Source organism: Bacillus sp. JJ1566, from assembly GCF_036962685.1.
Classification (GTDB): domain Bacteria; phylum Bacillota; class Bacilli; order Bacillales; family Bacillaceae_L; genus Ferdinandcohnia.
In genome coordinates, this window is sequence record NZ_JBALOP010000025.1 from 71947 (window position 1) to 129617 (window position 57671).

The following is a 57671-nucleotide window of genomic DNA, read 5'->3' on the forward strand; positions in this document are numbered from 1 at the left end:
GTCTTTGTGACCCACCTCGTGTGGGCCTAAAAAAATCGGGCGCAAATACGCCGAGGCGCATTTGATTGATTTTTGGAGGGACAATAGTGAAAACAACTATTTCAGAGGTTAATAAATATGTAGGTGAAGAGGTTATAATCGGTGCTTGGTTAGCGAATAAACGCTCAAGCGGAAAGATTGCCTTTTTACAGCTTCGTGATGGGACAGGCTTTATCCAGGGTGTCGTTGTAAAGGCGGAAGTGGATGAAGATGTATTCCTGAAAGCAAAATCAATTACACAAGAAACATCTTTATATGTTACGGGTGTTGTAAGGGAAGATGAAAGATCACCGTTTGGATATGAGCTTACGGTCACGAATATAGAAGTTATTCATGAGTCTGTCGATTATCCAATAACTCCAAAAGAGCATGGTACTGAGTTCTTAATGGACCATCGCCATTTATGGCTTCGTTCAAAAAGACAGCATGCCGTTATGAAAGTCCGTAATGAAATCATTCGTGCAACATACGAATTTTTCAATGATCATGGATTTGTAAAGGTTGATCCACCAATTTTAACAGGAAGTGCTCCTGAAGGAACAACCGAGCTTTTCCATACAAAATACTTTGACGAAGATGCATTTTTATCTCAAAGTGGACAGTTACACTTGGAAGCTGCAGCAATGGCTTTAGGAAAAGTGTTCTCTTTTGGTCCAACATTCCGTGCAGAAAAATCGAAAACAAGACGTCATTTAATTGAATTTTGGATGATTGAACCAGAAATGGCTTTTACTGAACATGAAGAAAGCTTAAAAGTACAAGAGGAATATGTTTCTCACCTTGTACAATCTGTTTTGAAGAATTGTGAATTAGAATTAAAAACCTTAGGTCGAGATGTTTCTAAGCTTGAAAATATAAAAGCACCGTTTCCACGCATTTCTTACGATGATGCCATCACATTCTTAAATGAAAAAGGCTTTGATGACATTAAGTGGGGCGATGATTTTGGTGCTCCGCATGAAACGGCGATTGCAGAAAGCTATGACAAACCAGTATTTATTACAAATTATCCGAAAGATATTAAATCATTCTATATGCAACCAGCACCAGACCGCGATGATGTAGTTTTATGTGCTGACTTAATTGCTCCTGAAGGCTATGGTGAGATCATTGGTGGGTCTGAAAGAATTCATGACTACGACCTATTAAAACAGCAGCTTGAAGCGCATGGCCTAACGAGTGGCGCATATGAATGGTATTTGGAATTACGTAAATACGGTTCCGTTCCACATTCAGGCTTTGGATTAGGGCTAGAAAGAACAGTTGCATGGATTAGTGGCGTTGAACATGTACGTGAAACAATTCCATTCCCACGTCTACTTAACCGTCTATATCCATAGAAAAGCGCAAGGCACCCGCCTATCGACGACAAGCATAAGACGAGCGCTGACAGAAGGTGCATTTTACCTTCCGAAGCGATTGGCTTATGACCTCTAGCCGATGGTGCCTGGAGCTAGACATAAAACAACGATAGGGACTTTCCTAATAGGAAAGTCTCTTTCATTTATGGGCAAACATCAAGCCAAATATTTCTTTATACCCCTATTTTTTGGTCTCATGGTATACTAGGTGAAGAAGAGGTGTTTATACATGAAAATGGATAAATTAGTTGATTTATTCGAACAAGGCAGTATTTCAATTCCGAAAATGTTAATGTCCTCGTATCGACAGCTACAGTTAAATGAAGAGGAAATGATGGTCCTATTCCATATCTTAACCTTTATGGACAGTGGAAATTTCTTTCCCACACCAATTGAAATCTCAAATCGCATGACAATTACAGAAGAAAAATGTATGGAAATTCTACGTCAGCTCATTCAACGTGGATATTTAGAAATAAATGAAGGAAACGACGAAAATCGAATTATCTACGAAAAATACTCAATACGGCCATTATGGGAGAAAATGCTTCAGCATTTCGTTCAACAAAACTTAAACGAAGAAAAAGAACACGAGAAGCAGCAAGAAAAAGACTTATATAGCATTTTTGAACAAGAATTTGGACGCCCACTCTCACCCTTTGAATGTGAATCATTAGCGATGTGGTTCGACCAAGATCACCACGATCCAACAATCATAAAAGCAGCTTTACGTGAGGCTGTCATGTCTGGAAAACTTAATTTCCGTTATATCGACCGAATCCTATTTGAATGGAAAAAGAACGGCATCCGCACGATTGAACAAGCCCAAAACCATTCCCAAAAGTTTCGCCAATATCAACATAAGCAAAAACAAACGGAGCAAGCGCAACAAGGAAATTATAAACGGACCATTCCATTTTATAATTGGTTAGAAAATTAAAATAGGTGATAAATAATGCTAAACAAACAACAAATACGTTTTTGTCTTGACACAATGGGGGAAATGTTCCCTGATGCCCATTGTGAGCTAAATCATAAAAATCCGTTTGAATTAGTGATTGCTGTTGCATTATCCGCTCAATGTACAGACGCATTGGTAAATAAAGTAACGGCCTCTCTTTTTGAAAAATACAAAACCCCTGAAGATTATTTGGCGGTTTCACTTGAAGAACTTCAAAATGATATTCGTTCCATCGGTCTTTATCGAAATAAGGCCAAAAATATACGTAACTTATGTCAAATGTTAATTGAAGACTATGGAGGAATCCTGCCACAAGACCGTGATGAATTAACAAAATTCCCGGGAGTTGGTAGAAAAACGGCAAATGTGGTTGTCTCAGTTGCATTTGGAATTCCTGCTATTGCAGTGGATACACATGTAGAAAGAGTCAGCAAGAGACTAGGGTTTTGTAGATGGAAGGACTCTGTTTTAGAGGTCGAGAAGACTTTGATGAAAAAAGTCCCTGAGGAAGAATGGTCTCCAACGCATCATCGGATGATCTTTTTTGGAAGATACCATTGTAAAGCTCAAAATCCCCAATGTGAAATTTGTCCGCTCCTTGATGTTTGTAGGGAAGGGAAAAAGCGTATGAAGGGGAAAGAGAAGGTTGGATAATGAAAAAATCATATCTGCAATCAAGGAGAAATGGGATGCTCGTAACGAACATTTAACGCTCCTTTTCAGAAACAGAGATAAAGCAGCCATAGTGGACCCAATGGAAGAAGCTATTGATGACTTTTTAACCCTATTATTTTTAACGAATGGAAAAATAACACCGGATAAAAACTTGCTCCAAGAGAGCATCAAAGGCTTAAATTATAAACCGATAAATCTAGAAGAACGTTTTTCGTTTATTTTAAAGAAGCCAAATCAGTATCACTCATTCATTCAATTAAATGAACTTTATCAAGAAGTATTAAAGCTTTATGCAAAACTGAAAATCCTTTCGTATAAAAAATAACGCACAGTCAACTGTGCGTTATTTTTGTTCTTATTGTCGATCACCGTTGCTAGGTGGGAGAGGAGGGAAGATTGGTACACCACCATCACCTTCTCCAGTTCCTTCACCATTTCCTTCACCATTTCCTTCACCATTTCCTTCACCGTCAGTACCTCCACCGTTTTCGCCGCCATTGCCGTTTCCATTCCCATTCCCGTTACCTGGATTTACAGGAGGTAGTGGAATTTCAATTTCTTCTTCTGGCGGTTCAGGTATTTCAGTCGTATTTGTAGCAGGGTCACTGCGTTTTTCAGGATTTTCATCATTTACTGCTGTTACAGTGAATTTGTATATAGCACCTGGTATTGCTTCGGTTACCGTATAGGTTAGTTCTTTCGTTGTTGTCAGAACTTTTGCAGGGCCTTCGTCAATTGATACACTAACCTCAAAGCTATTTCCTTCAATTTCACCTTCGGCGTATGCCCAAGTTAAATTGATTTGATTCGTTACTTGGTCATACATCACATCAAGGTTCGATGGAGCATTTAACTTATCGTATTTATCAGACACCTCAGTTGGCTCTGTACCTTTTATGAAATATTCATAGACAATTTCTTCTTTTGGTGTAAATTCGCTTGGAAGCTTCGCAGGATCAGAACCTTTTTCGACACCGACCTTAACAACTGTTTTAGGCATTACGAAATCCTCTGCTTCCTTTCCTTCAGAAAGTTTCGTAATGATGTTGCTGAATAATTTTAGTGCTAAGCTTTGTTCAGCAGGCATAACTGGATCTTTGTTACTGCTATATCCCGTCCAAATGGAAACTGTGTAGCTTGGTGTGTAGCCACTATACCAAATGTCTGGAACGCCGCCAGCAGGAATATTATAGTCTTTAATCTCTTTTGCAGTGTAATTTGTTGTGCCTGTTTTACCGGCAATTTGTAACCCCGAAACATCGTATCTTCGTCCAGAACCAAAATCCATTACCGATTTCAACATGTCGGTAAGCATGAAAGCTGTTGCTTCAGACATTGCTTTCTCAGGCTCAGGTGCAAGAACAACTTCTCGATTATCCGGAAAGACAATTTTATTCACTGCATGCGGTTTTATAAAGTTTCCTTGGTTACCGAATGCTGCATAAGCACCAGCCATTTCAATAGGAGAAATACCACTTGACGTTCCACCAATTGAATATGCTTCATTAATTCTTCCTTCAAATGAAATTCCAAGCCCATTAGCAAATTCCGTTGCTTTTTCCACTCCAACCTCTTGGAATGTTTTAAGTGCAGGAATGTTCCTTGAATGAGCTAAAGCAACTCTTGCTGTAATTTGTCCCATATATTTTCTATCATGATTGTTGATAGGGGTTTTGTTTTTATCCGAATAAGTGTATGGCTCATCCTTAATTTGATGGTAGGTTGACCACTTTAAATATTCAATCGCAGGACCATAATCTAAAATCGGCTTAATTGTTGAACCAGGTTGGTTATCGGATTCAAGCGCAAAGTTTCTGCGTGTATTTTGTGCTTGATTTCTTCCACCACCAATTGCTCTAATTTCACCTGTTTTCGTATCTACAATGGCGATACCTGCCTGAAATTGATCATCCGGAAATTGAATATCTGGATTTTCATTAGCTAATAATGAATCTACATGTGCTTGTGCCTCAGGATCAAAAGTTGTATAAATCTTCACCCCAGCATTATACACATCGATATCACTATATTCTTTAAGCTCAAGTTTTATTTGGTCCATGAAAGAATCGATTGGATGTGATTGTTCTGTTGATTCCACGAGTGTAGATTGAATTGGAACCTTTTTAGCTGTATCAGCTTGTTCTTTCGTTATGAATTCATGTCTAACCATTAGGTTTAAGACGACATTTCGACGGTTTTCTGCTTTCTCAGGGTTGACAAAAGGGTTATAGATTCCTGGGTTTTGTCCAAGCCCTGCTATAAAAGCAGCTTCGTGAAGCTCGAGTTCATCCAGTGGTTTACCAAAATATAATTCGGCTGCTTTGGCAACACCATATGTGTTACCGACACCGTAATATATTTTATTTAAATACATCTCAAGAATTTCATCTTTTGAGTATTTACGTTCTAATTGAAAAGCAAGCCATAGCTCCTGCGCTTTTCTTGTGAGCTTTTTTTGCCCCTCCTCAAAAAAGGAATTCTTAATAACTTGCTGTGAAATGGTACTTGCACCTTCTGCACCAAATCCATTGGTGATATTTGCGACAACAGCCCCACCAAGGCGGATAACATCTAGGCCGTGGTGTTCATAAAAACGTGCATCTTCAACAGCTATTACGGCATTTTTTAAATTCTCAGGTATTTGATTAAGAGGGACATGAGTCCGTTTTTCCGCTCCGAATTCATATATTTTATTTCCATTCATATCGTAAACCTTAGAAGAAAGTGGGTCCTTCAGTAGGGATTCATCCAATTTTGGAGCGCCACTTGCCATAACGAAGAATGTAGTAGCACCGGCTACCATACCAATAATTCCAATTAATAGGATCACTAATAAGATTCGTTTAAATATTGAACCCTTTGATTTTTTTCTCTTTTTATTCTTTTGATTTGCATGTCGACGTGCTTCACGTGATTGATATTTTTCAGACATACTTAGTTCCTGCCTTTCAATACTTTCCTACTATATGACGTATTTTAGTTAGGATAGGTTTCATTCTTAGCATAATTTGCTATTCTGGTTAAAAGTAAAGCTTGTCAATAACCTTAATATAATCAATTCTCGGACGATAGCCAATAGCTAATTGATGGCCAACCGTTTCGACCTCTTGTTTCGTAATTGATTTTCTACCATTTTTATTTTTTCGTTCCCAAAAGGTCAAAAGATGTTTTGCATCAAGTAAATAAATTTCATCAAATGTTGTAAAGCGTAAGATCACAAAGCAAATCCCATCCTGTTTTAAACAATCGGACATATGCTTGATTTGGTGGTCGTGAAAATTTTGGAGTGGGAAGGAGGTTTTGTTTTTTGTTTCCTTCGCCTCAAAATCAATATAACGGCCTTTGTATATGCCATTATAGTCCGTAGTCGATGCTTGTTTAAAATAGGCTTCCTTTATTACTGCAGCACTTCGTTTTGGGTAATCTACATTTACGATTTGTACAGGTGTTGGTTTTTTATGAATAACGGCGATTTCCTGTTCTAAATAATATTGATTCGTTTCATTGAGATCTTCCTCTAATGTCATTCCACGATTCCCATATATTCTTTGCTTGAGATGTGGTTTGTTTTTTACCTGCTGGGGCTTATATAATTTCCCATTCGGATAACGAAACTCCATTCTCCCATCCCCCTTAAGACAACTATTATACCAAAAATGTAGGTTAAATAGTTTAACGAATTTTAAACAGTTGGTAATAGGCTACAGAGTAACATTCACTATACCATACTATTCGGCGTAAAATATACTTTTGAGGGCGTGCAGACCGATTGGTTGGATACACTAAGAAAGAAGAGGTGTACATGTATGAGCGACGTTACTAAAATAGAAAAAATGGTAAATGAACGGCGAAACCGGGAAATTCAATTCACAATAGAGGAAAAAGAACTTTATAATGAGATTGAGTCAAAAACGGTAAAGAGAAACCTTGATAATATTTCACGTACCAAAGCCTATACAAGCTTCTATCGACGGCATAATGAGATTAGGTGGTCATTTTTAGCAAGTCAGGTATCAAGGAATGCTGGCTGGAATATGACGGATCTTGAAGGAGAGTGGTTTTCGAAGGTACTCAGCAAAAAAGAGAGAAACGTTCTGTTCCATACTTATGAACGGGCAAACTGGCTTATTTTTTCCGATGCCTATCCACAACTCCTAGTATACGAATATTCAAAGAGGCAGGGGAAGCCACTCTTTCACTTACTAAAAATGTTTTCGGTATCCCGATTTATTGAAGTAGAATGGGAGTATTACTGGAGGCATCGAGAAGGAAATCGGTTAGTAACCGCTCAAATCATCAATGAACAAAATATCATCCAAAAACCAGTGATTGAGCACCCATTTTATCGAAAAAAGGTATTTCAACGATTTTTTTACAATATCCAGGATTTTTTTCACTTTAGTTCTGTCATTTTTCCAACACTCGAGGGAAGATTATTCGGTTTTTCTGTTCAGCAATTTACGAAGCTTGATGAAAGAATAAAACTCGGTAAAAAGCTAGCATCCCTGTTATTTCATGTCGATTATTATGATCGTTTTATCAGATTTTCAAACGAAGTTGAGCATACTGGCTCAAGATTTGATTATGAACGATATGTTGCGGAAAGAAGATTTCGCAATACCCCATTTTTACGCACTACATATCCAATAATTAAGCATAACAGAGATCAAACCCCTGATTGGTATAATGGAAAAGTAAAAGAAAAGTGGTTTAACGAAATCAAGCTTTGTGACCAATTTGAGCTTACAAATTGGTTCTTAAAAAAGCAAAAGCAAATGCAAGCGGGTATTTTAATAGAGGAATTATTACGAAAAAACAAAGGCTGAACAATCAGCCTTTGTATGTATATTTTAGATGTCTAGCTCAGGCGCCATCGGCTCTCAGGTCTAAGCCAATCGCTTCGGAAGGTAAAAAACACCTTCTGTCAGCGTTTGTCTTATGCTTGACTTGGACAGGAAGTGCTGACATCGACGTTCGCCACAGGACGTGGCGGTACTTAGTCGATGTTCCTCTATCCGTGCGCCTAGCGCTTTTCTTAGGTTGATGGTCGATTAGGTCCTTCAAGTTTTTTGTTTCCATAACCAGGAGCTGTCTCTTCATTACGTTCTTGTTTATTTTTCTTTTTATCCTTCTTTGCCATGGAACCTTCACCTCCTGCTAGTAGTGTGAGCATTTTTCTTTATTACCATTCTAAAAAGTATGAAAGTGTTGTCGAAAAAGGAGAGAAGTGATAGGGGAAATCCACTTTCTTTGACGAATGAAAACTAGTTTTGTCAAGCGTGCAGGAGGAAAATTTTCCACGTCGAAACTACTTAAAAAGACCGTTTAGGAGGATGGATATGTTGAAGGATGAACTGAAGACGAAAGTACATGTTCTTGATGATATTGACCAATTGCTTTTTACGCTAAACAAGATTGATATGCAAATCAAGACAGAGGTGGATAAGTATATTCATGAGGAAGGACATCAACATATTAATCAATTAAAGCAACTTGAAAATGAGCTTATCTCTTTACGTAAGGCGTATCGTAATCAAAATGCTGAACAAGCCGTGCAATCTGAAAAGGAGCATTCCTATCACTTAACATTAAGCTATTAAAGCGGTATGATAGATGTTGAGGTGAGAGAATGTATACGGAACTATTAGCGAAGACAAATAGGCTAAAGGATCTCTGTGATCAGTCCATTAACCGATTAGAGGATGTCAAGGATAATGAATCATATGTTGCGGACTTTTATCAAGAAGTCAAGCCATTTGTGGACGATACAATGGAAATTGCGGACAGCTGGAGAGAATTAGCGATTGAATGGATCAAAAAAGAATTCCCCAAAAATCTTCATCCAAATCAGATTGATGCTACCCATGAAAACATACAGCATATCTCGATTCAAAGCTTTTACCGGGATACAAAAGTCAAACGCTTTAAAAATATGTACGAATCAATCCAGTACGTACTTGATAACATCCTTGAGAAGGTAACAATCCTTAAATAAGCCTTTCGTTGAAAGATACCCTTATATAATTGGTATCTTTTTTGTTTGAACATATAACCCAGTTTTTACATATTCTAAAGAAAAAGAACATTACAGGAGGTTTGTTCCACATGTATCAGTATAATCGCAGGAACAAAGCTGTCAGACCTTATGGAAATTCGTGGCCATTTTATGGGCAGCCTACCTATCAACAATTTTATGGTGGAGGGTATCAATCCGGGTGGAATCAATACTCTCCTCCTTCCTACATGCATTATAATTTGAACAGTTATCCTGGTTATTCATCATACGGGTATCAAGCACCATTCCAAACCCCATATCCGACAGGAATGGGTCAGACGCAGCAAAAAGGGGGAGGGACCATCCTCAATCAATTTAAGAAAAAGGATGGAACCTATGATATCAATAAAATGATGGACACAGCGGGTCAAATGGTAGGGGCTGTAAACCAGGTTAACTCAATCGTAAAAGGCCTAACGAAAACATTCAAGGTATAGAGGCTAAAACGAAAAGAAAGCTGAAGATAATATGACAGCTTTCTTTTTACATAGGGTTATTTATTTTTCTTTTGTTCATCATATTGTTTTGCTAATAGCTGTAATGCTTCATTATAGGATAATCCCGAATTCGCATTGAGACGTTTAACTTCCTCGACGTCTGTATCTGAGTATTGCTTCGTATTAAATCCTTTTGCCATCTAATCCACCTTTTCTATAGCAATTCATAAACTTCATTCAATTGATTCACACGTTTAAAATCTTTTTCATCCATTGCATAATTAATTTCATCAGGAAGAATCTTATTTAAAAACTCGATTTCTTCCTCATCTAAATCTCTAACCAATGCTTCCTCAGTGCGGTATTGGTTATTAATCATTTTTGTAAGGATGGCACGACTTATTTTATTTTCATCGCCATAATTTGAAATCGACTCAATTAAATACCCTAGCGTTTTGTCCATGATTGATCACCATTTCATTATTAGGATTCTTCGAAAAAAGATGTAAATTCCTCTTCATTTGTTTCAGATTCTTTATAATACGGGTTGTCCTCAGTTGCATTTTTAGGATCGAGATTCGTTTTAATAACGAGAATAGGCTCATCACTAGCTTCCGCAATAATCCTGTCATTCAGTTCTTTAAAATCAGGTAAATTTTGATTGCCAGGCTTCTTGTCCACAATTACACCTCCTAGCCATATCATGCTAATCTTCTATGCAAAGTATGTAAATTTGGATATAAAAAGAGAGACTAAAGTCAATGTACTCTAGTCTCGCATATATATTATATGAACAGTTCATCCTCTAAGCTTTCAGGATTGACAATGATATTACTTTTTTCATCTACTACTACGATATCTTTTTTCTTTAATTTGGTTAATGTTCTACTAACCGTTTCGCGGGTTGTACCGATCATATTTGCTAAATCCTTGTTTGTGAATTGTGTAGTAATCATAATTTTACCGTCTTGCATCTTTTGGCCGTCCGTATTACATAGGCGCAATATCAGCTTAATGATTTGCTCGTATGTATTATTTAATATTTGTGCCTCCAATCGATTTTGAAGGTCTACTATTTTTTCACCCATCACTTTAAAAAGCTTAATGCAAACCTGTGGATGCTGTAAAAGTACATTTTCAAAATGAGAAATTGAAATAACAACAGCCTTCGTGTCCTCCATTACTAAAGCATAAGCGGGGTAGTTTCCTTTACGGAAAAAACCGACATGGGGGAACATATCCCCATCCTTTTGGACGGTTACAATTTGTTCTTTTCCATTTATATCATTTTTATATATTTTTACTTTTCCTTTAAAGATAAAATAAACATTCTCCAACGGATCATCCTGCATAAAAACATGTGTGGCCCTTTTATATTGACGGTATTGAGCAATGTTTACTATCTCATTTAACTCATTGCTCGTTAATTCTTTAAAAAGTGGTACCGTTCGTAAAACCTCAGCTATTTCAATCCGATTCATATGTATTCACTCCATATCTCACTATTATCTTAAGTGTACCAAACTACTAGATTATAGGTAAAGCATTACCAGATTTCAGCCGCTAGAATTTATCAGGTTAAAAGGTCGTTGTATTAAAGTATGAAAGGAAAACTAGTCCTAATCACTTAATTAAAAAAGAAATTTACGTCTAATGTAATATTTTCTCGGTTTTATTTATAGATTTAATGTAGAAATCAAAATGGTTTCAATAAAATACTATAGGGGGTCAATCGTTTGAAAAGGAAGCTTTCAGTTGGATTGGTATTATTGCTTTCTATCTTTTTAGGTTTATCTGGTTGTTTTAGTGGAGAAACAACAACGAATGAACCAGAAAAACCAACAACTCCTAGTGAGGAAGGTAAAGAGAACGGTCAGGAAGCATCTGGACCAAAGATTCTTCGTTTAAATAATAACGAAGAGCCTGGTTCATTACACCCAGGGACAGCACAAGGAACACATGATTCATGGATTCTTGAGCATGCATTTGAAGGATTAACAAAGAAGACTCCTGAAGGAGAAATCGTAGCAGGAATGGCTGAATCTTGGGAGCCGAGTGAGGATGGCTTAACATGGAAATTCAAGCTTCGTAGTGATGCAAAATGGTCGAATGGTGACCCGGTTACCGCTCATGACTTTGAATATGCATGGAAGTATGCCCTAAATCCAGAAACTGCGTCTACATATGCATATCAACTCTATTATTTAGAGGGTGGAGAAGCGTATAACTCTGCAGAAGAGGGTGCGGATTTAGCTGCACTAGAAGCTGCAGTCGGTGTAAAAGCTGTGGATGATACAACATTAGAGGTTAAGCTTGCACAGCCAACACCTTATTTCTTAGATTTAACATCCTTCTACACGTATTATCCAATTAATAAGGCTGTTCAGGAGTCAAATCCAGAATGGTACCAGGAAGCAGATTCCTATGTATCAAATGGTGCATTTAAATTGACAGAGTGGAAGCATAAAGAAAGCATGAAGCTTGCAAAGAACGAAAACTATTATGACAAAGACAAAATTAATTTAGATGAAGTTCATTTCGCCATTATCGATGATGAGAATACATCATGGCAAATGTATCAATCAGATGAATTGGATTTAGTGTATCCATTACCACAGGATGTCATTGGTCAATTAAAGGATCAAAATAATCCTGAGTTCCAGATTGGAACAGACCTTGCTGTTTATTACTATAATTTAAACACAGAGAAGAAGCCATTTAATAATGTAAAGATTCGTAAAGCGTTATCCATGGCAATTGATCGTGAAACGATTGTAGAGCATGTGGCACAAGGTGGTCAACAAGCTGCATATTCGGTAGTGCCGCCAGGAATCCCTGATGTTTCAGGTGATTATCAAGAAAATTCTGGTAAATTATTTGAAGCAAATATTGAAGAAGCGAAAAAGTTAATGGAAGAGGGCTTGGCTGAGGAAGGTCTTGATAAGTTTCCAGCCGTAACATTAACTTACAATACGTCAGATGGCCATAAGATGATTGCGGAAGCTGTTCAGGAGATGTGGCGTAAAAATCTTGGTGTCGAAATTACGTTAGAAAACGTTGAGTTCCAAGTAAAGCTTGACCGTGAAAAAGCAGGTGATTATGAAATTTCCAGAGCGGGTTGGGTTGGTGACTATGTAGATCCAATGACATTTATGGACCTTTGGGTAACAGATGGACCATATAATGATGCGAACTGGGGCAATGCTGAGTACGACAAGCTTGTTAACCTAGCGAAAACAACAATGAATCAAGAAGATCGCATGAAGGCCATGCATGATGCTGAAAAAATCCTAATGGATGAGATGCCAGTAATCCCTGTTTATTTCTATACAAAACCATTTACTGTGAAGCCACATGTAACAGGTATTTACACACCAATCAATAGTTATCCTCAGTTCATTTATGCAGATATCAAAAACTAGGTAATAACAAAAGCGCAAGCGCCTTGGTCAGCCTCGACAAGCATAAGAAAAGCTGGCGAGAAGGATGTACTTTATCCTTCTTGACAGATTGGCTAGACCAGAGAGGCTAGGCGCTGGAGCTGGACTTGGATACACCCATTAAAAGGTATCCACCACGATAATTTTTATAATTTCTTAGACCACTAGGAAATCGAGGTATGCTGGGAACCAGCATACCCGATTTTTACTTGTCCATGATGTGCTCAAGGCCTAAGTTCGCCACAAAACGTGGCAGTTAGAAGTAGACAAACCTTTAAATAAGGGGGATTACATGCTTAAGTATATTGGAAAACGAATAGTCCTTGCAGTTGTAACCCTTTGGGTAATTATCACACTAACTTTCATCTTAATGCATAGTATTCCTGGAAACCCATTTGCCCAAGAAGGAACAATGCCAGAGGCAGTTTATAATAATCTTCAAAGCTATTATAATTTGGACAAACCTTTACTCGTACAATATGGTCTTTATTTACTTTCTATTCTACAGTTTGATTTCGGACCTTCTTATAAATCTTCAACTTTAACAGTGAATGACTTAATCGTAAATGGCTTTCCTGTTTCCTTGCATTTAGGAACACAGGCCTTACTGTTTGCGATTCCGCTTGGATTGTTATTTGGAATTATTGCAGCCCTTTATCGGAATCGATGGCCAGATTACTCATCTATGATTCTTGCAATCATCGGGATTTCGGTTCCTAACTTTATTCTTGCAACCTTTCTTATCAATTACTTAGCAGTTGAGTTGCGATGGTTCCCAGTTGCAACCTGGAAATCCTGGTCCCATACGGTGCTCCCGTCTCTGTCACTAGCGATGATGCCAATGGCTTTTATTGCAAGATTAATGAGGTCAAGCATGCTAGAGGTGATGAGTCAGGATTATATTTTAACGGCAAAAGCAAAAGGTATCAAAAAAGGTGCAATCATATTGAAGCATGCCATTCGAAACGCTATTCTGCCGGTCGTTACAATTGTCGGGATTTTGATTGCGAATATTGTAACAGGGAGCTTTATTATTGAAAAAATATTTGGTATCCCGGGTATGGGAGAAATGTTTGTAACAAGTATTTTTAATCGGGATTACCCTGTTATTCTCGGTTCGACGATTTTTTATTCAGCCATCCTCATTCTGTTTATTCTCATTGTTGATATCGCCTATACGTGGATTGATCCAAGAATTAAAGTAACGGGGGAGAGCAAATGAAAAATCAACCAAATCTTACAGAAGACATGTTTGCACCTGTTGAACAGAAATTTGAGGAAGCTGAAAAAATTGCGAGACCAAGCATTTCATATTGGAAGGATGTATGGAATCGGTTAATAGAAAACAAATTAGCGATGCTTGGGCTCATTATCATCATTGTGATTGGAGTCCTGGCGATTATCGGACCTTATTTAAACGGATACACGTATTATGAGCAAGATTTTACAAAGAAGAACCTCCGTCCGAATGCGGAGCATTGGTTTGGGACAGATGCATCTGGAAGAGATTTGTTTACACGTGCATGGTATGGTGCAAGGATTTCGTTGTTTATTGGACTAATGGCAGCTTTAATTGATTTTGTAGCCGGGATTATTTATGGAGGCATTTCCGGTATACGTGGCGGTAGAACGGATAACATCATGATGAGAATCGCGGAAGTACTCTATGCCATTCCATACTTATTAATGGTTATTTTGGTCATGATTGTCCTAGAAAGAGGAATATGGGCTATTATTATTGCGATGTCGATAACAGGATGGATACCAATGGCGAGACTTGTTCGAGGGCAAGTACTCCAACTGAAGGAATATGAATATGTTCAAGCAGCAAATGCAATGGGAGCAAAAACCTCATGGATTTTGAGTAGACATATGATTCCTAATACGATGGGACCGATTTTAGTAAACGTAACATTAACCGTTCCAACTGCTATTTTTGCAGAAGCGACACTTAGCTTTTTAGGCCTTGGGATACCCGCTCCACAGGCAAGCTGGGGAACTATGGCAAATGATGCATTAGGTAGTATATTAATTGGGAATTTCTATCAATTATTTTTCCCAGCGTTTCTCATCTCGCTGACAATGTTTGCTTTTAATGTGTTCGGAGATGGACTAAGAGATGCACTCGATCCGAAATTACGGAAATAGATTGACGAAAGGGATGAGTAGTAGTTGGAAAATATATTAGAAGTCAATGATCTGCATGTTTCGTTTGATACAAGTGCTGGGAAAGTAAAGGCAGTTCGAGGTGTTTCCTTCTCTGTTGAAAAAGGGGAAGCCATTGCAATCGTTGGTGAATCGGGCTGTGGTAAAAGTGTGACCGCCAAATCTATTATGCGACTTCTTCCGTCCCCACAAGCAAAAATTGAAAAGGGCTCTATCATGTTGAATGGAGAAAACATTGTTCGAAAATCAGAAAAAGCGATGGAGAAAATAAGAGGGAATGAGATTGGGATGATTTTTCAGGATCCAATGACATCGTTAAACCCAACGACAAAAATTGGGATCCAAATAGCAGAAGGGATTATTCGACATACAAAGATTCCAAAAAAGAAGGCGCTTGAACATGCTGTAAAAATGCTTGAAATCGTAGGTATTCCACAGCCTGAAAAGCGAATTCATCAATATCCCCATGAATTTTCTGGTGGAATGAGGCAGCGGGTGATGATTGCAATCGCCCTTGCTTGCAAGCCGAAGCTTTTAATTGCGGATGAGCCGACAACAGCGCTAGATGTGACCATTCAAGCTCAAATTTTGCAGCTAATGAAGGAATTGCAGACTAAAACGAATACTTCAATTATTTTAATTACGCATGACCTTGGTGTTGTAGCTGAAATGTGTAGCAAGGTTGTTGTGATGTATGCAGGCGAAATCGTGGAAACGGGCAGTGTCGGAGAAATCTTTTCTAATCCGACTCATCCGTATACAAAGGGATTGTTAAAATCAGTACCTCGACTGGATATGGATAAGCATGAAAAATTATCCACCATTACGGGTACCCCTCCGGATTTACTTGACCCACCAAAGGGCTGTTCATTTTATCCGAGATGTGAAAGGGCAATGAAAATTTGTGCAGAACATAAACCGGAATTTGAAGGTGTTAGCCCGACGCAGTACAGCTCATGTTGGCTAAATCATCCGATGGCTAAAAAACGAACGAATTTCGTCTAAGGAGGAAGTCGAAAAGTGGCTGCAAAAACAGAAAAATTGCTAGAAGTGAAAAATATGAAAAAATACTTTCCGATTCAAAAGAAGCCGCTAAAAGCGGTTGATGATTTAAATTTAATCATCAATAAAGGCGAAACAGTTGGTCTGGTAGGTGAAAGCGGCTGCGGTAAATCGACAGCAGGAAAAACGATTATTCGGTTAATCGAACCAACAGCCGGCGAGGTTTTCTTTGAAGGGAAAAATATTTATGAGTTTAATCAGAGGCAAATGAAAAATCTGCGCAAGGATATGCAAATTATTTTCCAAGACCCATATGCTTCATTAAATCCACGAATGAAGATTGAGGATATTATTGGAGAGCCATTAGATATTCACCATCTTGCAAAAGGCAAAAAAAGAAAAGAGCGGGTGAAGGAGCTCTTAGAACTTGTCGGGCTTCGTTCAGAGCATGCTAATCGATTTCCGCACGAATTTAGTGGGGGACAAAGACAGAGGATAGGAATTGCAAGGGCACTGGCGCTTAATCCGAAATTTATTGTTTGTGATGAACCAATTTCAGCTTTGGATGTATCAATTCAGGCACAAATAGTTAATCTGTTAAAGAGCCTGCAGGAAAAAATGGACTTGACCTATTTATTTATTGCTCATGATTTATCTATGGTCAAATATATTTCAGACCGAATCCTCGTGATGTATTTAGGGAATATGGTTGAACTCTCGGATAGCGGGTCCCTATATGATGACCCACTTCATCCATACACAAAAGCTTTGTTGTCCGCAGTTCCAATCCCTGATCCAGCTGTGAAACGGGAGCGAATAGTTTTAGAAGGAGAGGTACCCAGTCCATTATCTCCACCATCGGGTTGTGTGTTCCGAACTAGATGTAAATATGTAATGGAACGATGTGCAGTTGAGATTCCAAAATGGAAAGAAGTAAAGCCATCCCACTTCACGGCTTGTCATTTATATGATGATTAACCCGTTGGTTTTACAAATATAGGTAGAAAGTGGTATAATATTTTCTAATAAAGATAAATTAATAATAATGCTTATTATAAGGAGTTTCTCATGGAAGCTTTCGCGTTAACGAAAATCCCAAAGGGCAAAGTTAACCGTAGTGGCGCTTAATAAGCGCTCTTAGAACGACCTTTTATAATAAGTTTTTTTATTGCAATGTTTCGTGCCAACCAAAACGAAGGAGATGATTTGAATGGCTTTTGGAAGAAGACCAGTCGAAGAAATTGTTACTGAGGAAACGAAGGTGTGGGAATGCACATCTGAGGAATGTAATGGATGGGTGCGAGATAATTTTAAGAGTACTACAGAGCCAACCTGTCCATTGTGTGGTTCTGAAATGGAGACAAACACAAGATTATTACAGGTTGTTAATAACCATAATAAGAGCTTTTTAGCATAGGATTAATACATGTTTCCTCCACTTTAGAAATTTTTTTATAAAACAGATTAAATTTTCGGTTATAAAATGATTTCCCTATGGACATAATAATTCATGCATTACCTTGCAACAATTTTTGTTGCATTACATAGGAGGAAACAAAATGGCACAAGGAAAAGTAAAATGGTTTAACAGTGAAAAAGGCTTTGGATTTATCGAAGTTGAAGGTGGAGACGATGTATTCGTACACTTCTCAGCAATCCAAGGCGATGGGTTCAAAACGTTAGAAGAAGGTCAGGAAGTATCTTTCGATATCGAAGAAGGAAGCCGAGGACCACAAGCCGCTAATGTTCAAAAAGTGTAACGAACCAAATATAAACCGTTCAAAACAGATTCTATTTTAGGATCTGTTTTTTGTTTGCACATAAAGATCAAAGACTAAGAACGCCACGTCCTGATGTCTTCGTCGTTGTGACCCACTTCGTGTGGGCCAAAAAACCCCCTGAGCTAAAAAAGTCAGGGGGTATTGCATTAATTTGTAGTAGCCTTAAGTGAAGCTGCTTTTTCAAGCGTTGGAACTCCTTTTCCTCGTACATCTACTCGTTTAATAAACAATGCTAAAACTAATGCTACAATATTAATGCCAAGGGCAACCAAGAAGGAATAATTGATTCCCGCAAGTAATGCTTGTTGACCAATAAGAGCCTGTGTGCTTTCAGTTATTATGGTTGGATCCATATTTGCTGCTAAACTTTCTCCTTCAGCTTTAGCCACATTATTCATGATTGTTACTAAAACTGCAGTCCCAATAGAACCAGAAACCTGTTGAGCGGTATTATTGATTGCTGTTCCATGTGGATATAGATGTGCGGGCAGCTGATTTAATCCGTTTGTCATAATCGGCATCATGACCATTGACATTCCAAACATACGAAGAGTGTACGCTGTAATGATATAGGAGTATGAAGAATCAATCTGTAATTGTGTTAATAAATAGGTTGACACTGCTGTAATGAGAAGACCACCAATTGATAGAAGGCGGGGACCAAATTTATCAAATAACTTACCGGTGATCGGTGACATAATTCCCATAACTATGGCACCAGGAAGCATCATTAACCCGGATTCGAAAGGCGATATTCCACGAACACTTTGTACATATGCGGGAGTTAGAATCATTCCTGAGAACATCGCTACCGCGTTAACAATTGCAATCACAGATGCTAGTGCAAACATTGGGTGTTTGTATGCCCGTAAATCAAGAATTGGTTTATCTATTTTTAATTGACGTAAGATAAATAAGATTAACGAAATCGCACCAATAATTAATGATGTTATTACAAGGGTATCTGTCCATCCATCATTGCTTACAGAACTGAATCCGTATAATAAACCACCAAACCCAAATGTTGATAAAATAACGGAAAGATGGTCAATTTTTGCACTTTTATTTACTTCCATCACGTTTTTAGATTTCCAAATTGCAAGTACTAAGCTTATCACTGCAAGAGGTATGATCATTTCAAATAATACGCGCCAATCATAATGTTCGACGATATACCCTGACAAAGTTGGACCGATTGCAGGAGCAGTAATCATAACCAATCCGAAAACACCCATTGCTGTACCGCGTTTTTCAAGCGGGAAACTAACTAGCATGATATTCATCAATAATGGTCCCATCACGGAAGAGCCTGCTGCTTGAACCATTCGTCCAGCAATTAACACACCAAAGTTTGGAGCGAATGCAGCCATAGCGGTACCAATTGTAAAAATAAGCATAGATGTAATAAATAGGCTTCTGTTAGAAAACCTTGTGATTAGGAACGCTGAAGCCGGAATTAAGACACCGCTAACTAGCATATACCCAGTTGCCAGCCATTGAACGGTTGAGTAATTTTCAATATTTAAATCAATCATAATAGATGGTAAGGCAACATTGAGTAATGAGTTATTTAAAAACGAAACAAATGCCCCAACAAAAAGTATTGCTAACATCACATATGGCGGCTTTTTTTCTTGGAATGTTGAATTCATTAATTTATCCCCTCAATTCATTCTTAAATTGTTACTCGAATGATTTTATACCACAAGTTCAATTTGTGCAATATATTTATACTTGAGGTATAATATTCTTGGGGAAGAAAATAAAATGGTTTCATGGAATAAAAAGGAAGTTTTGGAGGGCATATGAATAAGCGTAGGAGACGAGTGGCAGATGCTGCGTTAACATTATTTGTTGAAAAAGGATTTCAACAAACTTCGATACAAGATATTATTGATCATGCGAATATCTCAAAGGGTACTTTTTATAATTATTTCTCAAATAAAAATGACTGCATCGCTGAAATCTTAGAAGGACTACGATCTGATGCAAGCAAAATTCGAATGGAGATGCAGGTTGGAAAAGATGAGACAGACCGTACTGTTTTAATAGATCAAATTTCGATTTTGACCAAATTAAATCGGGAACGGAATCTTAATACTATTTTTGAAGCCATTTTGAATTCAAATGAGGTTGAGCTTAAAAAAATGGTGATGCATCATCGTATTCATGAATTGGAATGGCTGGCGAGACGATTTGTTGATGTCTATGGTGACAAAGTAAGAGATTTTGCGTTTGAACTTTCCATTCTCTTTTACGGAATGATGCATTATATCTTATTTACAATGAAAATAACGAATAGTTCACAATCGATACATAGGATAGTCGAGGTTTTGCTAACATATTTAGAGGCGATTATTCCAATTATGATTGATAAGGGGAGTACCTTGCTTGATCCTTCATCACTCCATTTTCTACAAGCAAGAATTGATCGAAAGGTTCTAACTCTTGATGAACTTTTAGATTTAGCAAAAAAATTAGAGCAAGAAGCAACATTCACAATCGATCAGCAAGATCTTTATGAAACGATTGTTACAGAATTGCAGCGGGAACGGATTCGAAAAAGTGTGCTACAGCCTTTGATAAAACCATTTCAGCAGTCTTTTGTACAGACAGAATTGGAAGTGCAGGTTAACACCTTTACAAATTTCCTTTGGTATTTTATAAGAATGCAATGATCCTAATAAGTAAAAGGGGTGTTTATGATTACGAATAGTAAAATGAGATGGAACTTTGACAACAGCTATACAGAGCTGCCTAGAGAATTATATACTAAAACAAATCCGACACATGTTCGCGAACCAGAATTAGTTGTCTTAAATAAAGAGCTAGCCGAATCACTTGGTTTAAGCGTAAAGGGCTTATTGGAGAACGGTATAGAGGTCTTTGCTGGAAATCGTATACCTAACGGTGCTGAACCTATTGCTCAAGCCTATGCTGGTCACCAGTTTGGACATTTTACAATGCTTGGAGACGGCCGTGCTGTGTTGCTCGGTGAACAGATAACACCTGTTGGAGAACGCTTTGATATTCAGTTAAAGGGTGCAGGTCGCACACCTTATTCACGCGGTGGCGATGGCCGTGCAGCAATTGGACCAATGCTGCGTGAATATATCATTAGTGAGGCTATGCATGGATTACGTATTCCGACGACCAGAAGCTTAGCTGTTGTGACCACAGGTGAGTCAATTTATCGAGAAACAGGTCTGCCTGGTGCAATTCTTACACGTGTTGCCTCAAGTCATATTCGAGTGGGTACATTTCAATTTATTACAGGTCTTGGAAAAGTAGATGAACTGCGAAGCTTAGCAAATTATACGATTGAACGTCATTATCCCGAAATTAAGGATGAGGAACACCCTCATCTAGCTCTCTTACGCGCGGTGATCAAACGTCAAGCAGCCTTAATTGCAAAATGGCAGCTGGTAGGTTTTATTCATGGTGTTATGAACACAGATAATATGGCGATAAGTGGAGAAACCATTGATTATGGTCCATGTGCATTTATGGATACATATGACCCGAAAACTGTGTTTAGTTCAATTGACACAGGAGGTCGCTATGCCTATGGTAACCAACCGTATATTGGGGGTTGGAATCTTGCTCGTTTCGCAGAAAGCTTATTGCCTTTACTTCATGAAAATGAGGAACAGGCACTTCAATTCGCACAAGATGAAATAACGAATTACAATGGGATTTATCAAGAATATTGGCTAAACGGAATGAGGGCAAAGCTTGGGTTATTCGATCAAGAGGATGAGGATAAGGAACTTATTGATGAACTCCTAGATTTGATGGAACAAAACGAACTAGATTTTACGAATACGTTCATTGATTTAACCTTCAATAACCTTGATAGTTTTTCTATTTGTAGGAACGATACTTTTAAAAATTGGCTGCAAAAATGGAAGGATAGACAAAAGAAACAGAAGAAAACAGACGAAGAGATAACGGAATTGATGCGGACATCGAATCCAGCAGTCATCCCGCGAAATCATCGTGTTGAAGAAGCACTGGAGGCGGCCACTGAAAGTGATTATAGTGTCATGGACAAACTTATAGACGTATTAAAAGATCCCTTTGCACATACACCATCGCAGGCTGAATATGCAAAGCTACCAGAAACTTCAAATAAACCATATCGAACATTTTGTGGAACTTAAATTAAAGGCACGCCTTTTGGGTGTGCTTTTTTGTGTCTAGCTTCAGCACCTAGCCCCTCGAGGTCATAAGCCAATCCGTCAAGAAGGATAAATGGCATCCTTCTCGCCGTCTTTTCTTATGCTTGTCGGGGCTGAGCGAGGTGCTTCCGCATTTCTTTTTTGTATGCTAAAAATACCAAATGCTTATTTTATGATATCACTTCAAAAACGAACGTTTATTCTGTACAATAAAGGTAGAAATTCTGAGGTGATTCAAAATGAAGTTTCGGAAAAATATCCATGAATTAATGGATTTCATAAAAGAAAACCCGCAATATGCAAAGAACATTGTTCACTGGCATACAATTGAGGCGACTTCTGCCAATTTAATGGACATGCCTGCATCCATTGATGATAGATTACGAGAAGCACTGGATAAAAGAGGTATTCAAAGAGTTTACACTCATCAGCATTCAGCCTATGAAATAACTCGAAGTGGATGCAATTTCGTTGCCGTAACCCCAACAGCATCAGGTAAAACACTTTGCTATAATCTTCCCGTTTTACAAACGATTGTTGAAAATGATCAGGCCCGTGCACTCTATTTGTTTCCAACAAAGGCTCTAGCTCAGGACCAAAAAAGTGAATTAAATGAAATCATTGAGGAAATGGGAGTAGCTATTAACAGCTATACATATGATGGTGATACCCCGGCAAACATTCGCCAAAAGGTACGAAAAGCAGGGCATATTGTCATAACAAATCCAGATATGCTACATTCTGCTATTCTTCCTCATCATACAAAATGGGTTTCTTTGTTCGAAAATCTGAAATATGTAGTGATCGATGAGCTGCATACATATCGTGGTGTATTTGGAAGCCATGTGGCAAATGTGATTAGGCGTTTGAAACGAATTTGTGAATTTTATGGAAGTAATCCGATTTTTATGTGTACATCTGCTACAATCGCTAACCCAAAAGAACTCGCTGAAAACTTGACCGGAACAAAAATGGAACTAATTGAGAACAATGGTGCACCAACAGGTAGAAAGCATTTTGTTTTTTACAATCCACCAATTGTCAATAAACCGCTCAACATTCGAAGAAGTGCGACACTCGAGGTTCGGAAACTAGCAAGTGAATTTTTACAAAATAAAATACAAACGATCGTTTTTGCAAGAAGCAGGGTGAGAGTGGAAATTATCCTAACGTACTTGCAGGAGCTTGTGAAACATAAGCTGGGACCAAAAGCAATCCAAGGTTACCGAGGAGGGTATTTGCCGAAGCAACGTCGTGAAATAGAACATGGCCTTCGGAATGGCGATATTTACGGAGTTGTCAGCACAAATGCTCTTGAATTAGGTGTAGACATTGGACAACTTCAGGTTTGTATTATGACCGGTTACCCTGGAACGATTGCAAGTGCTTGGCAGCAGGCAGGTCGTGCTGGCCGACGCCAAGGAGAAGCTGTGATTTTCATGGTTGCCAGCTCTAATCCTCTTGACCAATATATGATTCAAAATCCTGAATACTTTTTTAGTAGAAATCCTGAGACAGCCCGGATTAACCCTAATAATCTAGTGATTTTAATTGATCATATTAAGTGTGCTGCCTATGAATTACCGTTTAAAGTAGGAGATACATTTGGTGAGCTTGATCTTGAAGATATTCTAGAGTTTTTAACTGAGGAAAGAGTCCTCCATCAAAATGGGGATAAATGGTATTGGATGAATGATTCCTTCCCTGCCCACAATATTAGTCTGCGTTCAGCTTCACAGGAGAACGTTGTAATCATTGACCAAACTGATATTGCGGCCGTGAAGGTGATTGGAGAAATGGATCGTTTTAGTGCGATGACATTACTTCATGATGAAGCTATTTATTTACACCAAGGTGTTCAATACCAGGTTGAAAAGCTAGATTGGGAAGAAAAGAAAGCTTTTGTGAGAGAAGTAGATGTTGATTACTTCACAGATGCAAACCTAGCAGTTAGTCTTAGGGTTTTAGAGGTTGATAAGGAACGTGCAAGGCAATCAATCGAAATAGGTTATGGAGATGTTTCCGTTCAAGCGATGGCAACAATTTTTAAGAAAATAAAATTTGAAACCCATGAGAATATTGGATCAGGACCGATTCATCTACCAGAAGAGGAGCTCCATACATCCTCTGCATGGATTAGTCTGAAAAAATCAGAGCTTGAAGGATTCAGCGACGAGCGGATTGAGGAAGGTTTAGTAGGTGTTGCAAATGTGTTAAGGCATGTTGCTCCACTGATGACAATGTGCGACCCATCAGACTTGCATGTTGTTCCACAGGTGAAAGCCATACACAATGAACAGCCCACAATCTTTTTATACGATCGATATCCAGGTGGAATTGGCTTAAGTGAAAAAGTCTATGAGGCTATGGAAAATCTCTTGGGTGAATCTGAGGAATTAATTAGAAAATGCTCATGTGAATCGGGCTGCCCATCCTGTATCGGGACTGAAGTGATTCATGAACGGGCAAAAAATGATGCACTAACATTAATTGCCAAGCTAAAACAAGGAAAACGTTAAAGGAGTTTCAACATGTCGATTAAAGGGAAATTAAATCGTTTAAAAAATCATATTGTGAAAGAAGATGTAGAAAAAGCGAAATCTGTCAATCTTCCTGTTATTTTGGACGAAATTCCCTTTCTCGATAAGTGGAAAGCATTTGGCGCGCAACCATTTTATTTTGATGGAACATACTGCATGGTTCGTAAAGTAGAATATCCATTGGATTATCAGCATGGTTTATATACTTTTTCCAAATTAAACGATTGTATCGAAATGTGGAATTCATCTACAATCAAGCATCCATTGTCAGCAAAAGGTCATCAGCTTTCCGATTTATTTTTCTTTGACACGGAAACAACAGGTTTAGGTGGAGGGACGGGAAATACAATCTTTCTATTGGGACACGCAAGAGTACACGAAAATAAAGTTGTTCTCACTCAACATTTTTTACCCAATCCTGGAGCTGAAATTGCCCTTTACCAAAGCTTCCTCTCAAGTGTTGATTACACAACTCTAGTCACATATAACGGCAAATCCTTTGATTGGCCACAGGTAAAAACAAGGCATACATTAATTCGAGATGCACTTCCTAAATTGCCGGATTTTGGCCATTTTGATTTGTATCATGCGGCCAGAAGACTTTGGAAAAACAAACTGGATTCTGTAAGACTTTCAAATGTTGAGAAGGAAATTTTAAATATTAAGCGTGATGGTGATGTCCCGGGTTATTTAGCACCGATTCTTTATTTTGATTTCGTGGAAAATCAAGTGCCCGATGGTATCTTTGGAGTCATGCGTCATAATGAAATTGATATTTTATCCTTATTAACTCTCTACGTTCATTTATCTGGTGTAGTAATTTTGAACGAAAAGAATAAATATACTTCCGATAAATACGAAGTGGCGAGATGGCTTGAGGCTTTAGGTGAGACTAAAAAGGCACAGGAATTATTTGAGCAAGTAGTGGATGTGGACTCAGAAAAGGAAACAAAGGCAAAGCTTGCCCTCGCTTTTCTTTCAAAAAAGGAGAAAAAGCTGGAGGAAGCAATGAAGCTGTTTATTGAAGTACATGAAAATGGTGATGATCAGGATGCTGTCATCGCTGGAATTGAGCTTGCAAAATACTATGAGCATCATATGAAGGATTATGAAACCGCCTGGGATTTTGCAAATAGTGGTTACATGCGATGGAAAGAAGCGATAAATTCAGGTAATAAGACAAAAAATGCGAAACTTGAAAACGAGTTTGAAAAGAGAATCTCGAGAATAGGCAGGAAACTTCAAAATAATTAGAAAATATTGCCCGGGCAAGCGCAAATTTAGTGGTTTTTCGCGCTTTATTTGTCGATTCGATGAAGATTTGAAGACTTCCTTCATTTGTCATTGTAGAACAATGTAATACCATGTAAAATAGTGTTTTGTGTAAAGGAAATATTATTTTAGATGGAGAGAAAAATGTTATGTATAAGAAAATATTATTTCTATACTTCTTTGTACTAGTATTAATTGTGATCGTGTTAACTGGGCTAAAAGACGGCTCCTATGCCTTTTTTTTATAAAAAATAGCATTAAAAATAGGTGTTTTGATTAGTACATGACTCCACATTCCTTCATAGGCTATTAATGTAAGACAGATGAAGGAAAGGAGATAAATAAAATGTTTTGTCCAACAAATGTAATGCAACCTATTGTTCACCCAACTAAATGCTGTGTTCAACACCACTGCTGTAAAACAATTGTTCCACATATTCATCCTTCACATACGCAACATGTAAATCATCATATGTATCAACATATGCATTATTTCCCACACACAGAATCTGTTGCGAATGAAGTAACAAATCAACACTTCAATTGTGGAGCTAGACCACCAGGACCATTTTTTGGTCGATAAACAAATAACTTAATCTAAAAACGTAACAATAAAACTTACAAAACACAACAGGGACTGTCATGGTTCCTGTTTTACATATGATTTTGAGTAGTAACAGTTAAAATCACAAGTAAAGGAGCCTAGACATGATAAAGGTAGTTGCAATTACAGGCTATAAACCATTTGAGCTTGGAATTTTTGGACAAGACCATCCTGGTATCCGATATATCAAACTAGCCCTTAAAAATGCGCTAATCCCCTTAATTGAAGATGGACTAGAATGGGTCATTATTAGCGGGCAGCTAGGGGTTGAGCTTTGGGCAGCTGAAATTACCTATGAGCTTCAAGAGGAATATCCAGACCTTAAGCTTGCTGTTATTACTCCATTCCTTGAGCAAGATGAAAAATGGAATGAAACAAATAGAGAATACTACCAATTCATTTTGTCACAAGCAGACTATGTAAACAGCATTACAAATCGGAAATATGATAATCCATCACAATTTCGATTAAAAAATGCTTTTTTTCTGGACAAAAGTGATGCATTATTAATACTATATGATGAGGAAAAGGATGGGAGTCCCCGTTATATTTATTCGGATGCGAAAATAAAGAGTGAAAATGAAGGATATCAACTTATTACGATTAACGCTTATGACCTTCAAGTAATTGCTGAAGAGGAACAATACGCCAATAACGAATTCTAAAAAGGGCAGCTTTTCAATATAAATTGACAATACATGAAATTTTTGAAAAAATAGATATAGGAATAATGGGGAAAGTGTATTGAGGTGAAATCTATGTTATCTGATAAAATAAAATTAACTGCATCACAGATACTTGAAAAAGAATTTAAATCAGGCATGAAAGGCTATAAACAAGAAGAAGTTGATAAATTTTTAGATGTGATCATTAAAGATTACGAAACGTTTTATCAAGAAATTGAAGAGTTACAACAAGAAAATCTACGATTAAAGCGTCAGTTGGAGGATTCATTTAAGAAACAACCACAGGCGCAAACAGGTACAACGAATTTTGATATTTTAAAACGATTGTCAAACCTTGAAAAACACGTTTTTGGTAGTAAATTGTACGAGTAAAGCCTCGCGTGTAGTGGGACACAAAGACGCTGCCACAGGAAGTAACGTTCATAGACTTAGAGTCTTTATTGGTAATATTTACCAGAGTCTAAACTCTTGCAATTGTAATGATTTTTTACTATACTATTTTTTGCACACATTAATAACGTTCGGGTAATCGCTGCAGGGTGACCTGCAGAGGAAAGTCCATGCTCGCACGGGCTGAGATGTCCGTAGTGTTCGTGCCTAGCGAAACGATAAGCTAGGGTAGCGAGGAATTGTTCTTTGCTAACGGCAGGGAAAAAACCTAAGTCCATTTGGATATGGTTTGACTACCTTTAAAGTGCCACAGTGACGAAGTCTTGTAAGAAATTACAAGAGTGGAACGAGGTAAACCCCACGAGCGAGAAACCCAAATAATGGTAGGGGCACTTTCTCTCTTGGAAATGAACAAGGAGAAGGACAGGCGGTTAACCGTCTGTAGATAGATGATTACCACCGGAGTACGAGGTATTCGTTTTACCGACTGAAGTACGATGGAACAAAACATGGCTTACAGAACGTTATTGATTAAACGAGAATTACATGATGAATAAAGAAGCAAAGCTCTTCATGATGAAGAGCTTTTTGTATGCTTACATCATTTACTTAGAAGCAAATCTTGCTTTACAACATTAGATTCTTTATTCTTTTACTATAAATGAATGTACATAGTTAGGGTGAACGTGAATGGGAAAAGTAACACTTATTGCTACAGCGGCAATGGGGATTGAATCCATTGTTGCAAAAGAAGTACGGGATTTAGGCTATGAATGCACTGTCGAAAATGGAAAGGTTATATTTGACGCTGATGAACAAGCCATCTGCCGCAGTAATTTATGGCTAAGAACTGCAGATCGTATCAAGTTAAAAGTTGGAGAATTTAAGGCAACAACCTTTGATGAGTTATTCGAAAAAACGAAAGCTCTAAATTGGGGCGACCTTATTCCAGAAAATGCAGAGTTTCCTGTCATCGGAAAATCAGTAAAATCAAAGCTCTTTAGTGTCTCAGATTGCCAAAGCATCGTAAAAAAGGCAGTTGTTGACAGTCTAAAAAAACATTACCGCAAAACATCCGGCTGGTTCGAGGAAACAGGTCCATTTTACCGCATTGAAGTAGCCTTGCTTAAGGACGTCGCAACATTAACAATCGACTGCAGTGGAGTCGGGTTGCATAAACGGGGATATCGTCTCGATCAAGGGGAGGCTCCATTAAAAGAAACACTTGCTGCGACCTTAGTCATGTTAACGAACTGGTCACCAGAGAAATCGTTTGTAGATCCATTTTGTGGCTCAGGTACGATTCCAATAGAAGCTGCGTTAATCGGGCAAAACATTGCTCCTGGTTTTAATCGTGATTTCGTATCTGAGGATTGGGAGTGGATTGGTAAAAAACGATGGAATGAAGCACGCCAAGAGGTAGAGGATTTAGCCAAATATAATCAGCCTCTTGATATTAGCGGCTTTGATATTGACCATCGAATGATCCAAATAGCCAAAAATAATGCTGAGGAAGCAGGTTTTTCAGACCTGATTCAGTTTAAACAAATGCAGGTTCGGGATTTTACAACAACAAAGGAATACGGTGTAATCGTCGGAAATCCTCCATATGGGGAAAGACTTGGTGAAAAAAAGGCTGTTGAAGAAATGTATCGTGGGATGGGGGAAGCCCTTCGTCCGTATGATACATGGTCAGTCTATATGCTAACCTCACATCCGGAATTTGAACAATTATACGGCAAGCCTGCAACGAAAAAACGTAAGTTGTTTAACGGATTTATTCGAACCGACTATTATCAGTATTGGGGAAAAAGACCACCACGCAATCGTTAAAGTTGCAGCAATTCATGTATAGTTTAATTCAAAAGTTCATATACTCTATTGGTGTCTACAAAATTTCCAGGAGTGAATGGACGATGAATTACCTAGATTTTAAAAAAATACAAGATGCTTTGAATGATACATATAGGGTTCTCCAAAATGAGATAGGGGAAGAACTGGATCCACTAAAATCCATAGCTCAAGCAAAAAACGACCTACTTCATGCGATGTCTCATTCAACTGCAATTGATGTTGATTTTTTACGATATAAAAATGAATGAACGAATCATATAAGGAAACTCGCTTAGGCGGGTTTTTCTTTTGTTTCGTTATTGACTTCACCTATTGACTAGGAGATAATTAAAAATTGGTTTAACATTATTCAGCGGCTGAATAATGTTAAGCCTCCGGCGGATGCCACAGATTTTCAAAGGAAAGTTTCGAGCATGCTCGATAAAATCTGAGCACAAATACGCCAAAGCGCATTTGATCTTGTTGGTTTTGGGGGTTTTACATATGATTGGAGAAAGGTTACCCTTTCAAATATCCAGAAATGAAAATTTCTTTGATAAATTAAATGAGTGGATTGGCGATGTCTTTTACGACACCCTTCCGGAAAAAGGCTTTGAACTTCGCGATGAGCAAATTTATATGGCATTTCAGCTTGAAAAGGCCTTTAAGGAAAAATCAATTGTGTTTGCAGAAGCCGGTGTAGGTACCGGGAAAACAATTGTATATCTGTTGTATGCGATTTGTTACGCGAGATATATGAGAAAGCCTGCCATTATCTCATGTGCAGACGAGTCCTTAATTGAACAGCTTGTGAAGCCTGAAGGAGATATTGCAAAAATAGCGAACGCACTAGACCTAAATATTGATGTTCGTCTAGCAAAGGCTCAGGACCAGTATCTTTGTTTGAGAAAATTAGACCATGCCACACGACGAACAACAAATGAAAATATAGCAAAAGTTTACAATGAATTACCTGATTTTGTACATAATCATTCTACCATGCAAACATTCCATCATTACGGGGACCGAAAAACGTATCCTAATTTGACGGATGAGGAATGGAAAAATGTTTCCTGGGATAGCTTTCAGGATTGTTTTTCATGTGATTTGAGACATCGTTGTGGTCTCACCTTATCTAGAGACCATTATCGAAAGGCTGTTGATTTAATTATATGTTCTCATGATTTTTATATGGAGCATGTGTGGACAATGGAAGCCAGAAAAAGAGAAGGACAGCTTCCTTTTTTACCAGAGAGTAGCTGTGTCGTCTTTGATGAAGGCCATTTACTAGAATTCTCTGCTCAAAAAGCATTAACCTATCGGGTTCAGGAAACTACTTTAGAAAGTCTGTTAACAAGGCTATTAGAAAATGATATTCGAGAAGAATTTGCTCAATTAATCGAGGATACAATTGAACAAAATAATCAGTTTTATAGACGACTCGGGGAAAATAGTCAAACAGTTGAAGGTTCTGAACGAATGGATATCCAGCGGACCACAAAATTAATTGCCGATGCAAAAAAGCTTCATCATATGATTGTTGAGATTGGCAATAATCTTGTGTTTGAGGCAGAGACGTATACGCTTGACCAATATGAATTACATATTGTCGATGAATATTTAGACCAAATGGAATATTCATTAAAACTTTTTGGTGAAGAAAATGATGTGATTACATGGGTTGAGGCAGATGGTGAAAGCTACACGCTAGTCATTATGCCACAAGCAGTGGAAACCATTTTAGATGAAAAAGTATTTTCGAAAGAGATTCCATTTGTGTTTTCTTCTGCCACTTTATCTGAAAATAAATCATTTGATTATATTGCAAAGAGTTTAGGAATAAAAAACTATCAATCGTTTTCAGTTGAATCACCTTTTGATTATGAAAATCAGATGAAGATTAAGATGCCTGTCTTTACTGCTAGCGATGATCTATTTCAAGCGAAATTTGATTTTGCATGGAAAGAAATAGAAAAATCAGAGGGCAGGGCGCTACTGTTATTTAATTCAAAGGAAGAGCTACAAACATTTAAAGAGAACTATAACACAGACAAATATCCTTGTTTTTTTGAAGGCGATCAAGAAATCAGTGGCCTTGTTTCCCGGTTCCAAAATGATGAACATAGCATCCTTTGTTCGGTTTCATTGTGGGAAGGACTTGATATTCCAGGACCTTCATTATCGAACGTCATTATATGGTCATTACCGTTCCCTCCGAATGACCCTGTTTTTCAAGCAAAAAGAAATAGATCTCAGAACACATTTGAGCAGGTTGACCTTCCATATATGCTTTTAAGATTGAGACAAGGCATTGGTCGTTTAATTCGCTCGAGTGAGGATGCAGGAACTGTGAGTATTTTTGTAGAAGATAAAATGAGTAATCAAATCATTGATAACATTAAAAATGTTCTACCGACGAAGGTTGATACAAAATAAAGGGGGATTACGAAAAATGTCAGAACAACTTTTTCAACAAACTGAGCAAGCGTTTCTGGAGTTAGTTAAAAAGATGACAAGCTATAATGAGGCAATTGGGCTTATGTATTGGGATTTACGTACAGGGGCTCCGAAAAAGGGAGTGGAGCAACGCTCTGAAGTAATCGGAATGCTGTCATCAGAAGTTTTTACGATGTCTACATCTGCTGAAATGGAAACCTATTTAAAAGAACTAACAGCTCCCGAGACACACAAACATCTTAGTGAAATTACGAAGAAAGTCATAGAAGAATGTAAAAAGGATTTTGAACGAAACAAAAAGATACCAGCTGATGAATTCCGTGAATATGTCATCTTGCAATCAAAAGCGGAATCCGTTTGGGAGGATGCGAAAGAAAAATCTGATTTTGAAATGTTCCGTCCCTATTTAGAAAAACTCGTTGATTTCACGAAGAAATTTGTAGGCTATTGGGGCTATGAAGGAAATAAATACAATACATTACTTGATATGTATGAACCAGGAGTAACAGTGGAAGTAATCGATCAAGTATTTGCTCAATTGAGAGAGAAAATCGTCCCACTTGTTAAAGCAATTTCTGAATCACCAAATAAGCCGGAAACGTCATTTTTATTTAAAGAATTTCCAAAGGAAAAGCAACGAGCTTTTAGCTTAGAAATTCTTAAGAAGATGGGATATGACTTTGATGCAGGCCGACTTGATGAAACCGTTCATCCGTTCGCAACTGGATTAAATCCTGGGGATGTTCGTGTAACGACAAATTATGTGGAAAATGATTTCAGAACAGCTGTTTTTGGGACCATTCATGAGGGTGGACATGCACTGTATGAGCAAAATATTTCTCCAAATCTAGTTGGAACAAACCTTGCGGGGGGAACTTCGATGGGAATCCATGAATCCCAGTCCCTATTTTATGAAAATATGATCGGACGCAGTCTGCCACTTTGGAAAAATAACTTTGAGTTATTAAAAGAATATGCAAGTGGTCAGTTTGAACATGTATCTGTAGATGAATTTTACCGAGCAATTAATGAGTCAAAGCCATCATTCATTCGAATTGAGGCAGATGAATTAACATATCCATTGCATATCATGGTGCGTTATGAAATTGAAAAGGGTCTGTTTAATGATGAGATTGAAGTGAAGGACCTACCAGAAATCTGGAATGCAAAATATGAAGAGTATTTAGGAATCCGTCCGGAAAATGATGCAAAAGGGGTATTACAGGATGTCCACTGGGCAGGTGGTAGCTTTGGTTATTTCCCTTCCTATGCACTAGGATACATGTATGCGGCTCAATTTAAGAATCGGATGGTAAAGGATCTTCCTAACTTTGATGAATTACTTGAAGAGGGGAACTTACTTCCTATTAGAGAATGGTTAACTGAACATATTCATAAGTATGGAAAACTTAAGAAACCACTAGAAATCATCAAGGACGTAACAGGTGAGGGATTAAACGCAAATTATTTAATCCAATACTTAGAAGAGAAATATAGTGAAATTTATAAACTATAAAATTAGAGCTGCGCAACGAATGTTGCGCAGCTCTTTTAGTTCATCATAGTAAATGTTTAAACGGTTTTGCTCCTGGTGGTGCATTTTGAATCATATCCACAAAAGGAATTGTATAAGCGATTAAGATTAATACAACTAATACACCAACCCAAAGTTTCCAGTTTTCAAGAAGCATTGGTGTTTTTTCTGCTTCTTCTGCTACTTCGCCAACAGGGAATTCTGTTTCCCCTTTTGGTGCGAAGAATGCAAGATTGATGAAGATGACAAGGATTAAGATAATCCCGATAAATAGAATCGAACCACCAATTGCTTGTGCAATTTGATAAGGAATCCATTCTGCAGCTTGCTCAGAACCTCCATATGTTGAGAACGCAGAACGTCTTGGTCCTCCTAGTAATCCTTGCAAGTGCATAGCGGTTGACATGAAAGTCATACCAATTGTCCATACGATTGTCTGAATGATTGCAAGCTTGTTCATTGCTTTTGTCATCACACGACCAGTTAAATGCGGAATTAACCAGTAGGCGATACCAAAGAAGGTTAATACAACAGTTGTTGCAGCAGTTAAGTGAAAGTGTCCTGTTACCCAAATGGTATTATGAATTACTTGGTTCATCTGGTGACTAGCATTGATTATTCCTCCTGCACCTGCAGGGATAAAGAATAACATCCCAACGAATGGTGCAAAGAAACGAGCATCTCCCCAAGGAAGCTTTTTAAACCAACCAAATAATCCTGTAGCACCTTTTGATCTTCCATATAATTCGAATGAGGCAAACAATGAGAATGCTGTCATTAATGACGGAATAATAACCATGAATGTTAGAACAACCTGTAAGAATTTCCAATTCGGATCAATCCCAGGTTCAGTTAACTGATGGTGAAATCCAACTGGAATTGAGAATAATAAGAACAATATAAATGATAATCTTGCAAGTGCATCTGAGAAAATTTTTCCTCCGATTACCTTTGGAATCACAACGTACCATGCCATATATGCTGGTAATAACCAGAAGTATACAAGTGGGTGACCAAAATACCAGAACAAGGTTCTACTAATAAGGACATCGATTGTTTCAACCCAACCAAATGACCATGGAATAAATTGAATAAGTACGGATGCAGCGACCCCAAGAGTTGCAACTAACCATAAAATCATTGTCATAACTGCCATGAAACTCAATAATGGTGTAACCTCACCAGGATTTGCTTTTTTCCATTTTCCAAAATGGGTAAACATTGCAAATCCACCAATCCAGCTACCAACTACAACAAGCGCCAGTCCAATATAAAAGAAAGGATGTGCTTGTAGGGGAGCATAGAATGTATAAAGAACAGATGCTTCACCTAATAGAATAGTAGTTGCTGTTGAAGCTGTACCAATTGTCATAGTCCAAAAACCAATCCAAGCAGTTGAACGCAGCTTCGGTGATAAGGTACCTGCTGTTTTACTTAAGCTAGCAAACAAGAATCCGATGATAAAAAATGTAGTAAGTACAAGTCCTAATAAAACTCCGTGAACTGTTAATAATTGATAATAGCCAATGCCAGCAGGTAATGTGAATTTTCCAGAACGGACAAGCGTCTGTAGTAATCCTGCAGTTCCTCCTAAAAGTAAAGCAGTGAAGGCTACATAAAAGTGTGCCATTGCTAATTTTGCATCTTTTTTGTCTACTTTAACGATTGAACTCGCCATTATTCAGTCACCTCAACTTTCGACATCATTAAGTGGTGTCCAGCTCCACAATATTCATTACATAACACTAAGAATTCACCAGTTTTTGAAAATGTCTGTGTATAGCTGCTGATATAACCTGGTTCAACCATCATATTGACGTTTGTACCAGCAATTGCAAAGCCGTGAACAACGTCTTTTGTGACAACATTAAATGTTACTTCTGCACCTTTAGGAATTTGGATGGTGTTAGGTGTGTAAGCAAATGCTTCAGCAACAAGGTTAAGCTCGTATTTATTACCTTCAATATGAACAAGTCCAGGATTATTAAATGGTGCTGTTTCAGTTACCTTTTCAGGATCAATTGTTTTAATACTACTTGCTGGCTGGTGGCCCATCGCAAAAGCGCCAATACCAACGACTATAAGGAATACGATAAGGATTCCGATTCCAAAAGTGAGCCATATTTTTTCAAATTTATGCAGATGCATGGCTTTTTCCCCTTTCAAATTTTCACATTCTTTTTCTGTCTGTTTTTTCATAAAATAATACAAGCCATTCCATTGAAAGACTTGCCTCGATTTCTTAGTAGAACAAAATGTTTACAATCTATCTAAGAACAAGAAATAGACACCAAGCCAAGATAAAATTAAGAAAAGTCCAAGTAAAAGTACAGATGTCAATGTTCCTTTTAAGGAAGTTCTTTCATCTTCAATTTTTGTTTTTTGGTTTGTCTTTGTAAGCTGTGTCTTTGCCATTCCTCACGACCCCCTTTAAGCGTTTATCAAAGGTTTTTACATTTTCATCATACAAAACAATTTGTTAAAATCTAGATGATTTTGAGCAATTCACAAATTGTTCATTCCTAATCTAATCACTATATTAATAGTGAAAACCTAGTAAAACAGTGATTTTTATCACATTTGGGTGGGGGAACATTTGAATAATTTGTGACAAAACTAATAACGGCTTTGCAAGCGGAAACATATATATATTAAAAAAGGATGTGTGTAGATGATCAGATATTATTGTTCAAGATGTCATACGCTTCTACTAAATAACAGAGAAAGATGTTTTAAATGCGGAAATGGCGTAATCACACAAATTGATATTAATGTTCAGAAGAATGATAAGAAGACCTCTTAATCACTATTTTCGGATAGTGGTTTTTTTGAAAATGCAGAAACAAACGGCTGATATACTGAGATAGTATCTTCCTTCGTAGCTAGGGTGTGAAATTTTACATTTTTAATCACAAAGATGGCACCTTCGCCATAGTCTAAGATAGGCGAATGTCTACAAGGAGGTATACAGTTTATATGGCAAAAGTGAAAAATTATTATGCAGGTACAAATTCTAGTGTTGGTTTTTACTCGTTGTATGATGAGGCATTGGAGGGCTTGGAAACTCTGTATATTTTAAAAGGAGGACCTGGAACAGGAAAATCCACCTTCATGAGAAAAATCGGGCTTGTATTTATGGATAAGGGCTATGATCTCGAATACTTACACTGTTCTTCAGATAATCACTCTATAGATGGAATCGTTATTCCCGAACGGAAATTAGGATTTGTAGACGGCACGGCACCACACGTGATAGAGCCTAGATACCCAGGAGTTGTCGAGAAAGTAATCGACCTTGGTCAGTATCGCAATGATGGATACTTAGAGCAATATAAGAATGAAATCATCGAACTAACAGATGATATCTCGAAGAACTTTGAAAATGCCTATAAAACCTTTGCAGAAGCAAAGAAGGTTCATTTAAAGCGTGAGGATATTTATGTCTCTTCGATGAGCTTTAAAAAGGCTGATGAGGTCCTTCAAACTTTAATTGATACGATTTTTAGCAAACCTTTTGAAGCAGAAGAACACCCAACAAAACGGAAGCGATTCTTTGGGGCTGCTACACCAAAGGGTGCGGTGAATTTTATCGATAATATTACCGAGGATTACGAAAAACGTTATATTATAAAAGGAAGACCGGGCAGCGGTAAATCAACATTAATGAAAAAGGTTGCAAAGCATGCTGAGCAGCATGGATTATCAGTCGAATACTTTCATTGTGCCTTTGATCCGAAAAGCATTGATATGATCATCATTCCAAAATTAGGCGTGTCAATCGTTGATGGAACGGCACCACATGTTGTCGACCCATTTCGTGAGCATGATGAAGTCGTCGATATGTTTGCACTATGTATGGACCCGAAAATTGAAAACACGTTCAAAAAGGAAATAGAAGAGTTAAATCTTGAATATAAAAATAAGATGACAATCGGTACGAACTTTTTAAGTGAAGCAAAACGACTTCACGACAAGCTTGAAGAATACTATAAAGCTGCAATGGATTTTGAAGAAATCGACAAAAAACGAGAGGAACTAGTGAAGACATTACTATAGAAGGAATGTCATTTGGAAACCAAAATTTTACTAGTGAATGTTTGAAAAGTTTGAGTTATACTATAAATGCACAACAACAAAACAACTCCTTTGAAACGTGAGCTTTCCCATTAGCGGGAAGGCTTTTTTTATACCCATTTTTCGCATTTGCATACATATTCTAAAATTGGAAAAAGTAACCTTAAGCTTTCCTTTAAAGAAAGGGTGACTTTCCATGCCTAAAGTGGTTTCGGTCGGTATTTGCAACCCACCAAATAAAATTGATCAAATGAAAACAACTGAATTTATAAAGGACCTCTTTTACGAGCATTTTCCAGATATCGATCGCCTCATCAAGGTATTTGCCAACAGTGAGATCGAGGAGCGATATTTCAGTGAATCTTTGGAATGGTATGGGAAAGAGCATAGTTTTGAGGAAAAAAACAATACATATATTGAAAGAGCTGTCACATTCGGTAAAGAAGCAATTCGCAATTGTTTAGAGAATCAAAAACTGCTAACAAAAAAGATGAATCCAAGTGAAATTGATGCGATTTTCTTTATTTCAAGTTCAGGAATCTCAACCCCGAGTATTGAAGCGAGAATCATGAATAAAATGGATTTTGGACCACACACGAAGCGCATTCCCATTTGGGGGCTTGGTTGTGCAGGAGGTGCGTCTGGCTTAGCGAGGGCATTTGATTATTGTAAAGCATATCCGAAAGCAATAGTGCTCGTTATAGCGGTAGAACTTTGTAGCTTAACCTTTCAAAAGAATGATTTCACGAAGAGCAACTTAATTGGGACTTCTTTATTTGCTGATGGAATAGCATGTGTTTGTATTTGTGGGGATGAGGTAGAGCATAATACCGTAACCAATGTTTTACCAACCTTTGTTTCATCCCAATCAACTTTGATGGCGGATTCTGAAGATGTAATGGGCTGGGATATTAAAAATACAGGTCTACACGTTATTTTTTCAAAGGATATTCCGAGCATCGTAAAGTCCTGGTTGAAGGGAAATGTAGATGAATTTTTACATACCAATCAGCTTGATATAAACGATACAAAGCATTTTATCGCTCATCCTGGTGGGAAAAAAGTGTTGGATGCATACGAGGCAGCACTTAAAATTCCTAGTTCGATGACCAACATTGCAAGGGAGGTATTACGAAGGCAGGGGAATATGTCTTCGGTTACAGTTCTTTATGTATTAAAGGAGTTTATGGAGAATCAGTTGGGAGAAGAAAGTGATTTTGGGTTAGTAACAGCCTTGGGGCCTGGATTTAGCTCTGAATTAATCCTTTTACAATGGAGGAAATAAGATGATATTTTGGACTTTTATTGCATTGGTAATCGCCCAAAGACTGATTGAACTACGGATTGCGAGACGAAATGAAAAATGGATTTTGTCACAAGGTGGATATGAGGTCGGCCACGCCCATTATAAATACATCGTGCTCATCCATGTATTGTTTTTTGTATCACTCATTGTTGAGGGGGGCTATCGGGGAAAAGAACTATCAGCTTTTTATCCGGTTTTATTTTTATTGTTTGCATTAACGCAGCTAGGGAGAGTGTGGGCCCTTCATTCTCTCGGCATGTTTTGGAATACGAAAATCATGATTTTGCCAAAGAGTCAGGTGCAGGCAAAGGGTCCATATAAATATTTCAAGCATCCGAATTATTTAATAGTTGCCCTAGAGTTCATTTTAATACCGATGATATTTCAGGCCTATATCACCGCAATAATCTTTTCATTGCTAAACTTTGTGGTGATGTCAATACGCATTCCTGCTGAAGAGCGGGCATTAAGTGTACATGAGGAATATCAGCAAGTGGGGATAGGAAGAAGCCGATTTACCAGGTAAATACCTGGTTTTTTTTATAGAAATTTAGTTTCTTAATATTCTGCTTTGTCAAAAGCAAAGGTGTAGAGTAAAATACATATATATATACACAATTATGCATTGCTCAATAAGGGGATTAGACATGATTCAAACACAACAAATTAAACATATTACAAAGGAAGAACTAGAAAAACGATTATCTTCCTTATATGACATCTTCGAAAAAAACAATGACGAAGAAAGCAGTTCAAAAATCATTCAGCTGCTAAAAAAACTAAAAAATTTAGAATATATGATTGGCTTTTCAGGTCATTTTTCTGCCGGGAAATCGAGCATGATCAACGAACTCATAGGGGAGAGTCTGTTACCATCAAGCCCGATTCCAACAAGTGCAAACTTAGTAAAAGTTAAAACAGGTCGTGAATACGCACGGGTCTATTATCATGATGGCAAAATCATTGAGTATCCCGCACCATATGATTATGATGTGATCAAATCATATGCCAAAGACGGGGAAGCAATCGAATCAATTGAAATCAGTCATGACAATATGACATTGCCAGAGCAAGTTATCGTGATGGATACGCCTGGGATTGACTCAACCGATGATGCCCACCGCGTATCAACGGAATCGGCGTTGCATTTAGCTGATTTACTCTTTTATGTGATGGACTATAATCATGTTCTATCCGAGTTGAATTTTCAATTTACAAAGGAATTGACTGATCGAAATAAGACGGTTTACTTAATTGTAAATCAAGTCGATAAACATAAAGAATCTGAATTGAGCTTTTCATCCTTTAAACAAGGTGTGGAGGAAGCATTCCAAAACTGGAATGTTGCTTACTCAGACATTTTTTACACAACGCTAAAGGACCCGGATAATGAGCTTAATCAGTTCAAGCAAGTTCAAGAGCTACTTCATGAAAAAATTACAAACAAGGATCAGCTTCTAATTGAAGGCGTTTTTCATTCTGCGACACAAATTATTCTGGAGCATATTGCGGTTTTAGATGATAAAAATGCACCGGAACTTGAAGCTATAAAAGAAAAGCTTCGTTCATTATCGGTAGCCGAGCGGGAAACAATTCCATCTCGAATTGAAGAATTGAACCATCGATTGGCGGACTTTAAAAAAGAACGAGAAAAAGTCGAAACAGAGTTTATGGAAGAAATCGATACGATTTTATCAAATGCAATTCTTATGCCGTTTCAAACTCGTGATCTTGCCAAACTTTTTGTTGAATCTGTTCAACCAGATTTTAAAGTCGGGTTATTATTTTCTAAAAATAAAACGGAAAAAGAACGAGAGGAACGTTTACAAGCTTTCTTCAATGATGTAAACGAGAAAATGTCCACTCAATTAGAATGGCATTTGAAGGACTTTGTTGGGAAGTTTGTTGAAAGCTTACGACTTTCAACACAACTAACTGGAAATGAACTAGCAACTGAACTGTCACCCGAGGAGTTGAAAAACTTAGTCAAGCCCGGTGCCCGAGTAACAGGGGAGTATATCTTAACCTTTACAGATGATGTTGGAAATTATGTTAAGAGAAAATACAAACAAAAAGCGGTTGCCTTATTACATGACATTCTTGAGGATAGGAAGTCTAGTACCGCCAAAGATGAAACTGAATTAAAAGAGGAGTTACAACAATATGAGGTTTATTCTGATGCGTTTCAAACATTAAAGAAATTTGAAGCAAAACGTGCTGAAATCCGAACGATGCTTGACGATATCATGAAGGGTAATTCAACAATTGAGCGTGTCGAAACAGTTGAAAATCTACTTTCACGATTTATCGAACGTGTAGAGATTTCTTCAACCGAAGAAATCCTGCAAGAGTTAAAGAATCAAAAAGAAGAAATCTCAAAACCTGAAAAAAAGTTAGCACAAAAGCAAAATGGAAGAAAAGGTTCATCTGACCGAGCGATTCTTCATTTAGAAAAAGCCCATGAACTGATAAAGCCAATCACCGGTCTTTCGATGCTTGCAAAGGATATTCAGGATAAGGCATATCGTTTAAAGCATAAACATTTTACCGTTGCATTATTTGGTGCGTTTAGTGCTGGAAAGTCATCATTTGCAAATGCATTAATGGGGAAACATGCACTTCCTGTTTCACCAAACCCAACGACCGCAACAATTAACAAAATTACCTTCCCAACAGATGAGCATAAACATGGGACTGTACTTGTTAAAATTAAGTCAACAAAACAATTATTAGATGATATTAACCATTCCTTACACATTTTTGGTGAACAAGCGGGAAATCTTGAAGCAAGTTTAGAGATGATAAACTCTAAAATCAGCAATATCGAAAAAATTGAAGCGAAAGAAAAACCACATTTTTCATTCTTAAAAGCGGTGGTAGCTGGTTTTGAAAACATATCTGCTCATTTAGACAAGATTTTAACAACAGATATGGATGGCTTTAATGATTATGTCGCGAAGGAAGAGAAAGCATGCTTTGTGGAATGGATTGAGCTCTATTATGATTGTCCATTAACACAGCAAGGTATTACTTTGGTAGATACGCCGGGGGCTGATTCAATCAATGCTCGCCACACAGGGGTTGCTTTTGAATATATCAAAAATGCCGATGCTATTCTGTTTGTGACTTATTATAATCATGCTTTTTCAAAAGCGGACCGTGAGTTTTTAATTCAGCTTGGCCGTGTCAAGGACACGTTCAGTATGGATAAAATGTTCTTCGTTATTAATGCGGCGGACTTGGCGAATACGACGGATGAGTTGGAAGATGTAAAAGAGTATGTAGAGTCGCAGCTTGTGAGCTATGGAATTCGTTTTCCACGACTATATACGGTATCGAGTCGCGCAGCATTACTTGAGAAACTTAATAAAGTATCTAAAAAGGATCTCGGTATCCTTCAGTCATCGGGTATTAAACAATTTGAAACTGATTTTAATTCTTTTGTCATTGATGAATTGACAGAGGTTGCGGTAAATGAAGGATATGTTGATATTAAGCGTGCGGCGGCAATAATCGATTCCTATATTCAATCAGCTAAAGAAGATAAGGATATAAAACGTTCTAAGCTTGAAGAAGCAAAAGATCATCATGTTAAAATGAAATCGGTTATCTCAAGTGCAGATGACAAGGCTGCATTTGGAATCGTTGAGCAGGAAATTAAGGAACTTACCTTTTATATTAAACAAAGGGTGTTCCTAAGGGTCTCAGATATGTTTAAGGAGGCCTTTAACCCGTCGTCACTTAGAGATGATGGGCGTGACCTGAAAGTAGCACTACAGTCTTGTTTAGCAGAATTTTTGGAATCAGTCGGTTTTGATTTAGCACAAGAAATGCGTGCCACTTCATTGAGGATTGAAGCCTTTATTTCAAAGCGATTCCATGGCCAGTTAGGTACTTTTAATGAACAAATCAAATCAATCAATCCAAATATGAGTATTTCAGAGTCATTTGAAATAGATTTTGAATCGATTGAATTCAAGAACGGTCTTATAAATGAAGAAGCTACACGTTATAAAAAGGCACTTGCGATGTTCAAGAATCCAAAATCATTTTTTGAGAAAAATGAGAAAAAGCACATGCAGGATGAGCTTGAAGTATTGTTGGATGAACCAGTAAGCTCATATTTAGAGGAAAACAAAGATAACCTGGTAGATTTTTATAAGCAAGAATTTAATAAAGGTCTACAAGCACTACAAGCAAATGCATTACAGGAAATTCACGAGTATTTTGATGGGGTTACGAAGATCTTATCTGAAGATATTGATATTGAAAGCTTAGAGCAGGTACACGATACGTTAATCGGTTATTACGTCGAACATTTAGGGTGATTGATTTTTGACCGAAATAAAGTCAAAGTACCATGCATGTGCAACCTGTGTGAACTTCGTTGCTGAACGAAAAAATGATATAATGACATACAGATGTGTACGCTTGGGCTATGATACAAAGCCTGAGTATCAATTTAATTGCTGGGAACCAAAACCCCATATTATAAAGCTAATGAAAAAGGAAACATCGGAGGAGAAACAATGACAAACGTCCATGAAGCTATCACCAAACATTCAAATGCACAGCACGAGGTCGTAAAAACTTTCGTAGGACTTGAACAAAAAAGAGAACAGTTAATTGCCGAGGCTGTTGCTTTAGCGAAACAAAAGAAGGAATTCACTGTTGATAATATCAATAAAGTAACAATCGAAATGAATAAGCTTGCCCAAAAAGGAATCGTCCCTTTACGTAAGTTAGTAACAGTTGATATGGTGAAGGAATACGCATTGCGTAAATAATTTTAACTTATACGATTGGATATACTAAGTGCAATCTCTTATAAAGGAGACATGCATGTTGAAAAAGGATCAATCACAAACATCGAAGAAAAAGGCGAAAGAAGGACATGTAACGACACCACGTAAATTTCCTTCCTATGCTGAAGTCGAAGCAGAAAAAATGAAGAGCAATTAAATGGGGTCCTCTTATATAGAGGGCTCTTTTCTTTGCTTGGAAGGAAGATACAAACAAAAGCATGGTGAATATATGGTATAATGCATTTATCTTTATTCGGCAGAAGTTCTGCCGAACAAAGATAAAGCCTCCGGCGGATGCCACGATTTTTCAATGGAAACTTTTCGAGCATAGGATCAAGACTAAAAACGCCACGTCCTGATGTCTTCGTCTTTGTGACCCATCTCGTGTGGGTCTAAAAAAATCGGGCGCAAATACGCCAAGGCGCATTTGATTGAGGAATTTGTGTTAGGGGAGGATATGCTGGTGAAAAATCAAGTTATGTTAATAGATGGTATGGCATTATTGTTTCGCTCTTTTTATGCAACGGCAATGAGTGGTTATTTTATGGTAAATAGTAAAGGGATTCCAACAAATGGGATTCACGGCTTCGTAAAGCATATGATGACTGCGGTCAATAAGTACAAGCCTTCACATGTGATTTGCTGCTGGGATATGGGAAGTTCCACATTCCGTACAGAAATGTACAGTGAGTATAAAGGTAATCGTGGTGCACCGCCAGAAGAGTTGATTCCACAATTTGATCTAGTTAAGGATGTAGTCGAATCGTTTGATATCCCGAATGTTGGATTATCTGGTTATGAGGCAGATGATTGTATCGGTACGCTTGCTACACAATATAGCCAAGATGCAGAAGTGTTAATTTTAACTGGTGACCAAGATATTTTACAATTATTAGATGATAATATAACGGTTTTAATTATGAAAAAAGGAATCGGAAATTACGCGGAGTACACGAGTGCAAGCTTTTTGAAGGAAAAAGGGATTAGCCCACAGCAAATGGTCGACCTTAAAGCATTAATGGGTGATTCAAGTGATAATTATCCTGGTGTTCGAGGTATTGGTGAGAAAACTGCTCTAAAATTACTTCAGCAGTTTGAGTCAATCGAAGGTATTCTTGAAAATGTAGAGAATTTAACAAAAGGTCAAAAGACAAAAATCAAAGAAGATTTGGATATGCTGCATTTATCCCGAAAATTGGCGAGAATTCATTGTGAGGTACCAATTAGCTGTTCACTTGAGGATGCATTAATCCAAATTAATCGAGAAAAAGTACAAGAAAAGTTTACGGAGCTTGAATTTAAGGGATTAGATCAATTTATTGGTTAACTGAGTACTCTTAGGAGTGCTTTTTTTGTAGGATTGGACAAAGTGGATGGGTTTTAATTTGACCTATGGTCATTATTTCATTTCTATGGTCATTAGCAACAGTCCTATGGCCGTTATTTCATTTCTATGGTCGTTAGCAGCAGTCCAATGGCCGTTAGCGATATTATGATGTAAACTCAGACATATAAGGATGCCCACAGCCTGTGGGCATCCCACCAAATCCTTACTTCGTATTCTTCTTCTTTGCTCTATTCTCAAGCTCGCTTTTTGGTTCCATCGAGAATTCTGTATCTTCATTATAACCTTGTGGATTCACACCTTTTGGAGCTTTCCCGCGGTTGTTTGCTTTATTCGCCATGCCATGTCACCTCCATTCCATATTATTTCCAACCTATTTGGGATTATGTCTTGAATAGAAAAGGAGGGGAACTAGGAAACTATCCATGAGGTGAGAATCGTGAACAAAGGAATCTATACCGCTTTACTTACAATTGGACTTGCACAATTTTTAAAAATTCCAATTAAGAAAGTGAAAACGGGTAGGTGGGATTGGGGCACCTTTTTTGAAACAGGTGGAATGCCAAGCTCTCACTCCGCAGGCGTATCTTCATTAGCTACTTTTATTGCGTTAAAAAGAGGGGTTCCAACCATTGATTTTGCACTATCCACTATCTTTGGTTTAATCGTGATGTATGATGCACAAGGAATCCGCCGCCAATCCGGTGAACTAACAATAAAAGTAAACGAACTCGATGAAGAATTGGAACGACTAGCAGGACAAAAGGACCATCATTACCATGATAATAAAGAAGAAAAGCTAAAAGAAAGACTTGGTCATCAGCCAGAAGAAGTACTTGGTGGTGCTCTATTTGGAATGATAACAGGAACATTAGCCCATTTTCTAACGAAAAAGTCATAGAATTTCGACAAAAAATACGGTACTATTAGAATAGATTCTGTATTTTTTGTTGAGGATGAGGACTATTGTTTAAATTAGAAGTTCAGGTAGAGGAGTATCTGCAGTTTTTAGCCCAAAAAGGCTTTAATCTTGGAGAAGATGCAATTGGCTTCATTACATTTGGGCAGCATTATACGGGAGCAACGGACGAAATTGTCAATGTCGCGATTGAAATTACATTAAAAGCACAGAAAGAATTTGACGGCAGCTTTTTCATCTCTTTATTGGAGATGCTTAAGGAAAATCAAATTAAAAATCGTAAACAAGCATATCAATTTGTGGAAGAACGAAATATCATGTCGTAAAACCCTTGGACCTATTAGTTCAAGGGTTTCCTTCACATTTTGTTTTTTCGAATGCCATGTCTTGCTAATTCATCCGCAACTTTATTTTGAGCGCTTGGGATCCATTTTAGAAAAAAGAGATCTAATTCTTTTGACAACAGCAAGGCTTTTTCAAGCAAGGGTACGAATTTTTTATTTTTAACAAATTCCTTCTCAATAGCCCGGTCAACAAGCTGTGAATCTGTTCGAAATGATACGACTTTGTAGTCATTTTTAATACAAATTTCTAGCCCTTTAAGTAGAGCGTGATATTCAGCTTCATGGTTCGTCATGATTCCTAGTGGAATCGAATGTTTTTCGACAATCCCATTTCCTTTAATAAAAATGCCAGCACCAGAAGGACCAGGATCTCCAGCACTTGCACCATCTACATACACTTCAATCATCAAATTCCCCCAAGATAATGAATATACTGCATTTTATCACTAAAATAGGCTAAAAGTGAAGACTGTCTAAAAAAGATGTTTCTTCTAGTAAAAGTGAAAGTACTTATCCAAAGGAAAAAGTGTATAATGAGTAAAAAAATAGGAAAAATGAAGATACGTTCCATTAGAGAGGATGAGCGTGATGAAACTTAAGCTAGAATGGACTTATAAAACGCCAAAAAATCAAGTTATCACCCTGATGTCTGATGAAGTTTCTGCTGAAGAAGCCTTACGATTAGCGGATGACTTTGAGCGAACAGGACGTACGAAGGAACTTGTTTTTTATGATGAACGGCAAACTAAATGGACGAAAAAAGAAATCATCAAGCTAGTTAAAGAAATTGAAACAGAACCTCAGGATATTATCGCGTATTTTGATGGAGGGTATGATATACAAACAAGTAAGGCTGGTTTAGGCGCAGCTATTTATTATACACAAAATAAAAAAATGTATCGGGTCAGAGTGAATGAAGTCTTTGAAGAAATGGAATCAAATAATGAAGCAGAGTATGCTGCATTTTGGTTGATGCTAAATACATTGGAAGAATTAGGTGTACACCATTCAACCGTGACTTTTAAAGGGGATTCCCATGTTGTGTTAAAACAACTATCTGGAGAATGGCCATGTTTTGAGGAAAACCTTAATAGATGGTTGGATCGAATCGAGGAGAAAATTCAAAAACTAGGGATTCATCCCATTTACGATCCAATTGGACGTAAGCAAAATGCGGAAGCAGATCGTCTAGCTACACAAGCGTTGGAAGGGACGCTTGTTTCGAGTAAATTTGAAATAAAAGGTTAAGTAATTAAGCCTATCTGTCATACTCATTAAATAGGTGAGATGGAAGCGTGTTTGAATAGAGAGTAGTAAAACCGATTTATATAGGAGTTGATTTTTTTATGAAGCGTAAGGAACTTATTTTGGAAGTTGGTGAAATGCTTGACACTTATTGCCAAGATTGTTTCGTAAAAGAACATTTTCGAAAGGAAAATGGAAAGCGTTATGCCCAAAACTTTTGTATTAAAAATTGTACAGTCGGTCAAAAGCTAAAGGAATATGGGGAGAAATTATCATAATAAAGAAGGGCTCTTCCAGATAAAGGGCCCCAAAAAAGGCTGATAAAAATCAGCCTTGGTTTCACATTTTTAAATTAAAATGTAAGAATTATAGCTTTACAACGTTAGCAGCTTGAGGTCCGCGATTTCCTTCTACTACTTCGAAAGAAACTTCTTGACCTTCTTCTAAAGATTTGTAGCCTTCACCAGTGATAGCTGTGAAGTGTACGAATACATCGTCTCCACCTTCAACTTCGATGAATCCAAAACCTTTTTCGTTGTTAAACCATTTCACTTTACCGTTTTGCATTATGCTTTTCCTCCTAAACCTTCGGCACAACTGTGCAACGTAAAAATTTTTATCAAAAAGCTATTCATCTATGTATCTTACGAATAAAAAAATACTAAACTTCTAGCTAAATGATGACTATAATATACAACCTAAATCGTGTAAAGTCAAGGGAATAGAGGGTTTTTTACGTATTATTGGAAAAAAATTGTTGCAATTAAGACTGAGGATTAAATAATTGCACAATATTTTCGTATATTCAAATAATTATTGTGATAATTCCATTTTTTGATATAATTATAGAAAAAGAAACAAGGCTTTGGTGGGGAGTCGTACAAAATGAAAAACGATCAAACAAAAATCACTGTTATTCAGCCGGATGAACTTGACAGAATTATTGATGATTTTGACAGCACTTACGAGGTGAGCGCATCAAGTAAACTACCCGTAACAATCATTACAGGTAAACTTGAGGAAGCGATTGACCAGGTTCAGGATATTTTTTATTTTGTTAAACGACATACGAAGCTACCGCTTGCCGAGATTAAGCAAACGGTAATCCCAATTATTCAAACTGCATCTGAAATCCCGCAATTTTTCCATTTGTTTTATCAGCTTCAATCCGCTGATGATTATACATACCGACATAATATCGGGGTTGGCGTAATTGCGACGTTAATTGGCAAATGGCTAACCCTGTCTGATAAGGATTTAACTGCACTCACGATTGCAGCGACCTTGCATGACATTGGTAAAACAAAAATCCCTACTGAAATCCTAAATAAACCAGGTAAGTTAACAAAAGCTGAATATGAAGTTGTAAAAAAGCATACGATTTATGGCTATGAAATTTTAAAAAACACGGAAGGAATTAGTCATGAAATAAGTCTTGTAGCCCTCCAGCACCATGAAAGGGAGGATGGGAAAGGATATCCCTTTGGTTTAAAGGGATCAAGAATCAGTTATTTTTCTAAAATTGTAGCTGTGGCAGATGTTTTTCATGCCATGTCATCAAATCGAGTCTATCATGATGCAACACCTTTCTATCAGGTTATTAAACAAATGAATGATGATATGTTTGGAAAACTGGATCCAACCATTTTAGTACCCTTTTTACAGCAAATTATGAATGCGTTAATTGGTCATCCTGTATTGCTAACAGATGGTCAAATAGGAAGAATTAAGTATATCAATCCATTTGATTTATTAAATCCATTAGTTGAGGTATCGAATACGATTATCGATTTATCTGTTCAAAAATCAATTCAAATCGAACGCGTTTTATCCGATTAAAATTTGATGGAGGCTTATAAAATGTTCAGATATAATTATCATGGAAAAGAAATCATTATCCGATTTATCTCACATCCCCAAAATTTGAATGTCAGTAAGGATTACTTGTATAATAAAATCATTTCCATTTGTGACAAAATCATGGATGCTGATCATGGTACCTCGTTTATTGTGGAGGATGATGAAGGTCGCTTTGCAGTAGGAACTGTACAGCACGGGGATTTAACGGTCATATCCATCCATCATATTGTCGAACAAAAGCAAATGTATCTAAATATAAGAGAAGCTAAAAGACCATCCTAAATGGTTTTTTGGCCACTCTACAAACTTCATCCTATCTCCAAATTCACCCACAAAAATCTCTATTCCATTAAACGAGTAAATTTTGATACAATAAATGAATTAGTGATATTGAAAAGAGGATTAATATGAAAGTGATAATCGCGGAAAAACCAGACCAAGCGATGAAGCTTGCAGCTCCTTTTAGGAGTAAGAAATCTCAAGGGTTTATTGAGGTTGCGCCAAATCCATTATTTCCGAATGGCGCCTATTTTACATGGGCAGTTGGCCATATTTGTGAGTTATTACCCCCAGAAGAATACAATCCATCTTGGAAAAAATGGAAAATTGAAACCCTTCCTATCATTCCGGAACAATTCCTATATCGGGTCATGAAATCGAAATCAAAGCAGTTTACGATCATAAAGAATCTCCTTAGAAAACCAGAAGTAACCGAAATCATTCATGCGGGTGATGCGGGGCGTGAAGGGGAATTGATTATTCGAAACATTATCAAGATGGCAAAGGTATCAAAGTCTTTAAAACGATTATGGATTTCTTCTTTAACGGAAAAGGCGGTAACTGAAGGTTTTCAGAATCTTTTATTAGAGCAAGATACGAGAAATCTCTATTACGAAGCGAAAGCACGTGCATGTGCCGATTGGGTTGTTGGAATGAACGCCTCTAGAGTATACACTTTATTGTTAAAGCAAAAAGGAATTTCCGACGTGTTTTCTGCAGGAAGAGTGCAAACTCCGACTTTGGCGCTGATTGTAAAACGTGAAAAAGAAATTGCGAATTTTAAATCAGAACCGTTTTGGGAGGTTTTTGCTAACTTTCAAATTAACGGTAAAAATTATGAAGGAAAATGGATGAAGGATAACGAGTCACGAGTTTCATCAAAGGAAATGGCGGAAAAAATCGCGGCATTTTGTCAAGAAAAGCCTGCTGATATTGCTGAAGTGGAGACCGAAAAGAAAGAATATCAACCACCTTTATTATTTAATTTGTCAAGTCTTCAGGCAACGGCAAACAAGGCCTTTAAATTTTCGCCAAAAAAGACATTGGATGTTGCACAGAGCCTTTATACAAAAGGTATTATTTCTTATCCACGTTCTGATTCGAGCTATATCACAAAAGAAGAGGCCGGGACTATCCCTGATATTTTTTCAAAGCTTCAAAAACTGGAAGACTATCAAACTTATTTTCCGACTCCAATAACTACCATTTATAATAATTCTCGTTATGTGAATGAAAAAAAGGTAACCGACCACTATGCCATCATTCCAACCGAGCAGGTCCCCAATCCCGCAAAGCTATCGGGGGATGAAAAGAAAATCTATGACTTGATTGTAAAACGATTAATTGCAGCACATTATAAGCCCGCAATTTTTAACTATACAACTGTTAAAACTTTGGTCGACAAGCGTGCTGAATTTATCACGAAAGGGAAGGTCATGCTCCAAGAAGGATGGAGAAAGGTTCTCTTTCAAGAAGATTCAAAGGACAATGATGTCATCCTACCTCCGCTTGAAAAAGGTGAATCTGGTATTGTTGAAAAAAGCTACGTAAAGGAAGGGAAAACGCAGCCACCAAAGCGTTATACGGAAGGGCAGCTCATTACGTTAATGAAAACGGCTGGTAAGCATATTGAGAACGATGAACTAGAGAAGATTCTAGCTAAAACGGAAGGACTTGGTACGGAAGCAACACGTGCAGGCATCATCACAATGCTAAAGGACCGGAACTATATTAAGGTTGAGAAAAACCAAGTTTTTGCAACGGAAAAAGGAACTCTTTTAATTGATGTAATTGGTGATAAAATCCTTGCGTCTCCCGAAATGACGGCGAAATGGGAACAGCGTTTGCATGAAATTGGACAAGGTCAAGCTTCACCAGCATCCTTTATGATGCAGACAAAAAAGCTTTCCCAAAAAATCATCGATGATGCAAAAGAGCAAAGTGTAACCTGGGATCTCTCAAACGTGAATGTAGAGAATGTGAGCTCTCAAAAAAGCAAATACAATAAAAAAGAAATCGGTACAGTGGTGGGAATTTGTAAGAAATGTGGAGGCAACGTGATCAATAAAGGTACGTTTTATGGCTGTTCGAACTATAAGTCAAACGGCTGTAAGTTCACGATTTCAGGTAGGATTTTAGGAAAAACCATTTCAAAAACAAATGCTCAGAAACTGCTCTCAGGAAATAAGACAAACCTCATTAAAGGCTTTAAGAAGGACAGTAAAACCTTTGATGCTTACCTGAAATGGAATGATCAAACGGAGAAAATAGAATTTGAGTTTCAAGCAAAGGTACCAAGCGGGAACTAACTGTAAGGAAGAAAAGATACGCATTCTTTTCTTCCCTTTTTTAAATTTTCGAAATAATGCATTGAATCCAATGTTCCTACGCTATATAATGAAAAATAAATACTGATACGTACGCGTACAAGATTGGGTGGATTCATAGTGCTATTTATTACAGAAATGCCAATTGAGGCAAGGGAAAAACTATTATATGCGGGGCTAAGGCTTTTTACTGAAGCGGGATACCAAAAGACATCTGTGCTTGAAATTGTGGAAATGGCAAGGGTTTCAAAAACAACCTATTATCAGCATTTTAACAGTAAAGAGGAACTGATGGTAGCCTTGTTTGAACAACTAGGCGATGAAATGGCCGAGGAGGTAAGACACGCGATTATACAGGAAGAAAGAATGTCATACAAGGCATTTGCAGGGATTAATCGTTATATTCAAGTCTGCTTTGAAAATAAACATGTTGCCCAAATTTTATTAGTCGAATCAGTTGGGGTGTCTCGTAATGTTGAATTAGTGAGGAAACGATCACACCAGGTATTCGCAAACATCATCCTGCAAACTGTTGAAACAGAGCTTCCAATCACTGTTACACAAAAAGAGATGAAAATTGTAGCTCAGGCGATGGTCGGTGCAATCAATGAAGTCATCATGCAGTTCTTTTTTGATTCGAAGGAAAAGAATCTCCATTTTGAAGAAATTTCTCGTTTACTTAATCGCATTGTGATTTCTGCATTCGTAAACCTTGGGGTGCAGGAATAAGTTTTTTGCATAGTGGATACGAGTCCGTACTCGGTTATCATCAAATATTTAACTAATATTATATTTTTATAGAGGAGGTAGTGACATGACTAATGGAATAGAAAATTATACCTTGGAAGAAATGATGCAAAAAATTGAAGAAATTATTAATCAAAACCCCGGACCGATCGAAGGGTTGAATGTCATTTATCAATTCAATATTACGGGGGATGATGAAGGCGCATTTCAGCTTCAATTAGCAGAAGGTAAAGCGAAAGTTTGCAATAACAAGGAAGGTGCCAATTGTGAATTGGTTTTATCGCTAGAAAACTTTAGAAAATTTTTACTAGGAAAGCTGAATGGAACTCAAGCATTCATGACAGGAAAATTAAAAATAAAAGGTGATATTGGCAAAGCAATAAAACTTGAGGGACTTTTACGCGAATATAGTCTAAAAGAGTATTTATAACAATCTAATTTTTATTTTTGAAAGGAGTGAAAGGATGAAGCATTTTTTAATGACTGGTTTTCCAGGTTTTTTAGCCACCAGATTATTACATTCATTGATACAAAAATACGAAGATGCTCAATTTGTATTATTGGTTCATCCAAGTCAAGTTGAATTAGCAAATGACAGAATCGAAGGTTTAGTCAATGTTGAATTGAAAATAGGGGATATCACAGATGAATCGCTAGGTTTTTCAAAGAATGATAGAGAATTGCTTCGGGAAAAATTAACCCATGTCTTTCATCTAGCCGCTATATATGATTTGGCTGTACCACAATCGATTGCTGAAAAAGTCAATGTCGAGGGTACGAGAAATATTAATCTGTTTGTTCAAACGCTTCAGCATTTGGAAAGGTATGTGTATTTCAGTACGGCGTATGTATCTGGAAATCGTACAGGTGTGATTAAGGAATCAGAGCTCCAGATGGGTCAGCAATTTAAAAATCATTATGAAGAAACAAAATATAAGGCAGAATTACTTGTTCAGGAGCTAGATGTTCCGTACACCATTATCCGACCGGGCATTACCGTTGGAAACTCTGAATCTGGTGAGACGTCAAAATTTGATGGGCCATATTTTATCATGAGGATTTTAGACCGGATACGGTTTATGCCAATTCCTTACTTAGGAAAGGGTAACGTTTTATTTAATGTTGTCCCGTACGATTATTTGATTCAAGCTACTGTTTATTTATCGGGGGCTGAAGCAGCGAAGAGAAAAACCTTTCATCTAACTGATCCAAACCCGCATCAAGCACGGGATTTATATCGTATGATTTGTGAGGAATTACTTGGCAAAAAGCCAACTTGGACGATTTCTCCTAGATTGGTTGAGCTTGGGCTGTCTCTTTCTTTTGTGAGGAAATTCTTTGGGGTAGAGAAAGAAGCTGTTGAATATTTTAGATTGCCAGCCCAATATGATGCAAGTGCTGCGAGAAGAGTGCTGGAAGAGGGTGGGGTTGCTTGCCCAGATTTTAAGGACTATGTAGGTAATATTGTTTCGTACTACAAACAACATCGTCATGATTCAGATAAAAAAATACATATTACGTAATCACAATGAGGCTGGTGTCTCATTGTTTACCTTTGCTATAATCTTTGGTAGATATTGGAGAGGGTGAAAGGGATGGCTGATTTCAAGTGGCATGAAGAAGCGGAAAAACAATGGGATGGTCGGGCGGACTTTTGGAGCAAACAAAGCCAAGCGATGTGGAATTCAGGGAGTCGCTCCACAATTATTCCATTTTTTTCTAAGTTTCTAAAAGAAGACGCTATTATTTTAGATGCAGGCTGTGGTGACGGCTATGGATCATTTTTACTTGCAGAGCGTGGCTATCGGGTAGTGGGTGCTGATATTTCGGCTGAAATGATTCAAAAGGCAAATAAACAGAGTAAATCTGAAAACTTAACATTCACACAAGCTGATTTAACTGCTCTTCCCTTTGAGGATGCATCTTTTTCAGGCATCATGGCAATCAACTCGATTGAGTGGACAGAGGTGCCCTTGAAGGCAATTAATGAAATTAAGAGAGTGACAAAACCAGGTGGTATTTTCTGTGCAGGATTATTGGGACCTACAGCCGGGCCTCGGCAAAATTCGTATCCACGCTTATACGGTAAAAAAGTCATTCAAAACACGATGATGCCATGGGAATTTGAGCAATTGGTTTCAGAAAGTGGCTGGACGGTTGTCGATGGTCAACCGGTATACAAGGATGCTGTAAATAAAGAGATGACAAAGGGGCTACCAAGAGAACTAAAACAGGCACTATCATTTATGTGGGTGTTTATTTTAAAGAAGGAATAACAATAAAAAAAGGGTATCTCGGTCGAGAGATACCTTTACGTTATTCCCAGTCATACGGTGTTTCTTGATATACATAATAATTTAGCCAATTCGCGAACAGGAGGTAGGAATGCGATCTCCAGCTGTGTACTGGTGGATTGGCTGGGTCATTATTCGGAAAATAATTAACAGGTATAATCTTTTTTCCTTTTGCAAGGTCGCGTTCATATTCCTCTTTCAACGTATTGACGTCATATTCAGGGTGTCCTGTTAAAAAAATATGTTTTCCATCATTTGAGGCAACTAAACACACACCAGCATCTTCAGAAACGGACAGCAACGTTAACCCTTCAACATTTTCAATTTCCTCAAGTGTTACCTCTGTAAATCGGGAATGTGGAACAAAATAAAAATCATCAAAACCGCGAACAAGCTTAACATCCTTATTTACTACACGGTGGTGAAACACACCGGTACATTTTCCAGGTAGAGGATATTTCTTGACTCCATAATGATAGAAGAGTCCTGCTTGTGCGCCCCAGCATATATGTAAGGTCGAGGTCACGTTTGTTTTTGTCCACTCCATGATTTCTTTGAGCTCTTCCCAATAATTTACATCTTCAAACGAGAGGTGCTCAATGGGTGCACCTGTAATAATCATTCCATCAAATTTTCTGTTCTTAATGTCAGAAAATGAAGTGTAAAATTTATTAAGATGATTCTTTCCTGTGTTTTTTGCTACATGGGTTTCCGGGAATAAAAGCGTAATATTCAGCTGCAATGGGGAATTTCCAAGAAGTCTAAGGAGCTGAGTTTCTGTTCGTTCTTTTTCAGGCATAATGTTTAAGATTATTATATTAAGTGGACGAATGTCCTGGCTATATGCACGATCCTCATCCATCACAAATATATTCTCTGATTCTAACACTTCTTTCGCTGGTAGGTCATGAGGTATATTAATTGGCAATCCTATCATCCCCCTAATTCTTGTATAATGTCTAGCTCTAGCGACTAGTCCCTCGAGGTCATAAGCCAAACATCGACGTTTGCCACAGGACATGGTAGTAGTTAGTCGATGTTAATCGACCAAGTCGCTTGCGCTTTTCTATTATAATTGAAATTTTACAACAATTCACATATGAATATCAATTAAAAAATCTTTACTCTTTTTAAGTGATAAAGGAAATGACAAAAAAATAATGGTTTTACTTTTAACCGGTGTATCGGATAGGGTAAGATATAGGTGGTAAGGAATGATTATACTAAAAGATTCTTGGGGGAATTGTGCATGGAATTATCAACGAAATATAAGTCTGATATTGAAATTGCTCAAGAGGCTGAATTAAAGCCAATCAAGGAGATTGTGCAGCAGCTTGATTTACTAGATGAAGAAGTCGAACCCTATGGTCATTACAAAGCAAAAATTTCCTTGGATGTAATGAAGCGCCTTGAAAAGAAAAAGGATGGCAAAGTCATTCTTGTAACTTCCATTAATCCAACACCAGCTGGTGAAGGAAAGTCGACAGTTACGGTGGGGCTTGGACAAGGACTTGCAAAGCTTGGGAAAAATGCGATGATCGCGATGAGAGAACCATCTCTTGGGCCAACAATGGGAATTAAAGGCGGGGCAACAGGCGGTGGTTATTCCCAGGTTATTCCAATGGAAGAAATCAATTTGCATTTTACTGGTGATTTCCACGCAATTACCACGGCGAATAACACATTATCTGCCTTGATTGATAACCATATCCATCAAGGAAATGAGCTTCAAATTGATGTGAGACGTGTTACTTGGAAACGGGTTGTGGATTTAAATGACCGCGCTCTACGAAACGTGATTGTTGGACTTGGAGGTCCGATTCAAGGTGTGCCACGTGAGGATGGCTTTGATATTACCGTAGCATCTGAGATTATGGCGATTTTCTGTCTTGCGACGGATTTGCAGGATTTGAAGAAAAGATTAGCTAAAATTGTCGTAGGCTATGATATACATAAACAACCGGTAACAGCAAGTGACATTGGTGCAGAGGGTGCGCTAACGCTTTTATTAAAGGATGCGCTTAAACCCAATTTAGTTCAAACACTTGAACATACTCCTGCATTGATTCATGGTGGACCATTTGCCAATATCGCCCATGGCTGTAATTCTGTCATTGCGACAAAAATGGCGTCAAAATTAGCCGATTATGTGTTAACAGAGGGTGGATTTGGTGCCGACCTTGGTGCTGAGAAATTTCTTGACATTAAAGCAAGATATGCCGAAATTAAACCAGAGGCGGTTGTCATTGTCGCAACAAATCGTGCATTAAAAATGCACGGTGGCGTGGCGAAGGAAAATCTCAAGGAAGAGAATGTCGAGGCTTTAGCAAAAGGTTTAGAGAACTTGCAAAAGCATATTGAAACAGTTCAAGCTTTTGGCCTGCCGTTTGTCGTAGCAATCAATCGATTTGTTACAGATACAGAAAAAGAAGTAGAGAAAATTGAAACATGGTGTGCGGAACATTCTTATCCAGTAGCCCTCACAGAAGTTTGGGAAAAGGGTGGCGAAGGTGGAGTTGAGCTTGCCGAGAAATTGCTCGAAGTCATCGAAACTGGAGAAAACCATTTTGCACCTCTTTACGAATTATCCGCTTCCATTGAAGAAAAAGTAAAAATGATTGCTAGGACCGTTTACGGTGCGAAGGACGTTGAGTTTTCTTCAAAGGCGAAAAAGCAAATACGCGATTTCGAGAAATTCGGCTGGAGTAATCT

Annotated in this window: 59 protein-coding genes and 1 other RNA gene (1 of these 60 running past the window's edge); 46 read left to right on the plus strand and 14 right to left on the minus strand. The window is 37.7% G+C overall.

The window, feature by feature from the left end; genetic code table 11:
• The first annotated feature begins 86 nt into the window (after nucleotides 1–86).
• The 4 genes from asnS (at nucleotide 87) to V7112_RS10995 (ending at nucleotide 3361) form a co-directional block, all read left to right on the plus strand.
• A complete protein-coding gene (asnS, locus tag V7112_RS10980; protein ID WP_335419063.1) occupies nucleotides 87–1379 on the plus strand; it encodes an asparagine--tRNA ligase in 1293 nt (430 codons plus the stop codon).
• Nucleotides 1380–1629: 250 nt separating this feature from the next.
• The gene (locus V7112_RS10985; protein ID WP_335419066.1) at nucleotides 1630–2340 is read left to right on the plus strand and encodes a DnaD domain-containing protein; all 711 of its coding nucleotides are present in this window, start codon (nucleotides 1630–1632) and stop codon (nucleotides 2338–2340) included.
• A gap of 15 nt (nucleotides 2341–2355) precedes the next feature.
• The gene (gene nth, locus V7112_RS10990; protein WP_335419069.1) at nucleotides 2356–3015 is read left to right on the plus strand and encodes an endonuclease III; all 660 of its coding nucleotides are present in this window, start codon (nucleotides 2356–2358) and stop codon (nucleotides 3013–3015) included.
• Nucleotides 3008–3361, plus strand: a complete 354-nt coding sequence (locus V7112_RS10995; RefSeq protein WP_335419072.1) for a YpoC family protein — start codon at nucleotides 3008–3010, stop codon at nucleotides 3359–3361. The genes nth and V7112_RS10995 overlap by 8 nt, the downstream gene beginning before the upstream one ends.
• 30 nt (nucleotides 3362–3391) lie before the next feature.
• Here V7112_RS10995 and V7112_RS11000 read toward each other — a convergent pair whose 3' ends face one another.
• A complete protein-coding gene (locus V7112_RS11000; protein WP_335419076.1) occupies nucleotides 3392–5968 on the minus strand; it encodes a PBP1A family penicillin-binding protein in 2577 nt (858 codons plus the stop codon).
• Nucleotides 5969–6056: 88 nt separating this feature from the next.
• Nucleotides 6057–6656 carry a Holliday junction resolvase RecU gene (recU, locus tag V7112_RS11005; protein WP_335419079.1) on the minus strand — a complete coding sequence of 200 codons (600 nt, stop codon included), beginning with the start codon at nucleotides 6654–6656 and terminating at the stop codon, nucleotides 6057–6059.
• Between the two features lie 186 nt (nucleotides 6657–6842).
• Here recU and V7112_RS11010 point away from each other — a divergent pair, with 186 nt between their 5' ends.
• The 4 genes from V7112_RS11010 to V7112_RS11025 all read left to right on the plus strand — a co-directional run bounded on the left by V7112_RS11010 (nucleotide 6843) and on the right by V7112_RS11025 (nucleotide 9528).
• The gene (locus V7112_RS11010; RefSeq protein WP_335419082.1) at nucleotides 6843–7862 is read left to right on the plus strand and encodes a DUF2515 domain-containing protein; all 1020 of its coding nucleotides are present in this window, start codon (nucleotides 6843–6845) and stop codon (nucleotides 7860–7862) included.
• A 513-nt stretch (nucleotides 7863–8375) separates the two neighbouring features.
• Entirely contained in the window at nucleotides 8376–8636 is a 261-nt protein-coding gene (locus tag V7112_RS11015; protein WP_335419085.1) for a hypothetical protein, read from the plus strand.
• A gap of 29 nt (nucleotides 8637–8665) precedes the next feature.
• Complete coding sequence (locus V7112_RS11020) at nucleotides 8666–9031, plus strand: YppE family protein (RefSeq protein WP_335419088.1); 366 nt, start codon at nucleotides 8666–8668, stop codon at nucleotides 9029–9031.
• 110 nt (nucleotides 9032–9141) lie between these two features.
• The gene (locus tag V7112_RS11025) at nucleotides 9142–9528 is read left to right on the plus strand and encodes a YppG family protein (RefSeq protein WP_335419092.1); all 387 of its coding nucleotides are present in this window, start codon (nucleotides 9142–9144) and stop codon (nucleotides 9526–9528) included.
• Between the two features lie 56 nt (nucleotides 9529–9584).
• Here V7112_RS11025 and V7112_RS11030 read toward each other — a convergent pair whose 3' ends face one another.
• From V7112_RS11030 to V7112_RS11045, 4 genes are all read right to left on the minus strand, one after another.
• Nucleotides 9585–9728, minus strand: a complete 144-nt coding sequence (locus V7112_RS11030) for a hypothetical protein (protein WP_335419095.1) — start codon at nucleotides 9726–9728, stop codon at nucleotides 9585–9587.
• Nucleotides 9729–9742: 14 nt separating this feature from the next.
• Entirely contained in the window at nucleotides 9743–9991 is a 249-nt protein-coding gene (locus tag V7112_RS11035) for a sporulation protein (RefSeq protein WP_335419098.1), read from the minus strand.
• Between the two features lie 20 nt (nucleotides 9992–10011).
• Nucleotides 10012–10233, minus strand: a complete 222-nt coding sequence (locus V7112_RS11040; RefSeq protein ID WP_335419102.1) for a hypothetical protein — start codon at nucleotides 10231–10233, stop codon at nucleotides 10012–10014.
• 80 nt (nucleotides 10234–10313) lie between these two features.
• A complete protein-coding gene (locus V7112_RS11045) occupies nucleotides 10314–11009 on the minus strand; it encodes a Crp/Fnr family transcriptional regulator (protein ID WP_335419104.1) in 696 nt (231 codons plus the stop codon).
• A gap of 255 nt (nucleotides 11010–11264) precedes the next feature.
• On the opposite strand from V7112_RS11045, the gene V7112_RS11050 reads away from it, so the two are divergent.
• The 7 genes from V7112_RS11050 (at nucleotide 11265) to cspD (V7112_RS11080) (ending at nucleotide 17896) form a co-directional block, all read left to right on the plus strand.
• The gene (locus tag V7112_RS11050; protein WP_335419106.1) at nucleotides 11265–12950 is read left to right on the plus strand and encodes a peptide ABC transporter substrate-binding protein; all 1686 of its coding nucleotides are present in this window, start codon (nucleotides 11265–11267) and stop codon (nucleotides 12948–12950) included.
• Nucleotides 12951–13260: 310 nt separating this feature from the next.
• Complete coding sequence (locus V7112_RS11055) at nucleotides 13261–14190, plus strand: ABC transporter permease (protein ID WP_335419108.1); 930 nt, start codon at nucleotides 13261–13263, stop codon at nucleotides 14188–14190.
• Nucleotides 14187–15116: an ABC transporter permease gene (locus tag V7112_RS11060; protein ID WP_335419110.1), complete on the plus strand. Its 930-nt coding sequence runs from the start codon at nucleotides 14187–14189 to the stop codon at nucleotides 15114–15116. The genes V7112_RS11055 and V7112_RS11060 overlap by 4 nt, the downstream gene beginning before the upstream one ends.
• A gap of 24 nt (nucleotides 15117–15140) precedes the next feature.
• Nucleotides 15141–16139, plus strand: coding sequence for an ABC transporter ATP-binding protein (locus V7112_RS11065; RefSeq protein WP_335419113.1), 999 nt, complete (start codon nucleotides 15141–15143; stop codon nucleotides 16137–16139).
• Between the two features lie 54 nt (nucleotides 16140–16193).
• A complete protein-coding gene (locus V7112_RS11070) occupies nucleotides 16194–17114 on the plus strand; it encodes an ABC transporter ATP-binding protein (protein WP_335419499.1) in 921 nt (306 codons plus the stop codon).
• A gap of 232 nt (nucleotides 17115–17346) precedes the next feature.
• Nucleotides 17347–17553, plus strand: coding sequence for a cold-shock protein (locus tag V7112_RS11075; RefSeq protein WP_335419118.1), 207 nt, complete (start codon nucleotides 17347–17349; stop codon nucleotides 17551–17553).
• A gap of 142 nt (nucleotides 17554–17695) precedes the next feature.
• On the plus strand, nucleotides 17696–17896 hold the full coding sequence (cspD, locus tag V7112_RS11080) for a cold-shock protein CspD (RefSeq protein ID WP_077618554.1): 201 nt from the start codon (nucleotides 17696–17698) through the stop codon (nucleotides 17894–17896).
• 167 nt (nucleotides 17897–18063) lie between these two features.
• Here the strand turns inward: cspD (V7112_RS11080) and V7112_RS11085 are convergent, their stop codons facing one another.
• The gene (locus V7112_RS11085; protein WP_335419121.1) at nucleotides 18064–19569 is read right to left on the minus strand and encodes an MDR family MFS transporter; all 1506 of its coding nucleotides are present in this window, start codon (nucleotides 19567–19569) and stop codon (nucleotides 18064–18066) included.
• Between the two features lie 153 nt (nucleotides 19570–19722).
• On the opposite strand from V7112_RS11085, the gene V7112_RS11090 reads away from it, so the two are divergent.
• The 12 genes from V7112_RS11090 (at nucleotide 19723) to V7112_RS11145 (ending at nucleotide 33396) form a co-directional block, all read left to right on the plus strand.
• A complete protein-coding gene (locus V7112_RS11090) occupies nucleotides 19723–20595 on the plus strand; it encodes a TetR/AcrR family transcriptional regulator (protein WP_335419126.1) in 873 nt (290 codons plus the stop codon).
• Nucleotides 20596–20619: 24 nt separating this feature from the next.
• Complete coding sequence (locus V7112_RS11095) at nucleotides 20620–22080, plus strand: protein adenylyltransferase SelO (RefSeq protein WP_335419128.1); 1461 nt, start codon at nucleotides 20620–20622, stop codon at nucleotides 22078–22080.
• A 257-nt stretch (nucleotides 22081–22337) separates the two neighbouring features.
• Nucleotides 22338–24617: a DEAD/DEAH box helicase gene (locus V7112_RS11100; protein WP_335419131.1), complete on the plus strand. Its 2280-nt coding sequence runs from the start codon at nucleotides 22338–22340 to the stop codon at nucleotides 24615–24617.
• 12 nt (nucleotides 24618–24629) lie between these two features.
• On the plus strand, nucleotides 24630–25892 hold the full coding sequence (locus V7112_RS11105; protein WP_335419134.1) for a ribonuclease H-like domain-containing protein: 1263 nt from the start codon (nucleotides 24630–24632) through the stop codon (nucleotides 25890–25892).
• 364 nt (nucleotides 25893–26256) lie between these two features.
• On the plus strand, nucleotides 26257–26493 hold the full coding sequence (locus V7112_RS11110; protein WP_335419136.1) for a spore coat protein: 237 nt from the start codon (nucleotides 26257–26259) through the stop codon (nucleotides 26491–26493).
• A 128-nt stretch (nucleotides 26494–26621) separates the two neighbouring features.
• Nucleotides 26622–27179, plus strand: coding sequence for a DUF1273 domain-containing protein (locus V7112_RS11115; RefSeq protein WP_335419502.1), 558 nt, complete (start codon nucleotides 26622–26624; stop codon nucleotides 27177–27179).
• Between the two features lie 93 nt (nucleotides 27180–27272).
• Nucleotides 27273–27572: a cell division regulator GpsB gene (gene gpsB, locus V7112_RS11120; protein ID WP_335419505.1), complete on the plus strand. Its 300-nt coding sequence runs from the start codon at nucleotides 27273–27275 to the stop codon at nucleotides 27570–27572.
• A gap of 145 nt (nucleotides 27573–27717) precedes the next feature.
• Nucleotides 27718–28112, plus strand: an RNA gene (gene rnpB, locus V7112_RS11125) — RNase P RNA component class B.
• Nucleotides 28113–28280: 168 nt separating this feature from the next.
• The gene (locus tag V7112_RS11130; RefSeq protein WP_335419139.1) at nucleotides 28281–29423 is read left to right on the plus strand and encodes a THUMP domain-containing class I SAM-dependent RNA methyltransferase; all 1143 of its coding nucleotides are present in this window, start codon (nucleotides 28281–28283) and stop codon (nucleotides 29421–29423) included.
• A gap of 83 nt (nucleotides 29424–29506) precedes the next feature.
• The gene (locus V7112_RS11135; RefSeq protein WP_335419142.1) at nucleotides 29507–29692 is read left to right on the plus strand and encodes a hypothetical protein; all 186 of its coding nucleotides are present in this window, start codon (nucleotides 29507–29509) and stop codon (nucleotides 29690–29692) included.
• A gap of 235 nt (nucleotides 29693–29927) precedes the next feature.
• Complete coding sequence (locus V7112_RS11140) at nucleotides 29928–31859, plus strand: ATP-dependent DNA helicase (RefSeq protein WP_335419145.1); 1932 nt, start codon at nucleotides 29928–29930, stop codon at nucleotides 31857–31859.
• 16 nt (nucleotides 31860–31875) lie between these two features.
• A complete protein-coding gene (locus V7112_RS11145) occupies nucleotides 31876–33396 on the plus strand; it encodes a carboxypeptidase M32 (RefSeq protein ID WP_335419147.1) in 1521 nt (506 codons plus the stop codon).
• 43 nt (nucleotides 33397–33439) lie between these two features.
• On the opposite strand, the gene V7112_RS11150 is transcribed toward V7112_RS11145, so the two are convergent.
• The 3 genes from V7112_RS11150 to V7112_RS11160 all read right to left on the minus strand — a co-directional run bounded on the left by V7112_RS11150 (nucleotide 33440) and on the right by V7112_RS11160 (nucleotide 35829).
• Nucleotides 33440–35092: a b(o/a)3-type cytochrome-c oxidase subunit 1 gene (locus V7112_RS11150; RefSeq protein ID WP_335419150.1), complete on the minus strand. Its 1653-nt coding sequence runs from the start codon at nucleotides 35090–35092 to the stop codon at nucleotides 33440–33442.
• On the minus strand, nucleotides 35092–35562 hold the full coding sequence (locus V7112_RS11155) for a cytochrome c oxidase subunit II (RefSeq protein WP_335419152.1): 471 nt from the start codon (nucleotides 35560–35562) through the stop codon (nucleotides 35092–35094). The genes V7112_RS11150 and V7112_RS11155 overlap by 1 nt, the downstream gene beginning before the upstream one ends.
• Nucleotides 35563–35673: 111 nt before the next feature.
• Nucleotides 35674–35829: a cytochrome c oxidase subunit 2A gene (locus tag V7112_RS11160; RefSeq protein ID WP_335419155.1), complete on the minus strand. Its 156-nt coding sequence runs from the start codon at nucleotides 35827–35829 to the stop codon at nucleotides 35674–35676.
• Between the two features lie 561 nt (nucleotides 35830–36390).
• On the opposite strand from V7112_RS11160, the gene V7112_RS11165 reads away from it, so the two are divergent.
• The 7 genes from V7112_RS11165 to V7112_RS11195 all read left to right on the plus strand — a co-directional run bounded on the left by V7112_RS11165 (nucleotide 36391) and on the right by V7112_RS11195 (nucleotide 44926).
• A complete protein-coding gene (locus V7112_RS11165) occupies nucleotides 36391–37470 on the plus strand; it encodes a PRK06851 family protein (protein ID WP_335419158.1) in 1080 nt (359 codons plus the stop codon).
• A 214-nt stretch (nucleotides 37471–37684) separates the two neighbouring features.
• Nucleotides 37685–38773 (plus strand): type III polyketide synthase, encoded by a 1089-nt coding sequence (locus tag V7112_RS11170; RefSeq protein ID WP_335419161.1) that lies wholly within the window; start codon nucleotides 37685–37687, stop codon nucleotides 38771–38773.
• Nucleotide 38774: 1 nt separating this feature from the next.
• Nucleotides 38775–39320, plus strand: a complete 546-nt coding sequence (locus V7112_RS11175; protein WP_335419164.1) for an isoprenylcysteine carboxyl methyltransferase family protein — start codon at nucleotides 38775–38777, stop codon at nucleotides 39318–39320.
• A gap of 121 nt (nucleotides 39321–39441) precedes the next feature.
• Nucleotides 39442–43122 carry a dynamin family protein gene (locus V7112_RS11180; RefSeq protein ID WP_335419167.1) on the plus strand — a complete coding sequence of 1227 codons (3681 nt, stop codon included), beginning with the start codon at nucleotides 39442–39444 and terminating at the stop codon, nucleotides 43120–43122.
• A gap of 7 nt (nucleotides 43123–43129) precedes the next feature.
• On the plus strand, nucleotides 43130–43327 hold the full coding sequence (locus V7112_RS11185) for a hypothetical protein (RefSeq protein WP_438823883.1): 198 nt from the start codon (nucleotides 43130–43132) through the stop codon (nucleotides 43325–43327).
• A complete protein-coding gene (locus V7112_RS11190) occupies nucleotides 43324–43581 on the plus strand; it encodes a DUF2533 family protein (protein WP_335419170.1) in 258 nt (85 codons plus the stop codon). The genes V7112_RS11185 and V7112_RS11190 overlap by 4 nt, the downstream gene beginning before the upstream one ends.
• 475 nt (nucleotides 43582–44056) lie before the next feature.
• Nucleotides 44057–44926: a 5'-3' exonuclease gene (locus tag V7112_RS11195; RefSeq protein ID WP_335419173.1), complete on the plus strand. Its 870-nt coding sequence runs from the start codon at nucleotides 44057–44059 to the stop codon at nucleotides 44924–44926.
• 223 nt (nucleotides 44927–45149) lie between these two features.
• Here V7112_RS11195 and sspL read toward each other — a convergent pair whose 3' ends face one another.
• Complete coding sequence (gene sspL / locus V7112_RS11200) at nucleotides 45150–45284, minus strand: small, acid-soluble spore protein L (RefSeq protein WP_335419176.1); 135 nt, start codon at nucleotides 45282–45284, stop codon at nucleotides 45150–45152.
• Nucleotides 45285–45383: 99 nt separating this feature from the next.
• On the opposite strand from sspL, the gene V7112_RS11205 reads away from it, so the two are divergent.
• Both V7112_RS11205 and V7112_RS11210 read left to right on the plus strand, forming a co-directional pair.
• Entirely contained in the window at nucleotides 45384–45845 is a 462-nt protein-coding gene (locus V7112_RS11205) for a divergent PAP2 family protein (RefSeq protein WP_335419178.1), read from the plus strand.
• Between the two features lie 65 nt (nucleotides 45846–45910).
• Complete coding sequence (locus V7112_RS11210) at nucleotides 45911–46189, plus strand: DUF6123 family protein (RefSeq protein ID WP_335419180.1); 279 nt, start codon at nucleotides 45911–45913, stop codon at nucleotides 46187–46189.
• Between the two features lie 32 nt (nucleotides 46190–46221).
• On the opposite strand, the gene V7112_RS11215 is transcribed toward V7112_RS11210, so the two are convergent.
• Nucleotides 46222–46614, minus strand: coding sequence for a reverse transcriptase-like protein (locus V7112_RS11215; RefSeq protein ID WP_335419183.1), 393 nt, complete (start codon nucleotides 46612–46614; stop codon nucleotides 46222–46224).
• A gap of 181 nt (nucleotides 46615–46795) precedes the next feature.
• Here V7112_RS11215 and V7112_RS11220 point away from each other — a divergent pair, with 181 nt between their 5' ends.
• Nucleotides 46796–47455 carry a ribonuclease H family protein gene (locus V7112_RS11220; protein WP_335419186.1) on the plus strand — a complete coding sequence of 220 codons (660 nt, stop codon included), beginning with the start codon at nucleotides 46796–46798 and terminating at the stop codon, nucleotides 47453–47455.
• A gap of 98 nt (nucleotides 47456–47553) precedes the next feature.
• On the plus strand, nucleotides 47554–47730 hold the full coding sequence (locus V7112_RS11225; RefSeq protein WP_335419189.1) for a zinc-finger domain-containing protein: 177 nt from the start codon (nucleotides 47554–47556) through the stop codon (nucleotides 47728–47730).
• Nucleotides 47731–47818: 88 nt separating this feature from the next.
• On the opposite strand, the gene cspD (V7112_RS11230) is transcribed toward V7112_RS11225, so the two are convergent.
• Nucleotides 47819–48019 carry a cold-shock protein CspD gene (cspD, locus tag V7112_RS11230; protein WP_335419192.1) on the minus strand — a complete coding sequence of 67 codons (201 nt, stop codon included), beginning with the start codon at nucleotides 48017–48019 and terminating at the stop codon, nucleotides 47819–47821.
• Nucleotides 48020–48337: 318 nt separating this feature from the next.
• Here cspD (V7112_RS11230) and V7112_RS11235 point away from each other — a divergent pair, with 318 nt between their 5' ends.
• The 7 genes from V7112_RS11235 to V7112_RS11265 all read left to right on the plus strand — a co-directional run bounded on the left by V7112_RS11235 (nucleotide 48338) and on the right by V7112_RS11265 (nucleotide 54941).
• The gene (locus tag V7112_RS11235; protein WP_335419195.1) at nucleotides 48338–49291 is read left to right on the plus strand and encodes an HD-GYP domain-containing protein; all 954 of its coding nucleotides are present in this window, start codon (nucleotides 48338–48340) and stop codon (nucleotides 49289–49291) included.
• A gap of 21 nt (nucleotides 49292–49312) precedes the next feature.
• Nucleotides 49313–49594 (plus strand): hypothetical protein, encoded by a 282-nt coding sequence (locus V7112_RS11240; protein ID WP_335419198.1) that lies wholly within the window; start codon nucleotides 49313–49315, stop codon nucleotides 49592–49594.
• Between the two features lie 125 nt (nucleotides 49595–49719).
• The gene (locus tag V7112_RS11245; protein WP_335419201.1) at nucleotides 49720–51900 is read left to right on the plus strand and encodes a DNA topoisomerase III; all 2181 of its coding nucleotides are present in this window, start codon (nucleotides 49720–49722) and stop codon (nucleotides 51898–51900) included.
• 138 nt (nucleotides 51901–52038) lie between these two features.
• Nucleotides 52039–52647: a TetR/AcrR family transcriptional regulator gene (locus V7112_RS11250; protein WP_335419204.1), complete on the plus strand. Its 609-nt coding sequence runs from the start codon at nucleotides 52039–52041 to the stop codon at nucleotides 52645–52647.
• Nucleotides 52648–52732: 85 nt separating this feature from the next.
• Complete coding sequence (locus V7112_RS11255) at nucleotides 52733–53095, plus strand: SCP2 sterol-binding domain-containing protein (protein ID WP_335419207.1); 363 nt, start codon at nucleotides 52733–52735, stop codon at nucleotides 53093–53095.
• A gap of 34 nt (nucleotides 53096–53129) precedes the next feature.
• The gene (locus tag V7112_RS11260; RefSeq protein WP_335419210.1) at nucleotides 53130–54188 is read left to right on the plus strand and encodes an SDR family oxidoreductase; all 1059 of its coding nucleotides are present in this window, start codon (nucleotides 53130–53132) and stop codon (nucleotides 54186–54188) included.
• A gap of 72 nt (nucleotides 54189–54260) precedes the next feature.
• Complete coding sequence (locus V7112_RS11265) at nucleotides 54261–54941, plus strand: class I SAM-dependent methyltransferase (protein WP_335419212.1); 681 nt, start codon at nucleotides 54261–54263, stop codon at nucleotides 54939–54941.
• Between the two features lie 40 nt (nucleotides 54942–54981).
• Here V7112_RS11265 and metA read toward each other — a convergent pair whose 3' ends face one another.
• A complete protein-coding gene (gene metA / locus V7112_RS11270) occupies nucleotides 54982–55887 on the minus strand; it encodes a homoserine O-acetyltransferase MetA (protein WP_335419214.1) in 906 nt (301 codons plus the stop codon).
• A 321-nt stretch (nucleotides 55888–56208) separates the two neighbouring features.
• On the opposite strand from metA, the gene V7112_RS11275 reads away from it, so the two are divergent.
• A protein-coding gene (locus V7112_RS11275) for a formate--tetrahydrofolate ligase (RefSeq protein ID WP_335419217.1) crosses the window boundary here: on the plus strand, nucleotides 56209–57671 show its 5' portion. It continues 226 nt past the right edge of the window; 1463 of the gene's 1689 nt are visible here — the first part of the coding sequence; the start codon lies at nucleotides 56209–56211; the stop codon falls past the right edge of the window.

What these genes read in the sequence shown, in the direction of transcription:
- V7112_RS10985 (WP_335419066.1), top strand. Translation starts at nt 1,630, where the DNA reads ATGAAAATGGATAAATTAGTTGATTTATTCGAACAAGGCAGTATTTCA.
- nth (WP_335419069.1), top strand. Translation starts at nt 2,356, where the DNA reads ATGCTAAACAAACAACAAATACGTTTTTGTCTTGACACAATGGGGGAA.
- V7112_RS11000 (WP_335419076.1), bottom strand. Translation starts at nt 5,968, where the DNA reads ATGTCTGAAAAATATCAATCACGTGAAGCACGTCGACATGCAAATCAA.
- recU (WP_335419079.1), bottom strand. Translation starts at nt 6,656, where the DNA reads ATGGAGTTTCGTTATCCGAATGGGAAATTATATAAGCCCCAGCAGGTA.
- V7112_RS11010 (WP_335419082.1), top strand. Translation starts at nt 6,843, where the DNA reads ATGAGCGACGTTACTAAAATAGAAAAAATGGTAAATGAACGGCGAAAC.
- V7112_RS11015 (WP_335419085.1), top strand. Translation starts at nt 8,376, where the DNA reads ATGTTGAAGGATGAACTGAAGACGAAAGTACATGTTCTTGATGATATT.
- V7112_RS11020 (WP_335419088.1), top strand. Translation starts at nt 8,666, where the DNA reads ATGTATACGGAACTATTAGCGAAGACAAATAGGCTAAAGGATCTCTGT.
- V7112_RS11025 (WP_335419092.1), top strand. Translation starts at nt 9,142, where the DNA reads ATGTATCAGTATAATCGCAGGAACAAAGCTGTCAGACCTTATGGAAAT.
- V7112_RS11030 (WP_335419095.1), bottom strand. Translation starts at nt 9,728, where the DNA reads ATGGCAAAAGGATTTAATACGAAGCAATACTCAGATACAGACGTCGAG.
- V7112_RS11035 (WP_335419098.1), bottom strand. Translation starts at nt 9,991, where the DNA reads ATGGACAAAACGCTAGGGTATTTAATTGAGTCGATTTCAAATTATGGC.
- V7112_RS11040 (WP_335419102.1), bottom strand. Translation starts at nt 10,233, where the DNA reads ATGATATGGCTAGGAGGTGTAATTGTGGACAAGAAGCCTGGCAATCAA.
- V7112_RS11045 (WP_335419104.1), bottom strand. Translation starts at nt 11,009, where the DNA reads ATGAATCGGATTGAAATAGCTGAGGTTTTACGAACGGTACCACTTTTT.
- V7112_RS11055 (WP_335419108.1), top strand. Translation starts at nt 13,261, where the DNA reads ATGCTTAAGTATATTGGAAAACGAATAGTCCTTGCAGTTGTAACCCTT.
- V7112_RS11060 (WP_335419110.1), top strand. Translation starts at nt 14,187, where the DNA reads ATGAAAAATCAACCAAATCTTACAGAAGACATGTTTGCACCTGTTGAA.
- V7112_RS11070 (WP_335419499.1), top strand. Translation starts at nt 16,194, where the DNA reads ATGAAAAAATACTTTCCGATTCAAAAGAAGCCGCTAAAAGCGGTTGAT.
- V7112_RS11075 (WP_335419118.1), top strand. Translation starts at nt 17,347, where the DNA reads ATGGCTTTTGGAAGAAGACCAGTCGAAGAAATTGTTACTGAGGAAACG.
- cspD (WP_077618554.1), top strand. Translation starts at nt 17,696, where the DNA reads ATGGCACAAGGAAAAGTAAAATGGTTTAACAGTGAAAAAGGCTTTGGA.
- V7112_RS11085 (WP_335419121.1), bottom strand. Translation starts at nt 19,569, where the DNA reads ATGAATTCAACATTCCAAGAAAAAAAGCCGCCATATGTGATGTTAGCA.
- V7112_RS11090 (WP_335419126.1), top strand. Translation starts at nt 19,723, where the DNA reads ATGAATAAGCGTAGGAGACGAGTGGCAGATGCTGCGTTAACATTATTT.
- V7112_RS11095 (WP_335419128.1), top strand. Translation starts at nt 20,620, where the DNA reads ATGATTACGAATAGTAAAATGAGATGGAACTTTGACAACAGCTATACA.
- V7112_RS11100 (WP_335419131.1), top strand. Translation starts at nt 22,338, where the DNA reads ATGAAGTTTCGGAAAAATATCCATGAATTAATGGATTTCATAAAAGAA.
- V7112_RS11105 (WP_335419134.1), top strand. Translation starts at nt 24,630, where the DNA reads ATGTCGATTAAAGGGAAATTAAATCGTTTAAAAAATCATATTGTGAAA.
- V7112_RS11110 (WP_335419136.1), top strand. Translation starts at nt 26,257, where the DNA reads ATGTTTTGTCCAACAAATGTAATGCAACCTATTGTTCACCCAACTAAA.
- gpsB (WP_335419505.1), top strand. Translation starts at nt 27,273, where the DNA reads ATGTTATCTGATAAAATAAAATTAACTGCATCACAGATACTTGAAAAA.
- V7112_RS11130 (WP_335419139.1), top strand. Translation starts at nt 28,281, where the DNA reads ATGGGAAAAGTAACACTTATTGCTACAGCGGCAATGGGGATTGAATCC.
- V7112_RS11135 (WP_335419142.1), top strand. Translation starts at nt 29,507, where the DNA reads ATGAATTACCTAGATTTTAAAAAAATACAAGATGCTTTGAATGATACA.
- V7112_RS11140 (WP_335419145.1), top strand. Translation starts at nt 29,928, where the DNA reads ATGATTGGAGAAAGGTTACCCTTTCAAATATCCAGAAATGAAAATTTC.
- V7112_RS11145 (WP_335419147.1), top strand. Translation starts at nt 31,876, where the DNA reads ATGTCAGAACAACTTTTTCAACAAACTGAGCAAGCGTTTCTGGAGTTA.
- V7112_RS11150 (WP_335419150.1), bottom strand. Translation starts at nt 35,092, where the DNA reads ATGGCGAGTTCAATCGTTAAAGTAGACAAAAAAGATGCAAAATTAGCA.
- V7112_RS11155 (WP_335419152.1), bottom strand. Translation starts at nt 35,562, where the DNA reads ATGCATCTGCATAAATTTGAAAAAATATGGCTCACTTTTGGAATCGGA.
- V7112_RS11160 (WP_335419155.1), bottom strand. Translation starts at nt 35,829, where the DNA reads ATGGCAAAGACACAGCTTACAAAGACAAACCAAAAAACAAAAATTGAA.
- V7112_RS11165 (WP_335419158.1), top strand. Translation starts at nt 36,391, where the DNA reads ATGGCAAAAGTGAAAAATTATTATGCAGGTACAAATTCTAGTGTTGGT.
- V7112_RS11170 (WP_335419161.1), top strand. Translation starts at nt 37,685, where the DNA reads ATGCCTAAAGTGGTTTCGGTCGGTATTTGCAACCCACCAAATAAAATT.
- V7112_RS11175 (WP_335419164.1), top strand. Translation starts at nt 38,775, where the DNA reads ATGATATTTTGGACTTTTATTGCATTGGTAATCGCCCAAAGACTGATT.
- V7112_RS11180 (WP_335419167.1), top strand. Translation starts at nt 39,442, where the DNA reads ATGATTCAAACACAACAAATTAAACATATTACAAAGGAAGAACTAGAA.
- V7112_RS11190 (WP_335419170.1), top strand. Translation starts at nt 43,324, where the DNA reads ATGACAAACGTCCATGAAGCTATCACCAAACATTCAAATGCACAGCAC.
- V7112_RS11195 (WP_335419173.1), top strand. Translation starts at nt 44,057, where the DNA reads ATGCTGGTGAAAAATCAAGTTATGTTAATAGATGGTATGGCATTATTG.
- sspL (WP_335419176.1), bottom strand. Translation starts at nt 45,284, where the DNA reads ATGGCGAATAAAGCAAACAACCGCGGGAAAGCTCCAAAAGGTGTGAAT.
- V7112_RS11215 (WP_335419183.1), bottom strand. Translation starts at nt 46,614, where the DNA reads ATGATTGAAGTGTATGTAGATGGTGCAAGTGCTGGAGATCCTGGTCCT.
- V7112_RS11220 (WP_335419186.1), top strand. Translation starts at nt 46,796, where the DNA reads ATGAAACTTAAGCTAGAATGGACTTATAAAACGCCAAAAAATCAAGTT.
- V7112_RS11225 (WP_335419189.1), top strand. Translation starts at nt 47,554, where the DNA reads ATGAAGCGTAAGGAACTTATTTTGGAAGTTGGTGAAATGCTTGACACT.
- cspD (WP_335419192.1), bottom strand. Translation starts at nt 48,019, where the DNA reads ATGCAAAACGGTAAAGTGAAATGGTTTAACAACGAAAAAGGTTTTGGA.
- V7112_RS11235 (WP_335419195.1), top strand. Translation starts at nt 48,338, where the DNA reads ATGAAAAACGATCAAACAAAAATCACTGTTATTCAGCCGGATGAACTT.
- V7112_RS11240 (WP_335419198.1), top strand. Translation starts at nt 49,313, where the DNA reads ATGTTCAGATATAATTATCATGGAAAAGAAATCATTATCCGATTTATC.
- V7112_RS11245 (WP_335419201.1), top strand. Translation starts at nt 49,720, where the DNA reads ATGAAAGTGATAATCGCGGAAAAACCAGACCAAGCGATGAAGCTTGCA.
- V7112_RS11255 (WP_335419207.1), top strand. Translation starts at nt 52,733, where the DNA reads ATGACTAATGGAATAGAAAATTATACCTTGGAAGAAATGATGCAAAAA.
- V7112_RS11260 (WP_335419210.1), top strand. Translation starts at nt 53,130, where the DNA reads ATGAAGCATTTTTTAATGACTGGTTTTCCAGGTTTTTTAGCCACCAGA.
- V7112_RS11265 (WP_335419212.1), top strand. Translation starts at nt 54,261, where the DNA reads ATGGCTGATTTCAAGTGGCATGAAGAAGCGGAAAAACAATGGGATGGT.